40 protein-coding genes and 1 tRNA gene (1 of these 41 running past the window's edge) are annotated in these 57,671 nt (G+C 66.5%); 19 read left to right on the top strand and 22 right to left on the bottom strand.

Annotated elements, in window-relative coordinates; translation table 11 throughout:
* Positions 1-705 carry the 5' portion of a M1 family metallopeptidase gene (locus ABIB42_RS20480; protein WP_429248907.1) on the bottom strand. The gene continues 1,152 nt to the left of window position 1, outside the view, so the window shows 705 of its 1,857 coding nt (coding positions 1-705); the start codon lies at positions 703-705; its stop codon lies off the left edge, out of view.
* Between the two features lie 163 nt (positions 706-868).
* Here ABIB42_RS20480 and ABIB42_RS20475 point away from each other — a divergent pair, with 163 nt between their 5' ends.
* Positions 869-1,444, top strand: a complete 576-nt coding sequence (locus ABIB42_RS20475) for a TMEM165/GDT1 family protein (protein ID WP_005663571.1) — start codon at positions 869-871, stop codon at positions 1,442-1,444.
* A gap of 3 nt (positions 1,445-1,447) precedes the next feature.
* Here the strand turns inward: ABIB42_RS20475 and ABIB42_RS20470 are convergent, their stop codons facing one another.
* Positions 1,448-3,058, bottom strand: a complete 1,611-nt coding sequence (locus ABIB42_RS20470) for a CehA/McbA family metallohydrolase (protein ID WP_429248906.1) — start codon at positions 3,056-3,058, stop codon at positions 1,448-1,450.
* A 138-nt stretch (positions 3,059-3,196) separates the two neighbouring features.
* Here ABIB42_RS20470 and ABIB42_RS20465 point away from each other — a divergent pair, with 138 nt between their 5' ends.
* From ABIB42_RS20465 to ABIB42_RS20445, 5 genes are all read left to right on the top strand, one after another.
* The gene (locus ABIB42_RS20465) at positions 3,197-4,099 is read left to right on the top strand and encodes a LysR family transcriptional regulator (RefSeq protein ID WP_429248905.1); all 903 of its coding nucleotides are present in this window, start codon (positions 3,197-3,199) and stop codon (positions 4,097-4,099) included.
* A 56-nt stretch (positions 4,100-4,155) separates the two neighbouring features.
* On the top strand, positions 4,156-4,566 hold the full coding sequence (locus tag ABIB42_RS20460; protein ID WP_312163786.1) for a RidA family protein: 411 nt from the start codon (positions 4,156-4,158) through the stop codon (positions 4,564-4,566).
* Between the two features lie 131 nt (positions 4,567-4,697).
* Entirely contained in the window at positions 4,698-7,037 is a 2,340-nt protein-coding gene (locus tag ABIB42_RS20455) for a GH92 family glycosyl hydrolase (protein WP_429248904.1), read from the top strand.
* Positions 7,038-7,053: 16 nt separating this feature from the next.
* The gene (locus ABIB42_RS20450; RefSeq protein ID WP_429248903.1) at positions 7,054-8,037 is read left to right on the top strand and encodes a LacI family DNA-binding transcriptional regulator; all 984 of its coding nucleotides are present in this window, start codon (positions 7,054-7,056) and stop codon (positions 8,035-8,037) included.
* Between the two features lie 93 nt (positions 8,038-8,130).
* A complete protein-coding gene (locus ABIB42_RS20445; protein ID WP_005663581.1) occupies positions 8,131-9,813 on the top strand; it encodes a nuclease-related domain-containing DEAD/DEAH box helicase in 1,683 nt (560 codons plus the stop codon).
* Here the strand turns inward: ABIB42_RS20445 and ABIB42_RS20440 are convergent.
* Together ABIB42_RS20440 and ABIB42_RS20435 are read right to left on the bottom strand one after the other, a co-directional pair.
* Entirely contained in the window at positions 9,804-10,811 is a 1,008-nt protein-coding gene (locus ABIB42_RS20440; protein ID WP_005663582.1) for a helix-turn-helix transcriptional regulator, read from the bottom strand. The genes ABIB42_RS20445 and ABIB42_RS20440 overlap by 10 nt on opposite strands.
* Complete coding sequence (locus ABIB42_RS20435; RefSeq protein ID WP_005663584.1) at positions 10,811-11,224, bottom strand: hypothetical protein; 414 nt, start codon at positions 11,222-11,224, stop codon at positions 10,811-10,813. The genes ABIB42_RS20440 and ABIB42_RS20435 overlap by 1 nt, the downstream gene beginning before the upstream one ends.
* 209 nt (positions 11,225-11,433) lie before the next feature.
* Here ABIB42_RS20435 and ABIB42_RS20430 point away from each other — a divergent pair, with 209 nt between their 5' ends.
* The 4 genes from ABIB42_RS20430 to ABIB42_RS20415 all read left to right on the top strand — a co-directional run bounded on the left by ABIB42_RS20430 (position 11,434) and on the right by ABIB42_RS20415 (position 17,144).
* On the top strand, positions 11,434-11,970 hold the full coding sequence (locus tag ABIB42_RS20430; protein WP_005663586.1) for a hypothetical protein: 537 nt from the start codon (positions 11,434-11,436) through the stop codon (positions 11,968-11,970).
* Between the two features lie 65 nt (positions 11,971-12,035).
* Positions 12,036-14,126, top strand: a complete 2,091-nt coding sequence (locus ABIB42_RS20425) for an AAA family ATPase (protein ID WP_005663587.1) — start codon at positions 12,036-12,038, stop codon at positions 14,124-14,126.
* A gap of 40 nt (positions 14,127-14,166) precedes the next feature.
* On the top strand, positions 14,167-15,651 hold the full coding sequence (locus ABIB42_RS20420) for a DUF2779 domain-containing protein (RefSeq protein WP_005663588.1): 1,485 nt from the start codon (positions 14,167-14,169) through the stop codon (positions 15,649-15,651).
* 23 nt (positions 15,652-15,674) lie between these two features.
* Positions 15,675-17,144, top strand: coding sequence for a PD-(D/E)XK nuclease family protein (locus tag ABIB42_RS20415; RefSeq protein ID WP_005663590.1), 1,470 nt, complete (start codon positions 15,675-15,677; stop codon positions 17,142-17,144).
* Positions 17,145-17,153: 9 nt separating this feature from the next.
* Here ABIB42_RS20415 and ABIB42_RS20410 read toward each other — a convergent pair whose 3' ends face one another.
* The 3 genes from ABIB42_RS20410 to ABIB42_RS20400 form a co-directional block, all read right to left on the bottom strand.
* A complete protein-coding gene (locus ABIB42_RS20410) occupies positions 17,154-18,023 on the bottom strand; it encodes a hypothetical protein (RefSeq protein ID WP_005663592.1) in 870 nt (289 codons plus the stop codon).
* 10 nt (positions 18,024-18,033) lie between these two features.
* Positions 18,034-26,136 carry a GH36-type glycosyl hydrolase domain-containing protein gene (locus tag ABIB42_RS20405; RefSeq protein ID WP_429248902.1) on the bottom strand — a complete coding sequence of 2,701 codons (8,103 nt, stop codon included), beginning with the start codon at positions 26,134-26,136 and terminating at the stop codon, positions 18,034-18,036.
* 190 nt (positions 26,137-26,326) lie between these two features.
* Positions 26,327-27,868, bottom strand: a complete 1,542-nt coding sequence (locus ABIB42_RS20400; protein ID WP_429248901.1) for an aminotransferase class V-fold PLP-dependent enzyme — start codon at positions 27,866-27,868, stop codon at positions 26,327-26,329.
* 152 nt (positions 27,869-28,020) lie between these two features.
* Between ABIB42_RS20400 and ABIB42_RS20395 the strand changes: the two genes are divergently transcribed.
* The 3 genes from ABIB42_RS20395 (at position 28,021) to ABIB42_RS20385 (ending at position 31,578) form a co-directional block, all read left to right on the top strand.
* Positions 28,021-28,506, top strand: coding sequence for an Lrp/AsnC family transcriptional regulator (locus tag ABIB42_RS20395; protein ID WP_005663596.1), 486 nt, complete (start codon positions 28,021-28,023; stop codon positions 28,504-28,506).
* A 109-nt stretch (positions 28,507-28,615) separates the two neighbouring features.
* Positions 28,616-29,752, top strand: a complete 1,137-nt coding sequence (locus tag ABIB42_RS20390; protein ID WP_219862112.1) for a branched-chain amino acid ABC transporter substrate-binding protein — start codon at positions 28,616-28,618, stop codon at positions 29,750-29,752.
* Positions 29,753-29,769: 17 nt separating this feature from the next.
* Complete coding sequence (locus tag ABIB42_RS20385; protein ID WP_071360770.1) at positions 29,770-31,578, top strand: DUF885 domain-containing protein; 1,809 nt, start codon at positions 29,770-29,772, stop codon at positions 31,576-31,578.
* Between the two features lie 79 nt (positions 31,579-31,657).
* Here the strand turns inward: ABIB42_RS20385 and ABIB42_RS20380 are convergent, their stop codons facing one another.
* From ABIB42_RS20380 to ABIB42_RS20365, 4 genes are read right to left on the bottom strand one after another with little or no spacing between them, the layout of a single operon-like run.
* A complete protein-coding gene (locus ABIB42_RS20380) occupies positions 31,658-33,349 on the bottom strand; it encodes a M14 family zinc carboxypeptidase (RefSeq protein WP_429248900.1) in 1,692 nt (563 codons plus the stop codon).
* Between the two features lie 5 nt (positions 33,350-33,354).
* Positions 33,355-34,902 carry a sensor histidine kinase gene (locus tag ABIB42_RS20375; protein WP_219862107.1) on the bottom strand — a complete coding sequence of 516 codons (1,548 nt, stop codon included), beginning with the start codon at positions 34,900-34,902 and terminating at the stop codon, positions 33,355-33,357.
* Positions 34,899-35,849 carry a hypothetical protein gene (locus tag ABIB42_RS20370; RefSeq protein WP_429248899.1) on the bottom strand — a complete coding sequence of 317 codons (951 nt, stop codon included), beginning with the start codon at positions 35,847-35,849 and terminating at the stop codon, positions 34,899-34,901. The genes ABIB42_RS20375 and ABIB42_RS20370 overlap by 4 nt, the downstream gene beginning before the upstream one ends.
* Before the next feature lie 4 nt (positions 35,850-35,853).
* Entirely contained in the window at positions 35,854-36,504 is a 651-nt protein-coding gene (locus ABIB42_RS20365; RefSeq protein ID WP_005663603.1) for a response regulator, read from the bottom strand.
* A gap of 386 nt (positions 36,505-36,890) precedes the next feature.
* Between ABIB42_RS20365 and ABIB42_RS20360 the strand changes: the two genes are divergently transcribed.
* The 4 genes from ABIB42_RS20360 to ABIB42_RS20345 all read left to right on the top strand — a co-directional run bounded on the left by ABIB42_RS20360 (position 36,891) and on the right by ABIB42_RS20345 (position 42,570).
* The gene (locus ABIB42_RS20360) at positions 36,891-37,553 is read left to right on the top strand and encodes an energy transducer TonB (RefSeq protein WP_071360773.1); all 663 of its coding nucleotides are present in this window, start codon (positions 36,891-36,893) and stop codon (positions 37,551-37,553) included.
* A gap of 134 nt (positions 37,554-37,687) precedes the next feature.
* Positions 37,688-39,931, top strand: coding sequence for a M28 family peptidase (locus tag ABIB42_RS20355; RefSeq protein WP_429248898.1), 2,244 nt, complete (start codon positions 37,688-37,690; stop codon positions 39,929-39,931).
* Positions 39,932-40,002: 71 nt separating this feature from the next.
* Positions 40,003-41,628 (top strand): M28 family peptidase, encoded by a 1,626-nt coding sequence (locus ABIB42_RS20350; protein ID WP_429248897.1) that lies wholly within the window; start codon positions 40,003-40,005, stop codon positions 41,626-41,628.
* A gap of 93 nt (positions 41,629-41,721) precedes the next feature.
* Positions 41,722-42,570 carry an alpha/beta fold hydrolase gene (locus tag ABIB42_RS20345; RefSeq protein ID WP_429248896.1) on the top strand — a complete coding sequence of 283 codons (849 nt, stop codon included), beginning with the start codon at positions 41,722-41,724 and terminating at the stop codon, positions 42,568-42,570.
* Between the two features lie 61 nt (positions 42,571-42,631).
* On the opposite strand, the gene sodC is transcribed toward ABIB42_RS20345, so the two are convergent.
* The gene (gene sodC / locus ABIB42_RS20340; protein ID WP_005663610.1) at positions 42,632-43,153 is read right to left on the bottom strand and encodes a superoxide dismutase family protein; all 522 of its coding nucleotides are present in this window, start codon (positions 43,151-43,153) and stop codon (positions 42,632-42,634) included.
* Positions 43,154-43,453: 300 nt separating this feature from the next.
* Between sodC and ABIB42_RS20335 the strand changes: the two genes are divergently transcribed.
* Positions 43,454-44,389, top strand: coding sequence for a class I SAM-dependent methyltransferase (locus ABIB42_RS20335; RefSeq protein WP_429248895.1), 936 nt, complete (start codon positions 43,454-43,456; stop codon positions 44,387-44,389).
* Positions 44,386-44,766 carry a hypothetical protein gene (locus ABIB42_RS20330; protein WP_143054458.1) on the top strand — a complete coding sequence of 127 codons (381 nt, stop codon included), beginning with the start codon at positions 44,386-44,388 and terminating at the stop codon, positions 44,764-44,766. Before ABIB42_RS20335 ends, ABIB42_RS20330 begins: the two co-directional genes overlap by 4 nt.
* A gap of 77 nt (positions 44,767-44,843) precedes the next feature.
* Here the strand turns inward: ABIB42_RS20330 and rpoC are convergent, their stop codons facing one another.
* From rpoC to ABIB42_RS20280, 10 genes are all read right to left on the bottom strand, one after another.
* A complete protein-coding gene (gene rpoC, locus ABIB42_RS20325; protein ID WP_005663626.1) occupies positions 44,844-49,088 on the bottom strand; it encodes a DNA-directed RNA polymerase subunit beta' in 4,245 nt (1,414 codons plus the stop codon).
* Between the two features lie 226 nt (positions 49,089-49,314).
* On the bottom strand, positions 49,315-53,424 hold the full coding sequence (gene rpoB / locus ABIB42_RS20320; protein WP_005663627.1) for a DNA-directed RNA polymerase subunit beta: 4,110 nt from the start codon (positions 53,422-53,424) through the stop codon (positions 49,315-49,317).
* Between the two features lie 300 nt (positions 53,425-53,724).
* Positions 53,725-54,102 (bottom strand): 50S ribosomal protein L7/L12, encoded by a 378-nt coding sequence (gene rplL / locus ABIB42_RS20315; RefSeq protein WP_005663628.1) that lies wholly within the window; start codon positions 54,100-54,102, stop codon positions 53,725-53,727.
* A 57-nt stretch (positions 54,103-54,159) separates the two neighbouring features.
* A complete protein-coding gene (rplJ, locus tag ABIB42_RS20310; RefSeq protein ID WP_005663630.1) occupies positions 54,160-54,690 on the bottom strand; it encodes a 50S ribosomal protein L10 in 531 nt (176 codons plus the stop codon).
* A gap of 298 nt (positions 54,691-54,988) precedes the next feature.
* Entirely contained in the window at positions 54,989-55,690 is a 702-nt protein-coding gene (gene rplA, locus ABIB42_RS20305; RefSeq protein ID WP_219862093.1) for a 50S ribosomal protein L1, read from the bottom strand.
* Positions 55,690-56,121 carry a 50S ribosomal protein L11 gene (rplK, locus tag ABIB42_RS20300; protein WP_005663634.1) on the bottom strand — a complete coding sequence of 144 codons (432 nt, stop codon included), beginning with the start codon at positions 56,119-56,121 and terminating at the stop codon, positions 55,690-55,692. The genes rplA and rplK overlap by 1 nt, the downstream gene beginning before the upstream one ends.
* A gap of 111 nt (positions 56,122-56,232) precedes the next feature.
* Positions 56,233-56,853, bottom strand: a complete 621-nt coding sequence (gene nusG, locus ABIB42_RS20295) for a transcription termination/antitermination protein NusG (RefSeq protein ID WP_005663636.1) — start codon at positions 56,851-56,853, stop codon at positions 56,233-56,235.
* Between the two features lies 1 nt (position 56,854).
* On the bottom strand, positions 56,855-57,241 hold the full coding sequence (gene secE, locus ABIB42_RS20290) for a preprotein translocase subunit SecE (protein ID WP_005663637.1): 387 nt from the start codon (positions 57,239-57,241) through the stop codon (positions 56,855-56,857).
* Positions 57,242-57,277: 36 nt separating this feature from the next.
* Positions 57,278-57,353: transfer RNA gene (locus ABIB42_RS20285), tRNA-Trp, on the bottom strand.
* 108 nt (positions 57,354-57,461) lie between these two features.
* Positions 57,462-57,671, bottom strand: a 210-nt coding sequence (locus tag ABIB42_RS20280) for an elongation factor Tu (RefSeq protein ID WP_429248894.1), incomplete at its 5' end; no start/stop codon positions are given.

The following is a 57,671-nucleotide window of genomic DNA, read 5'->3' as shown; positions in this document are numbered from 1 at the left end:
GACGCCGGTGCGTCCGCCGAGCGTGCGCGCCTCGAGCTCGCCGATGCCGATCGCCAGCAGGTAGGACGGAATCGGCTGCGGCATATTGAACTTCCAGCCTCCCTTGCCGGTGGCCTTCATGTCGTTATCGGCGCTCATCACCACGCGCAGGCCTTCGGGCGCCTCGATGCGCGCGCTGTAGGTGAAGCGCACCGCCGGCGTATCCTGGATCGGCACCCAGGAGCGGGCATTGATCGCCTGCGACTGGCTGAACATGAACGGATACTTGCCCGACATCGTCTGCACCGGCTGCAGCCATTGCAGCGCGGTGGCGGTCGGCGCGGTGCGGTAATGGATGCGCACCTTCTTCTGCTGGCCCGGCAGCTTGACGTGCAGCGGCTGGCCCTTCTCCTCGTCGAACTTGCCGAGCGAGTAGTCGGCGCGGCGCCAGGCGCCTTTCGCATCCTGCGCCTCGATCTTCGCGATCGTCAGCTCGCGCGTGTCCAGGTCGAGCGTGGTCGCCTTCTTGTCCAGCCAGTCGAGGGTCAGCTCGGCATAGCCGTCCAGGCTTTTCTTCGCGAAGTCGGCCTTCAGGTCCAGGTGCAGGGCGGTGGTCTTGACCTGGTCGTATTTGGCGTAGCTGAGGGGATCGAGTGCGAAGGCGTAGGCGCTCCAGGCGCCCAGGAAGGCTGCGGTGCTGGCGCGCAGCAGGGTACTTTTGTTCATGGTCTCTCGCAGGGAAGGTCGGCCCGGCAGGCCGAGGCGGGTGCAGGATAGCATGCACGCCTGGCCAGCGAAAGCGCGCCGCCCGCGCGATAAATACACATGCCGGCGCAGCGACTTGCCGCGTCTGCTATGATCGCGGCCTTCCTCCTGCTTCACCCGACTGATGGACGCCTTTCTCGTCTCGACCGGCATCGTGGGCCTCGCCGAGATCGGCGACAAGACCCAGTTGCTGGCTTTCCTGCTCGCCGCGCGCTTTCGCCGCCCCCTGCCGATCGTGTTCGGCATCCTTGTCGCGACGGTGGCCAACCACGCCTTCGCCGCCGCCGTCGGCGCCCTCGTCAGCGAGCTGCTGGGCCCTGGCGTGATGCGCTGGGTGCTGGGCCTGTCCTTCCTCGGGATGGCCGCGTGGGTATTGACGCCCGACGAAATCGACGCCGAGGAAGCGCAACTGGCGAAGTACGGCGTGTTCCTGACCACCCTGATCGCCTTCTTCGTGGCCGAGATGGGCGACAAGACGCAGGTCGCCACCGTGGCGCTGGCCGCGCGCTATGAATCGATGGCCGCCATCGTCGCCGGCACCACCTTCGGCATGATGCTGGCCAACGTGCCGGCGGTGTACTTCGGCGAACGCATCGCGAACCGCGTGCCGCTCAAGCTCGTGCACGGCATCGCGGCGCTGATCTTCGCGGTGCTCGGCATCGCGACCCTGCTGGGGATGGGCGAAGGCCTGGGGTTCTAATCCTCATTCCTCCTGCATGACCCACACCGGCGCCGACCACAGCACGTTGCCGTCGTCCTGGGTCACCTTCGCATAATAGAAGTGCGCGCCCGGACTCGGGGTGAAGGTGGTCTCGGCCTGGTCCGACATCTGGGTGACCGTGCCCTTGCGGCCCGGGACGCCTTCCATGATCGCGACCGAGGCTGCCTTCCGGCCGGTTGAACTCGCAAAATTCGCCACCAGCGCGAGCGGTCCGCGATTGGTGAAGCGCTCGCCCATCATCCGTCCGTTCGCGGTCAGGACCAGCTGCGAATCCTTGTCCATCGTCGCGAACACGCGGCGCGCCTTGAGCGCTTCGACGAAGGTGGCGCGGCTCAGGGCCGCGCCGTTCGGCAGCAGCACGCCGGTGCGGTTGGTGAACGACGCGCCCCAGTTGGCGCAGTGGTTGTCCTGGTTGGTGCTGAAGGCCAGGCGGTAACCCGCTTCCAGCAGGCGGTTGCAGGCGCCTTCGAAATTGCTGCGGCGGGTCTCGGTCTCGCTGACGTTGGTCGAGAACGCGGTGCTGTTCATCACCTCGCACAGCGCCATCGCTTCGCCGCCGTCCTCGGTATAGGCGAGCGGCACGCCATCGACCTGGAACTGGCCCGAGTGCGCCGGATGGTTGAACTGCCCCACCCAGCCGCGCTCGCGCATCAGCGTGTACAGCGCCGCATAGTCGCCCTTGGGAGTGCGCGTGTCGGCCATCAGCTCGCCTTTGGCATTGGTCTCCCATCCCAGCAGCTCGTCGCTGTTGAAGATGTTGATATGGCCGCCGTTGTTGATGACGCCCCATTCCAGACCGTACACTGCGAGAAAGTCAGGGTGCTTTTTCGAGAAGCTGGCGGCGCTTTCCAGGCCGGCGCGGTACAAGCCCTTGGCGGCTGCGGGGTCGGCGTCCGGCGCGCTGCCTTCCGAGCCGTCGTACATGTGGTTGTGTTCCGAGGCGACCAGGATGTCGAGGCCGCGCTCGCGCGCATAGGCGAAGGCATGGTCCGGGCCGTGCGGCGACTTCAATGGCGACTGGGCGCCCTTGCACTCGGCGACGTCGGCGCCGCCGTCGCTGTGGTTGGTCTGGCTGTGCAGGTTGCCGAGATAGACCGTGTAGGGCAGCGCCCCGGGCGCCGGCACGGCGGCCGGCGCGAAGGCGCGCGCCAGCGGCGAGAATGCCGGCATGGCTGGCAGCGGCGGCGCGCCGACCGCGATCTCCCAGTCCTGCTCGACTTCCTCATGCGCGTCGCCGCGCACGGTCGCGCGCAGCCGGACGCGATAGATGCCGCTCGGCGCCGGAGACAATCCCAGGCGGCCGGACCATGGCACGGCAACCGTCATGGCCTCGCCCGTGAACGGCGCCGCGCCGCGCCAGCGCAGGGCGACGCGGCCGTCGGGCCGTACCAGCTCCACCCGCCAGTCGACGGTGGCCGCGCGCGCCAGGCCGGGATAGGCAAAATGCAGCGTGAAGGTCCGCCCTTGGGCCGCGCCGGCCTGGAACGGCGCGAGCAGGGTGGCTTCGAATTCCTGGTGTTCTGCGGGGGCGGCTTGCGCCAGGCCGCAGCACAGCGACAGGGCCAGGAGGGGGGAGGTGAATGAGGTTTTCATGATGCAATTTTTGCAATTTCATGCCTCAGTCATATTGACCCGCCTCCCATGAAAATTGTCATTTCATCCATTTATTCTGATGAATTTCAATCATGACAACTTGCAACGGGCGGGATAGCCGTTTATGTTGGCAGCCTCATGATCGACAAGCTCGAACTCACCCACCTGCGCACGCTCGACGCCCTGAACCGCTTCGCCACCATCTCGGCGGCGGCCGAGCACCTGGACGTCTCGCAGCAGGCGGTCAGCCTGCAGCTGAAGAAGCTGCGCACCATCCTGGGCGACCCGCTGTTCGTGCGCACCGGCCAGGGCATGGCGCCGACGCCGTATGCGAAGCTGATCGCGCCCCGCATCGGCCAGGTGCTGGCCGGCTTGAACGCGATTCCCCTGCCCTCCGAGGTCCGCCCCGAACAGGCCGAACGCACGCTGGTGATCTCGGGCACCGACTACACCCAGAAGGTGATCGTGGCCGACCTGGTGCGTACCTTGCGGCGCGAGGCGCCGAAGGTGAAGGTGGCGGTGGTCGACATCGAGGTCAGCGCCCTCACCCGCAAGCTGCACCAGGGTGAAATCGACCTGATCTTCACGGTGGATAGATACGTCGCGTCCGGACTGGTGACGCAGCCCCTGTTCCTCGAGCAGTACCGCTGCGTCACCGGCAACCGCGCGCTGGCCGGGGGCGGCGTCATGTCGCTCGAAGCGCTGATGGCGCACGACTTCATCGTCACCAATCCGGGCGCGGCCAGTTTCACGGGGTCGGCCGACGGCTGGCTCGCGCGCCAGGGATTGCAGCGGCGCGTGGTGGCGTCGGCGCCGTCCTTCTTCATGGCCTTGGCCTGTCTGAGGGGATCGGACCTGGTCGCCTTCATGCCCGCGCGCCTGCTGCCCTGCGACGACGTGTTCGAGATCGCGCTGCCCAAGTACCCGCCTGGCTACCAGGTCGTGGCCGCCCACCATCCGAATGCGCAGAACGATCCCTTCATTGCCTGGGTGCTGGAGCGGGCCAAGGCCAGACTTGTATCGGCTACAAGCCGCGCTTGATTGCCGCGGCGCGTGCGCATGCCTAAGCTGGCGCTTTTCACCGGCAAAGGAATCCCATGAGCATCGAACGCATCAACCCTCCCGCGCTGTACGACGGCGCCCCGCACGGCCTGTCCCATGCGACCATCGACCTCGATACCGGCCTGGTGTTCGTGTCCGGCCAGGTCGACTGGGACCGTGACTACCTGGTGAAGCACGCCACCCTGGCCGAGCAGACCGAAGGCGCGGCGCGCAACCTGATCGCGGTCCTGGAGGCCGCCGGGTCCTCGGTCGAGCACATCCTGCAGCTGCGCGTCTACGTGCGCGGCGAGATCGGCGAGCACCTCGAGACCGTGGCGCCGATCCTGCTGCGCCACCTCGGCCTGCCGCGCCCGGCCCTGACCGGCATCGGCGTGGCCTCGCTGGCGTCTCCCGACACCCTGGTCGAAATCGAAGCGGTGGCCAAGCGCCGTGCACGAAATGTTTAGTAAACCGCCTAAACAGATGGGTTGAAACACGGTAAAGATTGCTTATAAACCAGTCTCCACATATAAGTTTCGCTTGGGTATAGTGCAACTAAAAGGCGGCGCCCGTCGCTGCCGCCACGTGTGGAGACCTCATGACGGCCAGACTCAATTTCGGACAACTCTCGATCGCCGCCAGTGCGGCATTCCTGTTTAGCGCAATTCCCGCCCTCGCCGCCCCGCCGGGCAGCCCGGCCGAAGCCGTGAACGTCTTCATCGGCACCGGCGGCGACGGCCACACCTTCCCCGGCGCCAGCCGCCCCTTCGGCATGGTGCAGCTCAGCCCCGACACCCAGCACCGCCATTTCCGCCAGAGCTATCCCTGGGCCTCGGGCTACAACTACGCCGACAGCTCGATCCTCGGCTTCTCGCACACCCACTTCTCGGGCAGCGGCCACTCCGACCTGGGCGACGTGCTCCTGATGCCCTACAGCGGCGAGACCAAGCTGGAACCGGGCTATCCGGAGCGTCCGTTCTCGGGCTACCGTTCGCGCTTCTCGCACGACCAGGAAAAGGCCGAGCCGGGCTACTACGCGGTGCGCCTGAAGGACCATGAAGTCGACGTCGAGCTGACCGCCAGCGAGCGCGTGGGCCTGCACCGTTATAAATTCAAGGCCGGCGAGCCGGCCAAGGTGCTGCTCGACCTGCGCACCAGCATCTACAACTACGACGAGAAGAACCTGTGGGCGCGCCTGCGCGTGCGGAGCAGCACCACCATCACCGGCATGCGCGAGACGCGCGGCTGGGCGCCCGGCCGCCAGGTGCACTTCGCGATCCAGTTCTCGCGCCCGATCGACACCCGCCAACTCCTGAACCGCGAAGAATCGATCCCCTACCGCGGCTTCGCCCCGCCCGGCAAGACCCCGGCCGACAAGGCGCTGGTCGAAGGCAAGCAGCTGATGGCCGACTTCAACTTCGGCGTGCCGCAGGACGGCACGCTGCTGGTCAAGGTCGCCCTGTCGGCGGTGAGCGAAGACAATGCGATCGCCAACCTGGCCGAGATGCCGGGCTGGGACTTCGACCAGGAGCGCGAGCGCGCCGGCAAGGCCTGGAACGACGCGCTGGGCGCGGTGAAGGTCGAGGCCGAAGGCCCGATGCGCACCAAGTTCTACACCGCCCTGTACCACACCATGCTGGCGCCGTCGCTGTTCATGGACCTCGACGGCAGCTACCGCGGTCCGGACAACCAGGTGCACAAGGCGAAGAACTTCCGCTTCCACTCGACCTTCTCGCTGTGGGACACCTACCGCGCGCTGCACCCGCTGCTCACCATCGTCGCGCCCGAGCAGCGCAACGCCGACTTCGTGAACTCGCTGATCGCATCAACGCAGCACAGCCCCTACGGCATCCTGCCGGTATGGCAGTTCCACGGCCTGGAAACCTGGTGCATGATCGGCTACCACGCGGTGCCGGTGATCGCCGACGCCTACATGAAGGGCATCCGCGGCTTCGACGCCGACAAGGCCCTGGCGGCGATGACGGCCAGCGCCGAATACGGTCCCTACGGCGGCCTGGAACACTATATGAAGCTGGGCTACGTGCCGATCGACCTCGAGAAGGAAGCGGCGTCGAAGACCGTCGAATACGCCTTCGATGACTGGACCATCGCGCGCATGGCCGAGAAGATGGGCAAGAAGGACGTCGCGGCCCGCTACTACAAACGCGCCCAGAACTACCGCAACGTGTTCGACAGGGAGACCGGCTTCATCCGCGCCCGCAAGTCCACCGGCGAATTCCGCACCCCGTTCAATCCGGAGCAGTCGAACTTCGGCAGCGACTATACCGAGGGCAGCGCCTGGCAGTATTCCTGGTATATGCCGCACGATAACGCCGGCCTGATCTCCTTCCTGGGCGGCGACACCAAGCTGGTGAGCAAGATCGACCAGGTGTTCGACGCCAAGGTCGACGAGACCGTGTACGCCCACATGGAAGACATCTCGGGCCTGATCGGCCACTACGCCCACGGCAACGAGCCTTCGCACCACGTGGCCTACCTGTACAACTACGCCGGCGCGCCATGGCGCACCCAGGAACGCCTGGCCAACATCATGGCCACCCAGTACAGCGACAAGCCGGACGGCCTGTCGGGCAACGACGACCTGGGCCAGATGTCGGCCTGGTTCGCCTTCACCGCGCTCGGCTTCTACCCGGTGGCCCCGGCCAGCAACGAGTACGTGATCGGCCGTCCCTTCCTGGACAAGGCGACCCTGAACCTGCCGAACGGGAAGCGCTTCACGGTGCGCGCCGATAACCTGTCGACTGCCAACGGCTACATCGGCCGCGTGACCCTGAACGGCAAGCCCTTGATGCGCACCTTCATCCGCCACGAGGACATCATGGCCGGCGGCGAACTGGTGTTCACCATGCAGGCCACGCCGAACAAGGACTGGGGCAAGGAACAGAACGCCCGTCCCTACACGCAGACCAGGTATTGACGAAGGAAAGCGCGCCATGGCCGTCACGATCCGCGACATCGCCCGCGCCACGGGCTACTCGATCGGCACGGTCTCGCGCGCGCTGAAGAACCAGGACGGCCTGACCGACAAGACGCGCGAACGCATCTGCGCGGTGGCGCGCGAGATGGGCTACGACTTCGCCAAGCTCCGCGAGGGCGATGTGCGCCGTATCGCGTTTTTGCTGCACCGCCAGCACAACACGCAGTCGGCCAGCCCGTTCTACCTGCCGGTGCTGCACGGCGCCGAGGATGCCTGCCGCAAGCGCGGCATCGCGTTGTCGTTCGTGGTGGTGGGCCCGGCCGAGCCGGTGCTCGACCTGGTGCGCCTGCACCAGCCCGACGCCCTGCTGTGCGCCGGCTTCTTCGAGCCCGAACTGGTGGCGGCGCTGCGCGACACCGGCAAGCCCCTGGTGCTGCTCGACATGCGCCTGCCCGGCTACCGCTCGGTCAATCCCGACCATGCGCTGGGCGGCTACCTGGCAACGCGCCACCTGATCCGGCAGGGCCGGCGCCGCATCGCCATGCTCACCGGCCCGCTGGCCCACCACAGCATCCTGGAACGCTACCGCGGCTTTCGCAAGGCCTTGTTCGAGGCGCGCATGCTGGCCAATCCCGACCTCGAGGTCCAGCTGCCCAGCATCGGCAACAGCCTCGACAACGTGCGCCAGGCGGTCGACGCCCTGCTGGCGCGCGAGCCGCGGCCGGACGCGCTGTTCTGCTACAACGACAGCACGGCGCTGGCCGCCATGCGCCACTGCCTGGAGCGCGGCCTGAAGATCCCGCACGACATCGCGATCGTCGGCTTCGACGACATCAGCGCCGCCTCCAGCGCGATCCCGCCGCTGACCAGCATCGGGATCGACAAGGACTTGCTGGGACGGATGGGCGTCGATTCGCTGCTCGAGAGGGTGGACAGCGCCAGCCTGGAACAGACGCTCGCGGTCCAGCTGATGGTGCGCGAAAGCAGCAACGACGACTGACTTGCCGTTCCGGCTGGGGCAAAAAAACGACAGGCCATGGTGTCATCCGGCTGGTTGCTTAATAATAGACAACTTCTGACGATTGCTCCCGCCATGGCCACCCTGTCGCCCCACCTGCTCCCGCCACTGCGCACCGATGCCGGACTTTACCGCGAACTCGAGGTCCTCGAGCGCTTGCGCGACCATCTGCCGGCCGGCTTCGAGGTCTTCCACAGCGTAACGCTGCACACGCTCCATCATGGGCGCGACCGCTACGGCGAAATCGACATCGTGGTGCTGGCGCCGAACGGCAACCTGCTGCTGATGGAAGTGAAGGCCGGCGACGTCGTGCTGCGCGCAGGCGGCATCTACAAGCTGTACGGCAAGCGCGAATGCGATGTGGCGCGCCAGACCACGGTGCAGCGCGGCGCGATGCAGAACCGCCTGCAGCAGGCCGGCATCCATCCGGAACTCATCAGCTGCCTGGTGCTGCCCGACTATGCGCTGGGCGACGGCCAGGTCTCGGCGATCCCGCGCGAGCGCATCATCGACGCCCACGGCTATGACCGCATGATCGGTTCGGTGTGCGACTGGCTGGCGCCGACCCCGCGCGAGGTCGATCGCGAGGCGCTGCGCCGCCTGCTGCTCAACCAGTTCCAGGTGATGCCGGTGCTGGACGTGCTGCGCGACCAGCTGCAGGGCACGGTGCGCCGGCTGTCGGACGGACTGGCGACCTGGGTGCCGCGGGTCGAGGCGGCATCCGGGATCGTGCGGGTCCAGGCGACGGCCGGCTCCGGCAAGACCCAGCTGGCCCTGCAGCTGCTGGAGGATGCGCGCGCCGCGCGCCTGGACGCGCTCTACGTCTGCTACAACCGGAGCCTGGCCGACCACGTGCGCGTGCTGGCGCCGCCATCGAGCGAGGTCGTCAACTATCACGAGCTGTGCGTCGAGCATTACCGTCGCCATCACGGCGAGCCGGAGTTCTCGCCCGAGGGCTTCGAGCGCATGGCCCAGGCCTACCTGGACGACAGTGACGGCGTCGCGGCGCGCTTCGACCTGCTGGTCATCGACGAAGCCCAGGACTTCAGCGCCGAGTGGGTGGCCAGCCTGGGCGGCCAGCTGCGCAAGAACGGACGCCTGTACGTGCTGGAGGACGAGGCGCAGCGCCTGTACGGCAAGGAAGGCTTCGAGCTGGACGAGGCGGTCGTGATCCGCTGCAGCGACAACTTCCGCACCCCGCGCATCCTGTGCGACATGATCAATGCGCTCGACCTGGTGCGCCCGCCGGTGCGCAGCATGAATCCCTACGCCGGCGAGGTGCCGGGCATCCGCGGCTATGCCTGCGGCGAGGAGCTGCTGGCGGCGACCGAGGCGGCGGTCGCGGCGCTGCTGGCGCGCGGCTTTGCCCTGGACGATATCGCGGTCGTGTGCGGCCGCGGGCGCGGCAGCTCGCAATTGCTGAACCGGGCCACCATCGGCCCCTGGCTGACGCGCCGCTTCACCGGCGAGTACGGGCGCGACGGCGCGCAGCGCTGGAGCGAGGGCGAGCTGCTGGTCGAGTCGGTGTACCGCTACAAGGGCCAGAGCGCGCCCGCGGTGGTGGTGACCGAATTCGACCTCGACGCCCTCGACGACAAGGCGCGCCGCATGCTGTTCGTCGCCCTCACGCGGGCGCAGATGGCGGTCGAGCTGGTGCTGTCGCCCGAGGCCGAGCGCTGCCTGTATGCGGCGCTGCAGGAGGCGGCTGGCGATGAGCGGGCGCGCGTCACGCCCGCCGCGTCCGCGCCTCAGACATAAGCCTGCGCCATCCTCGCCGCAGTCTCCGCCATCTCCTGGCGCAGGCCGGCCGGCTCCTCGACCACCACGCCGTCGCCGAAGCCCAGCAGCCACCACACCAGCGAACGCGTATGCGGCACCGTGGCCGCGAGACGCAGGTGTCCATCGCCGTGCGCCGTGAGCTGCTGGTCTTCGCTGAGCGGCGTTTCATACAGGTGTTCGCCGGCCGCGCGTGTAAACACGGCGCGCAGGCGCAGCGGCTCGCCGGCGATCACGCCGAACTGGCCCGAGGCGATGTAGGCGTCGAGGTCGAATCCCATCTTCTTGCGCGCATCCTCGTAGCGCGCCTCGGCCGCCACGATGCGGTGCAGCGGGATAGTGCGCACGTCCTCGTAGTCTCCAAACATGCAGACCAGGTAGACGATGCCGCCGCGCTGGACGATCGCCAGCGGATGCACCGTCTCGTAGAGCGTGAGTTCGGTGGCGTCGCGCTTGCGGTAATGCAGCGTGAGCTGGCGATCTTCCATCAGCGCCAGGTAGACGGTGCGCTGACAGTCGGGGTCCAGGCGCGGCGCAATCAGCGGTTGCTGCGGCGGCACGCTGCGCACCTTGCGCAGCCACGCCTTGGACGGCGCCGGATCGTCGTCGGTCGACAAGGTGCGCGCGGCCGATGCGAAATACGGCTGCAGCGCTTCGGCGGTGCTGGGCGGCAGATGGTGGCGCAGATGCTGCTCGACCAGGGTCATGGTGAGCGCCTCGGGTACCGTCAGGCCGGGCAGGTCGAAGCGCTGGGCGCCGCGCAGCCAGCTCCACTTGAAGGGTTTCTCGGCGTCGTCGCACACCAGCGGGAACACTTCGGACAAGGCGTTCAGGTCGCGCTCGACGGTGCGCTTGGTGACCGGGAATTCGAGCGCATCCAGTCGCTTGCACAATTCGCCGGCCTCGATCGACAGCGGCGCGCGCGGCACCAGCTGCAGCATATGCCATTGGCGCAGGAGGGCTTGCTGGTTGCTCGCCATCAGAACTCCTCCGCCCAGCGCTGCCAGTATCCAGGCTCGTCGTGCTCCGCGTTTTCCATCGCCAGCTCGAGCGGCATGGCGTAGAAGCGCACGCCGGCATGGCGCATGCTGCCGTCGGGCAGTTCGAGATAGTCGCGCAGCACCCGGTAGGCCGGCAGATCCTCGTCCCACGGCAGGTCGAGGTAGACCTGGCCGCGCCAGGACGCCATCACCGACGGATTGGCCAGCGGGCCGCAGGGCCGCCACGGCACCCCGTTGGCGTCCAGCCAGGCCAGCACCTGGGCGCGCATCGGGTCTTGTTCGTGGTGGTAGGCGCGCCGTTCGGCGGCGGCTTGCGGATGGAATTCGAGGTAGAGCGCGGCGCGCCCCTTCTGGCGCGCGATGGCGTCGATGTGTTCGATCAGTGCAGGCATGGTGGCTTTCGCCGCGCCGACGTGGCGCGTTCAAGATGTGATATTAGCAAATAAATTACCGTCAGGAAATTAAAGACCGGCCGGGCAGACGCAGATTGGCATGCGCATGCGACAGCATGCGTCGCGCCATGTCCTCGGCCGGCTGCGACACATCCTGTCGCCGGGGTCTCCTATGCTGTGTTCCGTCTTTCACAGCCGACAAGGAATCAATGACCGACCTGCGCTGGTATCTCCCGCTCGAACGGTGCCGCAGCCTCGACGCCATCCGCCGCCAGTGGCATCCCCTCCTCGAGCGGGCCGCAAGCCTGCCCGGACAGGACCCGGTCCGCCACCACGATGCGCTGCTGGCCTTCATCGGCATGTCGGCCCTGCCCCCTCACCTGAAGCTGGCGGCGCTGCTGGCCTGCGTCGACAGCCGCGACTTCGACCTGCGCCTGGCCCTCGGCGCGCTCGACGACCAGGTGAGCGCCAGCCGCGCGCCGTGGCCCGGTTCGGTGCAGGATGCGGTGGCCGGCAACGGACCGGCGATGCAGGTGGCCAGCCGCCGCGACTGGCTCGGCGCCTTCGTGGTCGGCCGCCTGGCCGGCCTGCGCGACGCCCTGGCCCAGGACGGGACCGGGGTCGCGCCGTGGAAGGGCGCATTCCGCAAGCGCTACGCCGAGATGGCGCAGCGGCGCGGCCTGGCCGGCGCCGGCCTGCCGGCACGGCCCCTGGGCGCCGCGCCGCGGCTCACCCGCGTCAAGTAATGCGCGACACAAGCTGTCGCACCCCTGCCGCACAATGACGTCATCCCATCACCAGGAGAGCCAATTTGACCGTACGCCGCCGTCGCATCCGCCCCGTGCCCCAGGAACTCGCCCCGGCCGTCACCCTGTGGGTTTTGCGCATCATGATGCCGCTCGGCGGCCACCGCGACCTGGTCGGGTCGATGTGCTTTTCCAACGATCACGTGGCGCGCGCGCTGGGACTGGGCGACTGGATCGACGACGAGCGCGACTTCGATGCGGCGCTGGTGCGCGCGCGCCTGCGCGAACTGCACCGCGAGGCTGAACGCGACGCCGAGCGCAAGGTGCCCACGATCCTGCACGCCAACGTGGCGCGCCTGGCGGCCCTGGTCGGCATGTCCGGCGCCGAATGCCGCATCCTCGAATTCGCCACCATGCTGCACCACGAGCGCATCCTCGACGACGCCGCCGAGACGCTGGGCAACCTGTCGGCCGCGAAGATCGTCGACGTGCTGTCCACGCTGCTCGAGCTGCAGCCCGACGAGGTGCGCGCCGCGCTGGGCGCGGGCGGCGTGCTGGCGCGCTCGGGCCTGCTCACCGTCGACCGCGCCATCAACGGCTCGCTGCGCAGCAAGCTCGACCTGCTGTCGAACCGCTTCGCCGACTCGGTCGTCGGCCTCGACGCCGATCCGATCTCGCTGCTGCGCGACACGGTGGCGCCGAGCGCCCCGGCGCGCCTGACGCTGGACGACTTTCCCCACCTGGAACAGGAACTGGCCATCCTGCGCCCCTACCTGGCGCGCACGGTAGCGCGGGACGGCATCCACCAGGGCGTGAACGTATTCGTCTACGGCGCGCCCGGCACGGGAAAAAGCGAGCTGGCGCGCGCCCTGGCGGCGGAGCTGGGCTGCGAGCTGTTCGAAGTGGCCAGCGAAGACGAGGACGGCGACCCGGTCGGCGGCGAACGCCGGCTGCGCGCCTACCGCGCCGCCCAGAGCTTCTTCGACCGCCGCCGCGCGCTGCTGCTGTTCGACGAGGTCGAGGACGTGTTCGCCGACGACGGCATGTTCGGGCAGCGCAGCACCGCCCAGCGACGCAAGGCATGGATCAACCGCACGCTGGAACAGAACCAGGTGCCGACCCTGTGGCTGTCGAACTCGATCGCCGGCATCGACCCGGCCTTCCTGCGCCGCTTCGACGTGCTGGTCGAAGTGCAGGTGCCGCCGCGCGCCCAGCGCGAACGCATCCTGCAGGCCGCCTGCGGCGACCTGGTCGATCCCCCGACCCTGGCGCGCATGGCGCAGGTCGAGACCCTGGCCCCGGCCGTGGTCGACCGCGTGGCCTCGGTGGTGCGCACGATCCGCGACCAGTTCGACCAGCCAGGCGCCGCGCGCGCCGTCGCCTGGCTCGCCAACCGCTCGCTCGAGGCGCAAGGCCATGCGGGCCTGGATGCCGGCGCCGCCAGCCGGCTGCCGCCCGATTACGACCCGGCCATCCTGAATGCCGACACCGAGCTGGCGGCGCTGCTGCCGGGCCTGCAGCATGCGCGCTCGGGCCGCATCTGCCTGTACGGTCCGCCCGGCACCGGCAAGAGCGCCTTCGGACGCTGGCTGTCCGAACAGCTCGAGATGCCGCTGATGCTGCGCAGCGCCTCGGAACTGATGTCGAAATACGTCGGCGAGAGCGAAAAGGCGATCGCCCAGGCCTTCCGCCAGGCCGAGCGCGAAGGCGCGCTCCTGATGATCGACGAAGTCGACAGCTTCCTGCGCGACCGCGAAGGCGCGCGCGCCTCGTGGGAAGTCACGCGCGTGAACGAGATGCTGACCCGGATGGAAGCCTTCGGCGGCGTGTTCATCGCCTCGACCAATCTGATGGACGACATCGACCCGGCCGCGCTGCGCCGCTTCGACCTCAAGCTGCGCTTCGGCTACCTGCGCCCGGAACAGGCGCTCCTGATGCTGGAACGCCAGTGCGCCGCCCTCGGCCTGGCGCCGCCCGACGCATGCGACGCCGAACGCCTGCGCGGTCTGCCGCAGCTGACCCCGGGCGACTTCGCCGCCCTGGCGCGGCGCCACCGTTTCGCCCCCTTTGTTGTCTGCGCGCAACTGGTGACGGCGCTCGAGCAGGAATCCGCGGGGAAACGCGGCCGGCAGGCAGCGATCGGCTTCCTGGCCTAAACCTGCGATGCCATACTCACCATTCTCCAGGAGCGAACCGATGCGACGTTTTTCGAAATCCAGGCTGATGGCCTATCGCCAGTGCGAGCGCCGCCTGTGGCTCGAGCTGCACCGTCCCGAGCTGCGCGTGGACAATGCGGCGAGCATGGCGGCCTTCGCCGCCGGCCACCAGGTGGGCGACCTGGCGCGCCGCCTGTACGACCCGCACGGCACGGGCGCCCTGCTCGATCCGCACACCGAAGGCTTCGATGCGGCGCTGGCGCGCAGCCTGGCGCTGCTCGATTCAGGCCAGCCGATCTTCGAGGCCGGCTTCGTCGCCGGCGGCGCCATGGCCTTCGCCGACGTCCTGCTTCCCTTGCCTGGCCAGGGCCCGCGCCGCTGGCGCATGGTCGAGGTCAAGTCGTCGACCTCGGTCAAGGACTACCACCGCGACGACGCCGCGATCCAGGCGCGGATGGCGCTGGACGCCGGCGTGGCCCTGGAAGGCATCGCGCTGGCCCATATCGACAGCAGCTGGGTCTATCCGGGAGGCGGCGACTACCGCGGCCTGCTGGTCGAGGAAGACCTGACCCAGGAAGCCTTCGGCCGCGCGGACGAAGTCGCGGCCTGGGTGGCCGGGGCGCGCGCCGTGGCCGCCTCGGTCGACGAACCCGATATACAGCCCGGCAAGCATTGCGCGAGCCCCTACGATTGCGGCTTTACCGCCCATTGCGCCAGCGGCATGCCGCAGGCCGATTTCCCGGTCGCCTGGCTGCCGCAGCTGCGCAGCAAGGCGGCCAGGCAATGCGTGGACGATGGCGCGCTGGACATGCGCGATATCCCGGATGCACTGCTGAGCGACAAGCAGTTGCGCGTGAAGCAGCACACCATCTCGGGACAGGCCTATTTCGATGCCGCGGGCGCCGCCGCCGACCTGGCGCCGCATCCGCTGCCGGGGTATTTCCTCGACTTCGAGACCATCGCCTTCGCGGTGCCGGTCTGGCAAGGCACGCGGCCGTTCCAGATGATCCCCTTCCAGTTCAGCGTGCACCGGCTGGACAGCGAGGGCGGGATCGAACACGCCGCCTTCCTCGACCTCTCTGGCGACGATCCGTCGCACGCCTTCGCCGTCGCACTGATCGCGGCCTGCGGCGGGCACGGCCCCGTGTTCGTGTACAACGCCAGCTTCGAGAAGTCGCGCATCCAGGAACTGGCCGAGCGCTTCCCGCCACTGCACGATGCGCTGCTGGCGATCAATGCACGCGTGGTCGACCTGCTGCCGGTGGCGCGCGAGCGCTACTACCACCCGTCGCAAGAGGGCAGCTGGAGCATCAAGAAGGTGCTGCCGGCGGTCGCGCCCGACCTGCGCTACGACGACCTCGAGGGCGTGCAGGACGGCGGCGCCGCAATGCAGGCCTACCTGGAGGCGATCGCGGTCGGCACGGCGCCGGAGCGCAAGCGCGCGATCGAGACGCAGTTACTCGCTTACTGCGAACTCGATACCTTGGCCATGGTGCGGCTGTGGCGCTACTTCGCCGGAAAATAAACAACCACTTTCAAAAGGTACAAATGTCCACGATTCAGAATCTGTTGGTCGACAAGTCTTTCCTCGAACTCGACCGTCAGCTCAATGCCTTCAATATCTTCGACGTACTGAACGTGCGTGAGTACGAAATACGCCATACCCGCTTTCTGGCGCACATGCTCGACCCCTATGGAACACACGGATTGGGCAACGCCTTCCTGCGCAATTTCCTGTTGCAGCTCAGCGTGCAACTTGGCGCTGACGCGGGAGGAGGCCTGCTGCGTGAAGTTCACCAACTGGATCTCGACCTGGCCCGTGTCACTCCCGAAATTTCATTCAAAGGTGGAAGGGATGAGCTTTCGATAGAAACCACTGACGGAGCGGGGTCCAGCGCCGACAGCGGCCGCCTGGACATCGTTCTGCAGATCCCACGCCGTGGCGGCGGCGAGGTTGTCATCGCCATTGAAAACAAGGTCAATGCCAGGGAAGGGGATGGACAACTTCCTCGTTACAGGCGCTGGATGCATACGCGTTTTGGTGCAGGGAACTCGGTACTGGTGTTCTTGACCGTGAATGAAGAAGAGCCGCGCGAAGACTGGAACTGCGTCACTTACAGCAATGTCGTGTATCCAGCCCTGGAACTGACCGCGCAGTCCTGTGACACGCTGGGCCCTGGCCCGGCCATGCTCATCGACCACTACAAGTCGATCTTGCGCGACAAGGTCGAAGGGGATGCCGCAAATGCCGACGCCGACAGTCTCGCGCTGGAACTGGTCGACAACTACCCTGACGCCAAAAAATTCATCGATGCGACGTGCAGCCGGTGGGGTGGCCGGCTTGGCCTGGAGGCGGTGGATTCGAGCTGGGGACTTTATAATCGTTACAAGAACGCGTTTTCTTTCCTTGCGGGATACGATTCGGATGAGCGCGCGAAAGTCCTGCGCTGGTTCAAGAACAAGTGGCCAAACCAGGTTGCCGACGGCTCTGTTACACCCAGTATCTTCATTGACGACTCCGGACGCAGCATCATGCGCTTCCTGGCATGGCCCGCTGGTTCGGCACTAGCCGAACTGTCCCGGAAATATGCGGTAAAGACGAAAGAGAACAAGAAACACGCCTGGACATCCGGCAAGCACGCGGTGCTCTTCGAGCTGCGTTCCTATGTCACCGAGCGTCCGCAGTCCAGGGACACTGATGAGGCTGAGTACGGTTGGAACCTGTTTCTCGTCATCGGCCCTCTCGAAGGCATCGATCGCCATGCCTGGATCACGCGGCTGCGCAAGACGCTCAATGGCCATTTTTCGACCAGGGCCGGTGCCGGCATTCCCACTGTGCGCCATGCAGCCATCACGGCCACGTTTTTCTCATTGCTCAAGTGGGAGCTCAAGGGCCGGAACGTTGCAACGCTTGCCGAGGAACTGACCTCTCCCGCACTCCTGACGTGCATCGACGACGTGGCGCGCACGATCGAACGCACCTTGCTGGAGGAGGATGACGGCACCAACAAGGCTTGATGTGAGACGTCAGAAGTGATACTCGGCGCGGATCATCGGCGTGCTGGCGCGCTGTCCGCGCCCGCCCGTCGTGGCGCGGGTATTGCCGAACTTGTTGTTCCAGAACTGGTATTCGACGCCGACACGGAAGCGGTTCTTCTTCTGGCCGAAGTGGGCGCCGACGTCGTACATCAGCTGCATGTCGATATTGGTTTCGGCCCCGGTCGGGTTGCCGGTTTCGTCCAGCCCCTTCTCGGCGATGAAGTTGGCATAGCCCTCGAAGGCCCAGCGTTCGTTCAGCGGAATGCCCCAGCTGACGTTGAGCATCGGGTGGTTCTCGTACTTGTAGCGCCCGCGCACGTCGGAGATCGGGGCGAAGGCGCCGCTCGGCGCATTGCTTTCGCGGATCAGGAGGATGCTGGTGCTGAGGAAGCCCGGCACGTCCCACATCAGGGTCGGCCCGACCACCAGCATGCGCTTGCGCGAGTTGTAGCCGACGTCGCGCTTGGTGTTCAGGTCGAAGCCGGCGGTGAGCCCGACGCCCTTCACCTTCCCGAAGCGCAGCTCGCGCCCGCTCAGCGCGCCGATGTCGAGCGTGTGGCGATACAGCAGGTAGGCTTCCTCGGCGCCGGAACTGCCGCCGAGCGAGCGCGGATCGTTGCGGTCGGACTTGAGCCAATCCAGGTTGAAGTAGTTGCTGCCGTACTTGTAGCCGCTGGCGTGGGTCAGCGCCAGGACGTGCTTGTCGATGTGTTCCGGATTGAAGGGCTCGGCGAAGCGGCTGCCGTAGCGCCAGCTGATGGCGGTGTCGCTCCAGTCGAGCGCCTGTGCCGGACCGGCCGCGAACCCCGCGGCCAGCAGGCAGGCGCCGCAGCCGAGGGCGCGGGTGATGATGTTCATGATCTTGATCCTATGCTTCGGGCGCTCTCGGGTCGCGCGCAACCCGCAATTCTACCTTGTGGTCACGCCGGTCGTCGCGCAGCATGATGGTCCAATCCGGACAGGGTTGGCCGTCCAGCAGCATTTCTTCGGGTCCTTCGGTGGCGCGCACCGTGATCTCGTAGAAGGCGCCGCGATGACGGTAGCGCAGGCCGAAGCCCTCCCAGCCCGGCGCCAGGCGCGGCCTCAATGTCAGCGCATCGCCGTGGCGCTCCAGGCCCAGCAGCGCTTCGACGAACAGCAACCAGGTCCACGCCGCCGCAGGAGTAGCGACACCGCCGATGGCGCGGCCGGCATGCGGGGCGATCGTGCGCAGGCCGCCGCTCATCAGGTAAGGCGGTCCGTCGTCATGCGCCGTCGGGTCGAGCATGCGCGCCAGCTGCCATGCGTGGCCGGCGTCGCCCAGCCGTGCGAGTCCGGCCGCGGCCCAGGCGGTGGCGCGGTGGTCCTGGCCTGGGCTCGACGGCACCCGTTCGCTCCATTCGCCATCCACCGGCGGATCGCAGCGCGGCAGAGCGCCGCCCGTGCGCAGGCGCCGCACCGCCGCGCGCAGCGCCTGCGGGCCTTGCGCCGCCCCGGCCTCCAGCGCCCAGCACTGGGTCGACAGCTCGACGCGGCAGGCCGCATTGGCGATCGAGCCGAGGGCTGTGCTGCTGTCCAGCCAGGTCCAGCGGTACCAGTCGCCGTCCCAGCCGTGCTCCTCGCACTGCGCGCCCAGCGCCAGCGCCGCGCCGCGGCAGGTGGTGGCGAAACCGAAGTCGCCGCGCCGGTCGGCCACCTCGGCGAAGCGCTGCAGCACGGCCACCATGAAGAAGCCCAGGCGCACGCTCTCGACGCGACCGGCCACCCCTTCCTCATGCAGGCGCCCCGCCGCCGGCGGCAGGCCGCGCGGCCCGAAGCGCAGGCAACCGCGCAGGCCGTGCACGCAGTGCTGGTACAGATCGTCACGTTCCGACAGGCGCACGGCCAGCAGCGCATGGTCGTCCGTCACTGCGAGATAGCGCGTCAGCGCATAGGGCAGCCACAGGAAGTCCTCGACATGGGCCCCCGTCGTGAACGCGGGCGCGGCGCGCAGCAAGGCCTCGCGCAGCAGTTCGGGGCGGGCGTGGACGCAGGCCAGGGCCGACTGCAGGCGCAGCGCCGGATCGCGCTCGCCCATCATGGCGCCGATCGCCTGCCAGGGCAGCCAGGCGTTGACGCGCAGGTCGAACCCGGGGTCGGGCGTGTGCACGGTGAGGGCGCCGAGCGTGCCATCCCACCAGTCGCGCAGGCGCTGCCATGCGGCGGCGGCGGCCTGCGCCGTGCCATGGCGCTGCACGACCGCGCTGGCGTCCAGGCTCCCGGGACCGGCCACGCCGAGCACGAAGACCAGTTCGCACTCGGCGCCCGGCGCCAACGTGACGCCGACCTGCAACGCGGCGCACGGGTCGAAACCGGCGCCGGCAATGCCCGACAACCCGGCGCGCCCCAACGCCGCCGGGCGTGCGATGGCCCCGGAACGGCCGATGAATTCCTGGCGGTCGCAGGTCACGGCGACCTGCTCGGCGTCGACGTGGAAGAACGCGACCTTGTCATGGAAACCCGCGCCGAAGACGTTGCGCGCCAACAGCGCGCCGCTGGCGAGATCGCGTCCGGTCACCACCTGCAGACCGGGCGGCGCGTGGCGCTCGTCCAGCAGCCACTCCACATACCCCGTCGCGTTCAGGCGGCGCGGCGCATCGCTGTCGTTGCGCAGGCGCAGCACGCTGTACTTGAGCGGCGCGTCCTGGGCCACGAAGCAGCGCAGCTCGGAATGGATGCCGTGGACAAGGTGTTCGAACACGCTGTAGCCGATGCCATGGCGCGTCGTGTACGTCTCTGATGACGGCGCCGGCCACGGCGTCGGCGACCAGACGTCGCCACTGTCCTCGTCGCGCAGGTAAAAGGCTTCGCCGCCCTGCGGCGCGACTTCGTCTTCTCCCCCTGCGGTCAGGCGCGTGGCGCGCTCGCCGCTCCAGCTGACGGCATGGCCGCGCTCCGAGACGATGCTGCCGAAGGCGTCGTTGGCCAGCAGGTTGATCCACGGCGCCGCAGGCGCGGCGATGCCGGCGCCGCTGCGCACCACGACCTCGCGGCCGTCCGGCAAGGCCTCGGTCGCGGGCGAAGGCGGATTCGCCGCGGTCCATGCCTGCGCCGGCGTGGCGGCGACGAACGGCGCCGCCGCCGCGCTGCCCGCGCGCTCGGCGCGGCGCAGCTGGTCGGCCAGGTCGCCGCGCTCCCCGGAGAGCAGCACGCTGGCGGCGGAGCGCAGCAGGATGCGGTCTTCATGCGGCACGTCTTCCTTCAGGTGCAGGTGCAGTCCGCCGGGCTGGTCGAAGCTGGACGGATCGACCAGCGGCGCCGCCAGGTGCATCAGGGCTTCGCGCGCCGCGCGGCTGTCGCACAGGACCAGCAAGTCGACCGCCAGGCCGTGGCCGCGCCAATAACCGTGGGCCTGCAGCAGCTGGCGCGCGAGGCCGGTGTCCGGCCCCTCGCCCAGTTGCAGCAACAGCAGCGGCAAGTCGCCCGTGACGCCATACGCCTGCAAGTCGGCCCGCCCGCGCAGATTGCGCGCGATGACGGCGGGATCGGCGCGCAGCGCCGGCGCGGGCTGCAGCAGGCAGCCGGCCAGGCGGTTGATCAGCTGGGCGTCGGCTTCGCCGATCTCGGCGCGGCGCAGCTCGGCCTGGGCCAGGGTCCAGGCGGCCTCGATCGCGTGGTCGACCTCGTGAGCGACCCCATAGCGCGCCGCCAGCTCGCGCGCCAGCGCGCGGCTGGAGGCGGCGCCGAGCACCAGGTCGACCGTGATCTCCTGCTGCGGCGCCAGGGTCACGCTGCGCCGCAGCGCCAGCAGCGCCTCGTCGGGCTCCGGGTCCAGGCCGGGCAGCGCGCCGCCCTGGCTCACCGCCTGCGGCCGGCACAGCTCATGGCCGCGCCCGATGAAGCGCGCGCGATTCGTTTCCACGCTCGGCTGCCCCGCCGTCTCGCGCACCGTCATGCGATGCACGAGCACGGGCGCGCTTGGTGCGGTCAAGCACAGCAGGCTGTCGGCGCTCGCGTCGAACTCGATGCGGATGCTGCTGCGGCCGCCTTCTTCCAGCGGCGGCCCGGCCAGCGCCACGCAGCCGGTCAGCTCCAGGGTGAGCGTCTCAGACGCGCGATTGACGATGCGGATGCGGCGCAGCTCGACGTCGTCGCCCGGGGCCACCACCGCGTCAGTGCGCATCTCGATGCCGTGGTCCATGCGGCGCAGGCTGGCCCGCCCTTCGGCCAGCACCGCCTCGACCTCGTCGGGCGCCGGCGCGCCGGGCAGCAGGACGTTGGCCCAGGTGGCGCCGGATGCCGTGTCGCGCACGTGAAGCGCCGGGCCGCTCTCGCCGGCCCCTACTCGCGTCAGTACGGTTCCCTCCCAGCAGCTGGCGCCGGCGCCCGCGCTGTCGACGACCACGTGATAGCGGCCGTTCGACAGCAGCTGGACTTCCGGCAGCGGCGAAGCGTCCGGCTGGAGCACGCGCGCGTAGGGGCGGGCCGCCGCGACGCCGTCGAGCGCCACGCCGGCATCGATGCGCAGGGGCGGCTCGGCGCCGGCCGCCGGCGCCGCCTCTTGCAGCAGGCCGAGCGCGGCGCGCAGTTCGGGATCGCGCGCGAAGCGGCGCTGCATCGGTTCGCCCTGCAGGTGGCGCGCCAGCGCCAGCAGGATCGTGGCCTGGTGGCGCGCGAGCTGGGCCCGCACCACCGCCTGGCGTTCGCCTTGCGGCAGGCGCGCTGGCGCATAATCGAGCGCCTCGTGGAAGCCGGTCTCGCCCAGCAGGCCTTGCTCCGCCATGCGGCGCAGGTTGGCCGCCGCCAGCGCCGGCGCCGCGCTGAGCGCCAGCGCCACGCCATGGGGCGCGGCGACCAGGTCGTCGGCCGCCCTCCGCCGCAGGGCCGCGGCGTCGATGCCGAAGCGCCCGATGCGGTAGCGCGCCGCCGCGTCGACCGCGTTGCAGCCCGATTCCGTATAGCCCCACAGCAGCCCGCGGCCCTTGGCGTGGGCCACCTGCAGGCGCGCCACAGCCCGGCCGGCGTCGTCCAGCAAGGTGTCGCGCCACGACGGCATCACGAGCTGCGGCGCCAGATAGTCCGCCAGCGCGCCCGCGCGCGACAGCAGCAGCGCGCCTGCCCCCGTCATGCGCAAGGGACGGCCGAGCGACCACCAGTGCTGCTGCGGCAGCTGGTCCTGGGCGACGGCGGCGAAGCTGGCCATGCGCGCCTCGGACGCCAGCAGGTCGCAGCTGTCGCCGTCCAGGCGCCCCCCGCGTCCCTCGCGCACTTGACAGCCCGTGGCCAGCAGGCCGGTGGACGGGTCGACCAGCGCGCCGAAATCCACGCGCGCCGCGTCCCGCGCCTGCGCGGCCAGGCGCGCGATGCTCTCCATGCGTTCGCGCGCGCAGTCGCGCCCCTGTGCGACCAGCTGGGCCAGGCCCTCGTTGTCGCCTGGCGGTTCGAGCGCGGCCAGCTCGCGCAAGGTCGGGATGCGGGTCAGGCCGGCATCGAGCACGTATTCCTGCGCCGCGCGGGTCCAGGGCGTGAGCGCATGCAGGTCGTCCAGCTGCGCCGCGCATTGCCGCGCCAGGCGCGCCGTCCAGGCGCGCAGCGCGGGGTCGGCGGGGTTTGCTTTTTCCGGCAGGCCGGCGTCCAGCTCGGCCGCCCTGGCCGCGACCGTGCGCAGGCAGTCGGCCAGGCCCGGCAGGGTATCGGTGGCGCGGCAGCGGCCCGGCGCCAGCGCGTCGCCCAGCGCGTCCAGCGCCGGCAGCAGGCCGGGCGGCGCATGCTCGCGCACCACCAATAGCGTGACGCGGATGCCGTCCAGCGCGGCGGCGTCAACGATCGGCCGGTCCGGCACTTCATCGAGGCCGGCGGCGAAGGTGCGCAGCGCCAGCGCCAGGCCCCCGCTGGCCGCGGTGTCGACACGGGCCGGTTCGAGCGGAGCGAGCGTGACGCCGTCATACCATTGGAAGGGGTGGCCATGCCAGCGCTCCAGCAAGGCCATCGACGCCAACGCCTGCTCGCTGCGCGCGAGCAGGCCGCCCAGCGGCAGATAGCCGAAGTCGCGCGCGCTCAGGGTCGCCAGCAGGGTCGCGCCCATGCCGGCGGGCGACACGCGCTCGTCGACGGTCGGTTCGGAATGGTCGAACACGGCTTCCGGCGCCAGGCCGTGCCGGCCCGCGCCGTGCTGTTCGAAGAAGGCCCAGCTGCGGCGCGCCAGCGTGCGCAGGAACAGCGTCTGCCCCTTCGCCAGGCGCATGCCGCGCCGCGCCGGCTGGCTGACCCACCAGGCCAGCACCGGCGACAGGAACCACACCAGCAGCAGCGGCGCGGTCGCGAACAGGGCGTAGGGGTTGGCGAAGGTCAGGAGCACCGCGACGCCGACCGCCAGCAACGGCGCGAACCACATCGTGCGCCAGTTGTTCTCCAGCGCGCTGCTTGGTCGCGCCAGCGCTGGAGGACGCAGCTCGAGCAGCTTGCGGCGGCTCACGTCGCGCCGCCACAGGCCGCGCACGACCGCGTCGGCGTCAAGCCAGGCCCGGTGCGGCAGGAAGGCTAGCGCCAGCGCGGCGCGCACCAGGGCCGCGCGCGCGCCGCGCGTCCAGGCGTCCAGGTGCTGGCGCAGCGGCGCGTCGACCGCGCGGCCGGCCAGCGTGGCCAGCATGTCGAGCAGCGCCGGCAGCCAGAGCGGCGCCAGGATGGCCACGGTCCAGAACACGGGCGCGGCCAGCAGGCTCCAGCACAACACGAGCAGCGCGATCGACGCCGGCGCGGCTAGGCTCCCGGCCAATGCGTCGAACAGGCGCCGGCGCACCCGCGCGGCGCGCAGGCGCTCGGCGCCGCGCCCGAGGCGGCGCGCTTCCTGCCAGGCGGCGCGCAAGGCGCGATGGCGGCGCAGCGCGTGTTCGCCATAACTGCCCGGATGCGCGGCATCCAGCCGCAGGTCGCTCACGCGCGCGGCGCGCAGGCGGTCTTCCTCGACCGCGCCGGGTTGCGCCCGCCCCTCGTCGCGCAGCTCGAGACCCATCGCGCGGCGCCAGGCATCGACGTCATAGATCGCGGCCCAGCCGTGGCCACCGTCGGGCCACAGGCGCTGGTAGCGCACGGCGTCCCGGCCCGGCAAGGCGGTCGTGATTTGCGGCAGCAGCATGGCATGGCCTTCCAGCACCCGCCCCGCTTCGTCCTGCAGCGCCCGGTGCAGCGGGTGCGCCATCGCCGCCACCAGGCCGCGCGCGGCGTCGCGCGGCAGGCCGGTATCGGCGTCGAGCGCGATCACATAGCGCATCTCGGCCGCGGCGCCGAGATTGCCGGCCGCGTGCGCGAAGCGGTCGCGCATGCCGCACAGCCAGGCATTCAGGTCGGTCAGCTGGCCGCGCCGCCGTTCGCGGCCGATCCAGGCCTGCTGGTCTTCGCTCCAGGCGCGCGCACGCGCCAGCAGCATGAAGGGGCCGTCTCGTTCGCCGCCGTGCTTGCGGTTGAGCGCCTCGATCGCGGCGCCCGCCTGGGCCAACAGGGCGGCGTCCAGAGGCAGCGTCGCTTCAGGCGCGTCGGGCAGGTCGAGCAGCAGGCAGAAGCGCAGGCGCGGATCGCGGTTGCCGAGGTAGCGCACTTCGAGGTCTTCGCACAGCGCCGCGAGCTGCGCGGCGTCGGCCGGCTGCGCCGACACGGCCACCAGCGTGCGTGCATCGTCAGGAATGCCGGCCGCCACATCGATGCGCGGCGTGGCCTGGGGCCGGACCAGCCAGCGCCCGGCCATGCCCATCAGGGTGCGCGCCAGGGCGCCGGCAACCGGCAGCGCCAGGATGCCCATCAGGACCAGCAGCAGCGACCCGGCCCCGCCCTGCCAGGCATGGACCAGGCCCGCGCCCGTGAACAGCAGGGCCAGCGCCGCCGTGGCGCCCGTCTGCATGCCGGGGGAAGCGCCCTGCAATGCGGCGCGAACGCGCGGCGCCCATCCGCGCCGTCCGCGCAGCCTGGCCTCGAGCGTCGCCAGGCCAGGGCCGGCCAGGTAGTGGCCCACGTGGCGGATGCGCATATCGAGCCCGCCCTCGCCCGGCGCGCGATGGACGCCGGCCAGCGCGATCGCTTCTTGCGCCACCGCGGCTTCGCTCACGCCGAGGGAATGCGCCAGGCGCGCGACCGTGTGGCGGTAGCGGTCGCGCGTGGCGCCGTCCATGCGCGCATAACTGCCGTCAGGATCGTCGCGCAGCAGCGCGTCGACCACGCCCAGGCGCTCGGCGAAGGCGCGCCAGTCGACGCCGCCCAGCGCGCGCAGGCTGGCCAGGGCGTTGCCGGCGGCGACGGCGTCCTGCGCCTGGCTGCTCCTCTCGTCCTGCGTCAGCCCGGCGATGCTGCCCTGGCCATCGGCCAGGCGCGCATCGATCCAGTCCAGTACCTGGGCCAGCGGCGCGCCGCGGCCCTGCAGGCGGCGCGCCAGTTCGACGATGAAAGCGCCGTTGTCCGCGTCTGCGCTGCGCGCCATGTCGGCGAACAGCAGCACCAGGTCGCCCGGGCGGGCCTCGGCGGTGTCGAGGAAGCGCGCGGCCCAGGCGGCGGCGCGCTCGCGGCCGGCGCAGGCATGCGCGGTGCGCGCGGCCAGCGCGGCCAGCCGGTCGATCAGCGCGAGACGCAGCAGCGCGGGCAGCGCATCGAGTTCTGCGACGCGCAACGGCGCGTGTTCCTGGCCCGCGGTGAGGACGCGCGCCAGTTCTTCGATGTCGACGACGCCATCGGCGCGCGCCACCGTATCGAGCGCCAGGCCCCAGGCGCGCGCGGCGCCGTCCTGGGCGGCGATCTGCCGCGATTGCGCGCGCGCCAGCCGCAGCTGGGTGTCGAGCAGGTGGTAGCCGTCGAGCAGGCGCGCGCCGGCGGGAGGCAGGTCGATCCCGGCGCGCATGGCGCGGTCGAGCGTTTCGCAGGAACGAACGATGCCCTCCGCATTCGCGGCCAGCAGCGGCACGGAGGCGGCGGCGGCGGCGCCATGTGGCGCATGCTGCCCCGCGGGCATCTTGTCGTTCTCAACTTTCAACGGGAACCTCGGGACGGAGGCGTGCGCGGCGGACCGCCGGAGGACGGGACACCCTAAGGTAATCAGGGCAAGAAACCAGACAAACGATGCTGGGCGCGCACGGCTGACTCCATGCTAGGGAAAGGTACGAAAAGTTACCGTGCGCTGGCGTACACACCGCCTGCCGAGCCGGCAGGCGGCCGGGGAATCATCAGACGGCGAGCGCGAAACCGCCGGCCAGCGAGCAGGCGCGCGGATGGCCCAGCGCGCGCAGGGTGCGCGCGGCGCGGGCGCTGCGGGCGCCGCTGCGGCACACGAACAGCAAGGGACGGGCCTCGGCGCCCAGCCAGGCGGCGGCATGTTCCTTCACGCTCGCCAGCGGCACGTTGAGCGCCGTGCGGCCATGCAGTTCCACCTGGCCGGCGACGCAGTGCTCGCGCGCATCGCGCACGTCGACCACGATGGCGTCGGGATGGGCCGCCAGCCAGCCGCGGGCCGCGACGGCGTCGAGCTCCATGCCCGCGTCCAGCGCGGCGTCAGGCGGCGGCGCATCGGGCGCCGCCGCCGGCGCCGGCGGCATTGCCAGCGCCGCCCCGCAGCGCGCGATCCGTTCGCAGGCCAGCGCCAGCACGGCGTCGTCCAGCAGCGGCCCGATCGACAGGCGCACCGCCGACGCGCTGCGCCAAGCCGGCAAGCCCATCGCGTCGAGCACATGGCTCGGCGCCGCCTTCGACGCGGCGCAGGCCGAGCCGGCGCTGACGCGCATGCCGGCGGCATCGAACAGGTCGAGCAACTCGGCGCTGGCGACGCCCGGGATCGAGAAATTGAGCGTGGTCGGCAAGGTGTGCGCCAGCGGCGCGTTGAACACGATGCCGGGAAAGGCGCGGGTCAAGGCCTCGGCCAGGCGCGCGCGGCAGGCTTGCAGCGCCTCGGCGGCATGGAAGGTGTCGCCGCGCTCCAGCGCTTCCAGCACCGCGCCCAGCGCCGCGATGCCGGCCATGTTCTCGGTGCCCGAGCGCCCATTGTCTTCCTGGCCGCCGCCGCAGATCAGCGGCGTGAACGGCGCGCCTTCGCGCACGTACAGCATGCCGATGCCCTTCGGCGCATGCAGCTTGTGGCCCGAGAACGGCGCGTAGTCGATGCGGCTGGCGCCCAGGTTCAAGGGCAGCTTGCCGAGCGCCTGCACGCAGTCGACCATCCACAGCGCCGGGCTGGCCGTTTCGATCAGCGCCGCCGCGATGCCGTCCAGGTCGGACACCACGCCGGTCTCGTTGTTGGCGGCCATGGTGCAGACAAAGGCGAGGCGCGGCGCCAGCGCGCGCAGCACGTCCAGGCGATGGCGGCCGTCGGCGTCGACCGGCAGCACGCGCAGTTCGAGGCCCGTGCCCAGCAGCCGGTTCCAGTGCGCCAGGCTTTCGGACACCGCCTTGTGCTCGGTGGCGCCAATCAGCACCACGTCCCCGCATGCTTCGCCGCGCGCGCGCCGTTCGCGCACCGCGCACAGCGCCGACAGCGCCGCGGTCTGGATGCCTTCGGTGGCGCCGCTGTTGAACATCAGCCGTCCGTTCGGGGCGCCCAGCACCCGCCGTGCGCAGGCGCGCGCGCCCTCGCGCAGCGCCCGGGCGCGCAGGCCGCTCGCATGGCTGCTGCTCGGATTACCGAAGCACTCCTGCAGCGCGGCCATGGCGGCAGCGGCGGCGGCAGGCAGCACCGGCGAAGTCGCGTTGGCGTCGAGGTAGATTTCGGTGATCATGGATTAGCTGCCAAAGACATAAAAAAAGGTGTCGCACAACACGTTATTGTCCAGTAATATGGTACGGAATTACGCCAATCGAAACGTCCCAAATTTCTCGATTTGTGGGCTGTTAATAGAATAATTATTCTTATAAACACGCTTTACGGAATATGAACTCACTCGACAAGTTTGATTGTGCGATTCTCGCCGCCTTGCAGGCGGATGCAACCCTTTCCATCTCGGGTCTGAGCGAAAAGGTCGGCCTTTCCAGCACGCCCTGCTGGAAACGCGTCAAGCGCCTCGAAGAAGAAGGCTATATCGAAAGCCGCGTCAGCATCGTCAACCGCGAAAAGGTCGGCCTGCCGGTCACCGTGTTCGTCAGCATCAAGACCACCGAGCACGACGAGAAATGGCTGGCGCGCTTCGCCGCCGCCGTGGTCGCCCTGCCCGAAGTGCTGGAATTCCATCGCATGAGCGGCGACGTCGACTACCTGCTCAAGGTCGTCACCACCGACATCGCCGGCTACGACCGCTTCTATAAAAAGCTGATCAAGGCCGCGCGCCTGACCGGCGTGTCGTCCGCGTTTTCGATGGAACAGATCAAGTCGACCACCGCCCTGCCGCTCGAGCTGATCTCGCACGGCGTGCCGGCCTGAGGTCGCTCCGAATCCTTACGCCGGGTCTTTACGCTGTCGCTTAACGCTTTCGCCGGCCGTGCGAATCGTGCGATGATGGCGGCCGTTGACATCAACGGAGACCAAGGGAATGCGATCGAAAATTAGGATGGCGCCGCTGGCGCTGGCGGCGTTAATAGCGTTGATCGGCACTCAGGCAACCGCCGCGGAGCAAATCGTGAAGATCGGCGTGAGCGGCCCGCTGTCGGGTTCCAACGCCTTCGCCGGCAAGGACAATGAGAACGGCGTGCGCCTCGCCATCGAGGAACTCAACGCGCAGAAGATCCAGGTGGGCGGCAATGTGCTGCGCTTCGTGCTGCAGTCCGAAGACGATGCGGGCGACCCGAAACAGGGCGTGACGGTGGCCCAGAAATTCGCCGATTCCGGCGTCAAGTACGTGCTCGGCCCGTACAACTCGGGCGTGGCGATTCCCGCTTCGCGCGTCTACAACGACAACGGCATCCTGATGTCGACCGTCGGCACCAATCCCAAGATCACGGCCGCCGGCTACCCGACGGTGTTCCGCATCGTGGCCAGCGACACCCAGGTGGGCGCCTCGGTCGCCGGCTATGCCGCCAAGGAGCTCAAGGTCAAGAACGTCGGCGTGATCGACGACCGCACCGCGTTCGGCCAGGGCATCGCGATGGAGTTCAAGCGCCAAGCGCAAAAGGCCGGCATCAAGGTCGCGGGCCACGAATTCACCAACGACAAGGCGAGCGACTTCGCCGCCATCCTGACCTCGCTGCGCGCCAAGAAGGTGGACGCGATCTTCTTCGGCGGCTACGCCCCGCAAGGCGCCCCGATGGCGCGCCAGATGAAGCAGTTGGGCCTGAACGTGCCGCTGCTTGGCGGCGACACCCTGTGCAGCCCAGAGATGGCCCGGCTGGGCGGCGAGGCGGTCGGCGAGAACGTGCGCTGCGCGCAGGCCGGCGCCATCGTCGCCAAGCAGCCGGGCGGCCCGGCCTTCCTGGCCAGCTACAAGAAGCGCTTCGGCCGCGATCCGGACGTCTACGCGCCGTCGTTCTACGACCAGACCAGGTTCATCGCCCAGGCGATCCAGCAGGCGAAGTCGGTCGACGCCAGGCAGGTCGGCGCCGCGATGCACGCGATCAGCTACCAGGGCGTGGTCGGCGCTTACGGCTACGACGCCAAGGGCAACCTCAAGAAGACGGCGGTGACGGTGTACACCTTCAAGAACGGCGCGTTGACGCCACTGGCCAGCTACTGACCCAACAAGGAAAAAAAATGAGAGAGAACTTCAGGCTCGGCGCGCTGGCGATTGGCGCCCTGCTCGCCTGCGCATCCGTCCAGGCCGCGCCGGCGCCCGACACCGCGCCCGCCAAGCAGAAGGTCGCCACGACCGAAGCCGGCAAGGCGATCAACAAGCTGGTCGACGAATACTACGAGGCCTATGCCCGCTTCGAGCCGGTGTGGGCGACCGAGAGCGGCGACGGCCGCTTCTTCGACCAGCTCGGCCTGTCGATCGCGCCGAAGAACCGCGACGCGCAGTTTGCGCTGTACCGCGGCTACCTGAAGCGCCTGGCATCGATCCCGCGCGAGCGCCTGAATGCGCACGAGCAGGCCAGCTACGACATCGTCAAGTTCGAGCTCGAGACCGCGCTGCGCCTGGGCGCCTTCCCCGAGCACCTGCTGCCGATGGACCAGATGTTCAATATGCCGGCCTTCATCGCGAACTACGCCGGCGGCGAAGGCGCGCAGCCGTTCGCCACGCCGAAGGACTATCGCAATTACCTGAACCGCCTCGACCAGATGGTCGCCTACATCGACCAGTCGATCGCGAACATGCGCGAAGGCGTCAAGCGCGGCATCGTGCATCCGCGCCAGCCGATCCAGTCGCTGCTGCCGCAGCTCAAGCAGCTGCAGGCCAAGAGCGCGGAAGCCAGCATCTTCTACACCCCGATCAAGAAGCTGCCGGAAGGCTTCTCGGCCGCCGACAAGCGCAACCTGCTTGACGCCTATCGCACGACGATCGGCAAGCTCAATCCGGCCCTGGATCGCCTGGCCAGCTATGTCGAGAAGGACTACCTGCCGAAGACCCGCACCACGGCCGGCTGGAACGCGCTGCCGAACGGCGCCGAGTGGTACAAGGCGCGCGTGGCGGCGATGACCACCACCGCCATGACGCCCGAGCAGATCCACGCGATCGGCCTGAAGGAAGTGGCGCGCATCCAGGGCGAATACGGCAAGATCGGGCCGAAGATGGGCTACGACGGCCCGGCCGCCGGCCTGCCGAAGTGGGTGTCCGAGCAACCGAAGTACAAGCCGTTCACCACGGACCAGCAGGTGATCGAGGTGTTCCAGAAGCTGGACACGCAAGTGCGCGCCAAGCTGCCGGCCCTGTTCACCCTGATGCCGAAGGCGCCGCTGGAAGTGCGGCTGGAGCCGGAACTGACGCGCGAGACCGCATCGGACCATTATTCGGCGCCGGCGGCGGACGGCTCGCGTCCGGGCGTGTTCTGGTCGGTCGTGAACGACCCGACCAAGTACGGCCGCACCGGCATGGTCACCCTGTACCTGCACGAAGGCCAGCCGGGCCACCACTTCCACATCGCCCTGCTGCAGGAACTGGGCCTGCCGAACTTCCGCAAGTTCGGCGGCAACACCGCCTTCACCGAAGGCTGGGCGCTGTATGCCGAGACCCTGGGCAAGGAGATGGGCCTGTTCGAGAAACCGGAAGACTATTTCGGCCACCTGAACGACGAGATGCTGCGCGCCGCGCGCCTGGTGGTCGACACCGGCATGCACAGCAAGGGCTGGAGCCGCGACCAGGCGATCAAGTATTTCCGCGACACGCTGGGTTACTCGGAGCTGGAAGCGCGCGCCCAGATCGAGCGCTATATGGTGATGCCGGGCCAGGCGCTGGCGTACAAGATCGGTTCGCTGAAGATCATGGAACTGCGCCAGCGTGCGCAGGCGGCGCTGGGCGACAAGTTCAGCCTGCCGAAATTCCACGAGGTCGTGCTGGACGAAGGCACCTTGCCGCTGGCGGTGCTGGAGGCGAAGGTCGATCGCTGGATCGCGGCGTCGAAGTAAGACGCGGACCGTAGGGTGGACGGGAGACCCGTCCACGCCACGCGATTCACGTGTCAGCGATGCGATCGCGATTCCGCAGTTAGCGCATGATCATGAAGACCGGATAGCGGTTCCACTCCGGCTCGCGATAACGCGCGCAGTTGGCGTAGATGAAGTCGAGCACCGCTTCCTGGCTGCTCAACAAGCCGGGATTGGCAGCCTTCCACTCGGCGAACTTCGCCGCCAGCTCGGGCTCCTCCGCCAGCAGTTTCTCCGCCTCGTCCTCGAACACATAATCCGAGTAATGCTCCTTCTTCTCCAGCACGCTGTTGAAGAAGCCCCAGCGGAAGAAGCTGTCGTGGGCCAGCGGCTCGAGCGTCTCGACCGCGTAGCGCGCCCGGTCCTGGTCCAGCGGCACGATGTAGTCGCCGGCGCGCAGCAAGACCTGGCCGACGCGCCGCTCCAGCGCCACCTCGTCATGGAATAGATGGCCTTCGTAGGCCGACGGGCGCGAGGTCACCGACTGAATCTGGTAGTACGTCACTTCCTGCAGGCGATCCGCCTCGATGCGCTCCATGCGCACGCCATTCCATTCCAGGCGCTCGATCGCCTCGCACCACTGCTGCGGCACCACATAGGCTTGCGGCGCCGGCACCGCGACATCGACCGGGAAGCTGTTGTAATAAGCGATGTCGCGTTCCCACGGGCTGCTGCGGTCGTAGTACAGGCGGGTGTAGTCGCCGATGACGCTCTTCTTGTACCTGGCCTCGTAACCCTTGAAGCGGAAGCTCGCCGGATTGGCTTCGTCCATCTTCCAGCGCACCGGCCACGCGTCTTGCTTGCGGCCTTCCTCGCGCGCCGCGCGGCGCAGCGCCTGGATGCGGTCGGCGTTCTTGACGGTGAACTCGAGCGCCACTTCGACCAGCGCCACCATCGACTCGTAGCGGTCCTTGAACGGCTTGAGCATGTGCGTCTCGGGCATGAAGCCGATCGTGTGGTGCAGCGCCGCGTAGCCGGTCGAGAAGCGCGCCGTCTCGAGGAATTCGGCGATGCCGTGGTCCGGGCTGTCCTTGACCGGGTTCACGTAGGGGCAGGTCGGCCAGCCGCGCGCATCCATGCCGGCATACATCGCCGGCAGCATCTCGGCGCGCAGGAATTCGCCCAGGCCGCCGCCCAGCTTGTCGGCCTGGGTGTGGATCAGGGTCATCGTGTAGCTGTAGTCGGCGCCGTTGGAGGTGTGGGTGTCGACCATCACGTCCGGATCCCAGCGCATGAACAGTTGATTGAATGTGCGCGCCGTCAGGGTGTCGCACTTGACGAAGTCGCGGTTCAGGTCGAGGTGGCGGCTGTTGCCGCGAAAGCCGAACTGCTCCGGGCCGTCCTGGTTCACGCGCGAGGTGTCGGCGCGGTTGAAGCTGCCGTCCACGTTGTACAGCGGGACGAACAGGAATACGGTCTTGCCCAGCGCACTCAGACGCCCAGGCTCGACGCAGAAGTCGCGCACGATCGCCATGCAGCCGTCGACGCCTTCCGGCTCGCCCGGGTGGATGCCGTTGTTGTTAAAAAAGACCGGACGGCCGGCGCGCTTGATCGCATCGACGTCGAACACGCCGTCGCTGCTGACCACGCCCGCATGGATCGGCACGCCCGCATCCGACACGCCAACTTTCTCGAAGCGCAGCACCGCAGGGAACCGGCGCGCGAGGTCTTCGTACCAGGCGATGCATTCGCCCCAGGTGGTGGTCTGGTTCAGGTTGCCCTTCTCGTAGGGCGTCAGCAATTCAGTGGACATGGATCTTATCGTTGTGAGGTGGATGCTTCGGAAATCGTCGCCGGCACAGGTGGGGTTTGCGCCTGGGCCGGCAGGTTGAGCGGCAGCGCGATCGCGACGTCGGTGCCTTCGCCCGGGCTGGATCGCACCTCGATCGTGCCGTGCAGCGCATAGGCGCGCTCGCGCATGCCGATGATGCCGATGCCTTCCGAGGCGCTGGCGGTGTCGAAGCCGGCGCCGTCGTCAACCACGCGGATGCGCAGCATGCCCTTGCCTTCGTCCAGCAGCAGGCTGACGTGGGCCGAGCGCGCGGCGGCGTGCTTCATCACGTTGGACAGGGCTTCCTGCACGATGCGGTAGGCGGAAATCGCCAGCTCGTTCGACAGGCGCGCGAAGTCGCCCTCGCTGTGCAGGTCGAAGCGGCAGCCGGACGTGGTGTCGTAGTGGCGCACCATCTCTTCCACCGCGCCGTGCAGGCCCAGCATGTCGAGCACCTCGGGACGCAGGCGGCGCACCAGGCGCCGGCCGTTGGCGTACAGGTCGAGCGCCAGCTTGGTGATGGCCTCGGACTTGCGGCGGATCTCGTCGACTTCGGGCCCTGGCGGCGCCTTGGCCGCCAGCAGGCCGATCGACTGCGCTTCCAGCCGCGCCGCGATCAGGGAAGCATTGAGCTCGTCGTGGATCTCGACCGCGATGCTCTTGCGCTCGTCCTCGATGATCTCGTTGACCTTCTGGATCAGCTTGCGCTTGTCGGCGTCGGCGCGCAGCGCCTCGTTGCGCGAGGCCAGCAGGTCGCGCGTGCGCTCGGCCACCTTGTTCTCGAGGTCGCGCTTGGATTCTTCCAGCGCCAGCGACATCTCGCCGATCGAGGCCTGCAGCTCGCCGATCTCGCCGCCGGTGGTGACCGGCGGATGCACACGGAAGTTGCCGCCCCGGATCTGGCGCAAGGTGCCGATCGCCTCGCGCAGCGGCACGATCAGCGAGCGCGCCAGCACCCAGGCCAGGATGCCGCTTGCGGCCAGCGCCAGCGCCGCCATCGACAGCTCGATCTGGAAGCGGTCGGTCTGCTTGGCCATCATGTTCGCCGGCGACATCGTCACCCGCACCCAGCCGACGACTTCGGTGGTGAGCGTGGGCGGGCGTGAGTCGCTCGATGCCGACACGTGCGGCGTGCCGTTGTCCGAGAACAGGTTGATCCACACCACCTGCTTGCGGATCGGCGCCTCGTAGAAATGGGCCTGGGCGTCGCTGGCCGAATCGGACACCACGCGCACCGCGGCGCGTCCGCTGCCGTCGATCACGTCGACCTTGTAGATGCTGCGGTCGGACTGCACCAGGCCGTTGATGGTCAGGCGCAGGTCGGACAGGTTGCCCGAGATGACGTTGTATTCGGACGTCTCGGCCAGCGCGCGCGCCAGGATGCGTCCGCGCTCGGCCAGCTCCTCGGCCACCTGGGCGCGGTGCGCATACCAGGAATACCAGACGAAGGAGGTGAACAGCAGGATCACGGGCAGCATGGTGATGACGGCCATGCGCCGTCCGACCCCCCAGCCGCGCCAGAAACGCAGGTTCATTGCAAGGCCGGCGCGCGCCGCGCGAAGTTGCGGGCGGCGTCGGTCACGCGCAGGTCGAGCGAACTGGCCACCCCTTCGTTGATGATGGTGCGGAAGTAGCGCGGGAACTGCGGCGGATCGAGTTCGCCGGTGCGCACGAAGTCGGCGGCCAGCTCGGCCACCTGGGCGTTGATCTCCTCGATCTCGGAATACGTGGTGGCCAGCGCGCCGACCTTGACCATGTCGGCCGAGAAACCGATCACGCCCTGCTTGCGGCGGTAGGTCGAGAGCAGGATATTGCGCACGTTCTCGGCGTTGTAGATGTCGCTGTCGGGCAGCGCCAGCAGGGTCTCGGCGCGCGTCATGCTGTTGAGTGTGTGATTCAGGTCGTCGCCCGGCGCGTACATCTGGATCTCGGTGGCCTCGTGCAGCGCCGGCTTCAGGAAGGCGGTGTCGGGGCCGAGCAGCACGCCGACCCGCACCGGGCGGCCGTACAGCAGTTCGGCCAGGCGCATCTGGTCGTTCGGCGCCGGCTCGGCATAGATCGCGGTCATGGCCATGCGGCGCGGCTTGGGCAGGCGCGCGGTGAGCGTACGCCACACCTGGCTCGAGGTATAGGCCGAGATCACCACGCAATCGCAGCGGCGCGACAGCGCGTCGCGCAGCGCGGTCGGGCCGATCGCCACGTACAACATGCGGCGCTTCTGCGCCAGCTCGGTGCGGAAGGCCGCGAAGGTGGGCACCAGGCGCTTGTACAGGTCGTCGGCGATGCGGTGGGTGACGGCGCTGTCGTCGCCGGTCAGGATCTGGAAGCGGTAGCCCTGCGCTTCTTCGCGTTCGCGCTCCGCCTGCTGGGCGGCGTGGACGCTGCCGGCCGACAGCGCCAGCATGAAGGCAAGGGCCAGCAGCGGCGCCAGCGCGGGGGCGCGCCTGCGCTGGTGGGGCATGCGGCGCGGGAGGATGGCCATCGCGTCAGGGCTCGATCAGGCCGTGCTTGACCGCCAGCAGGGTGATGCTGGCCTGGCGGTGCACGCCCAGCTTTTCCTTGATCGACTGGCTGATGTTGCTGATGGTCTTGGTCGACAGGTCGAGGCGCTCCGCGATCTCGGCATTGGTCATGCCCTCGGCCATCAGCTTGAAGATTTCCAGTCCGCGCTCGTCGAGCTGCGACTGCGGCGTGACTTCGCCGCGCACCGCCATGCTGGCCAGGCGCGACGCGATATGCGGCAGGAAGTACAGCTTGCCCTCGTGGGCATGGCGCACCGCGGTGGCCAGGTCGGCCGGGTCGCAATCCTTGGTGACGAAGGCGTGGGCGCCGAGGCGGTAGGTTTCCTTGATCAGGCTGTCCTGGTCAAACTGGCTCAGGAAGACGATCTTGGCCGCCGGGTCGGACTTGAGGATGGCCTGGGCCGCGTCCATGCCGGTCAGCTCGGTGCCGAAGCGCATGTCGAGCACGGCGACGTCGGGGTGCTCGGCGGCGTACAGCGCGGTCGCCTCGCTCGGGGTCTTGGCCTGCCCCACCACCTGCATGCCCGCCGCTTCCAGCGACATGGCGAAACCGGTCATGACGATCGGGTGATCATCCGCGAGCATGACGCGGATGGGTTTGTTCTGTTCTGCCAATTTGATTCTCCTGGCGCGTGGCCGGTGTGCGTTGCCAGTGTCTGGCGTTGCGTTGGCCGGGCGAAAAGCCACGGCACAGTTGGGAATTATTTCATACAACGGGCGGGGAAGCGAATGGAAAGGCGGGGAGATTTTGTGCGCTCCGGTCCGTATTTTTGAGGCGCTTCCTTTCGCTGGACGCGCGGATGGCGAAGTCGTCCACCCTACGGATGGGCTTGCTTGGTACGTTGGCGCACACACAACCAGAAACAAATTTACTAGATTATGGATTTGCAAATTGCTAGGACATAGCATATATTGATTCCAACGAGCTGTAGATATGCATTCTTCCAAGGTAGTAAACCTGGCCATCCCGAGGGGTCCCAGGACGAATAAAGGAGGTTGCCATGCATTTTTCTGACATCAATCAAGGCGCCGGCGGCAAGGCCGGCAAATTCGCCCTGGTGGCCGGCCTGCACGTGCTGGTGGCGATGGGCGTCATCAGCACGATGAACGCCAAGTCGATCTCGCTGCCCGCCATGCTCGAAGACAAGCTGGTGTGGATCCAGCCCGAGGTTCCTCCGCCTGCCCCGCCGCCGGAGCCACCGAAACCCGTCGCCAAGGCCGCACCGCCCGACATCGTGGTGCCAGAGGTGGAAGTCGAAGTGCCTGCGCCGCCGCTCGAGCAGGTGATGGAGGCAAGCACGGAACCAGCGCCTGAACCGGCCCAGCAAACCCAGTCCGAGGCTCCGCCGCAGCCCGCCGCCGCGCCGTCGTCGAACAGCGGCCAGATGCGCAGCGCCGTGCTGGCCGACGCCAACGGCTGCGCCAAACCAGACTATCCGGTGCGCGCTGCGCGCAATGGCGAGACCGGGACCGTGACCCTGGCGCTGCTGGTCGGGGCCGATGGCCGGGTGCAGGACTCGCGCATCCAGTCTTCCAGCGGCTCGCGTGAACTCGATCGCGCCGCCGTGCACGCCCTGAGCCTGTGCAAATTCCAGCCGGCGATGAACGGCGGCACAGCCGAAGCCGGATGGGCGCAGCTCGCCTACGTCTGGACACTCGAGTAAGCCCCTTTTCCTCTTGCAGCCCGCCCCTCTTCATCTGGCGGGCTTTTTTTCGCCCGGCTTTTTCGTTCCTTTGACAGGTGCATCGACGCCTGCGCGGGCGACATCCGCTCACAACAACAATGGAGAGAGAACACATGGATGCAACGAGCGCAGCAATACCGGCGATACGTCTCACCGGGTTCATGCACGCCCTTGCCGGCTGCCTGGGACTGGCCGTCCTGGTCATCCTGGGCTGGATGGCGTTGACGCGACAGGCACCGCCCGAGCCAAAGGCGGAGATCGCGGCCGGCAGCTGGAACGCCCGCGTGCAGGAGCACATGCGGGTGCTCGCGGCCAGGCCGCGTTCGATCGCGACCGAAGGCAATGCCCAGGCGCGCGCATACCTGGCGGCGCAGCTGCGGGCGATGGGCCTGGCGCCGGCAGTGCAGCGCGCCACGGTGCGCAAATCGGTCGTCTACTACTTCGGCGCCATCCACAACACGGTCGGCGTCGTCCATAACGTCGTCGCCAGGATTCCCGGCAGCGCGCCGGATGCGGGCCGCCGCCCGGCGCTGCTGCTCACCGCGCACTACGACAGCGGCAACGCTGGGCGCGATGCCACGCGCGGCGCCGCTACCATGGCGGCCCTGCTCGAAACGGCGCGCTTCTTGCGCGCCGCGCCGCCCGCCAACGACGTCGTGCTGCTGTTCGCCGACGGCCACCACGTCGGCGCGCTGGGCGCCAAGGGCTTCGTCGAACAGCATCCGCTGGCCCCGAACATCGGCCTGGCGCTCAAGTTCGATCCTGCCGGCGACGCGGGGCTGCGCATGGTCGAGACCAGCGGCGCGGGCGGCGCCGCGCTGGCCGGCTGGATGCGCGCCGCGCCCGAGCTGCGCGGCTCTTCGCTCGAGACGACCCTGGCGCGCATGCTGAACGACGCGCCGCACGTCGGTCCGCTGGCGGCGCTCGATACGCCGGTGCTGCTGTTCGCCGGCGGCGAAGCCGATCCGCGGCAGCTGGGCGACGCGATGCTGCGCCTGGCGCAAGCCTACGGCGACACGCCGCTCACGCGCGGGACGCAGACGGCCGCCGCGTATTTTTCGCTGCCCGTCGTGGGCCTGGTGCAGCACGCGGCCTGGCTCGCCTGGGCGCCGACGATCCTGTCCTGCCTGATGCTGGGGTTCGCCTGGCGCCGCCTGTTCGGCGCGGACGGCGCGGTCGAGGCGGCGCAAGGCGTATTCGGCGTGTGCTTCCTGCTGCTCGTGGTGCGCGTCGGCAGCTGGACCTGGCGCGAAGAGGTGGCCGCCGCCGGCCTTGCGGGCGAGCAGCGCCTGCCGCTGGTGGTGTTGGTCGTGGCAAGCTGCGTCTTTGTCGCCGGGCTGTATCTGTTCCGGCGCAGCGTCGGCGCCGCGGCGATGGTGCTCGGCGCGCTGGCCTGGCCCGCGCTGACGCTGCTGCTGGTCGTCTTCTTCTTGCCCGGCGCCGCCTACGTGCTGGCCTGGCCGCTGGCGGCGGCGCTCGCCGCCTTCCTGGTATTGCAGTCGCGCTGGGGCCAGCGCCAGGCCTTCGCCGCGCGCCTGCTGGTGCTGGTGGCGGGGCTGGCGCCGGCCGCCGCGCTGTTTCCGTCTGCGCTGCGCGATGCCTGGCTGCTGCTCGCGCCGCACCACATGTACCTGCCGCCGATGCTGATGGCGCTGCCGATGCTGTGCTTCGCCTGCCTGCTGCTGGTGCTGCGCATGGCGCCGGCCGTCGCCGCCGCGCTGGCGCTGCTGGCCGCAAGCTGCTTCGCCCTGCCAGGACAGGCGGCGCCGCGCATCGCGCTGCCGCCCGCATCCGATGGCCTCGAACGCCTGGTCTACTACAAGGACGCGAATACCTGGCGCGCTTACTGGCTGCTGCCGGAGCAGCCGCTCGACGACTGGCGCAGCCAGCTGTTCCTGGGGCGCCAGCCGACCATCTTCGTCGAAGTCTTCGGCTGGAACAGCCCGCGCCAGTGGTATGCCGAGGCGCCGCGCGAGGACGCGATTGCCTTCCCGGAATGCTTCGCCCTGCTCAACACCGTCGGCAAGGTGCGGCGCGGCACGTTCACTGTGCGTTCAAAAAACCGCGCGCCGCACATCGAGCTACGCATGTCGGGCGCCAAGGCGCTGCGCTCGCGGCTCGACGGCGTGCCACTTACGTCGAAGGAGGCGCCGTGGATGCTGTCGCTGTACGGGATGGAAGACCGGGTGCTGCACTTCGAGATCGAGAGCGCGCCGGACGAGATTTTCGCGATCACGGTGCAGGAGCGCATGCCCGGCGTGCCTCGGCATCTGTTACCGTCGCGCGAGCAAGGCGCCCCGTATTTACGGGAACAATCGGGAATGACGATGTCGACCGATATCCTGCGATTTTATTGAGAACTTGTCATAGAATGTTCCGCGCACGCCACGAACGTGCCCTTCCCGATCAACTCAAGTCGCAGGATTTTATGTACAAGATCGTCTCTTCCCTCGTCCTCACCGCCCTCGCCGGCAGCCTGGCGCTGGCCTATCCGGCCTATGCCCAGAACGTGCAAAACGTCCAGGAAGCGCCGCTGCGCGCGCACCTGGCCCACCTGTCGTCCGACGCCATGGAAGGCCGCGGCACCGGCCAGCGCGGCGGCGAGCTGACAGTCGCCTACCTCGAGGCGCAGGCGAAGGCCGCCGGCCTGAAGCCGGCCAACGGCAGCAGCTTCCGCCAGGCGGTCAAGATCGCCGGCGTGCGTTCGCTGCCGGCCAAGAGCGACATCGCGATCACCGCCGGCGGCAAGGCGCTGCCGCTGCAGTTCGGCGCTGACTGGGTCTGGGGTCCGGGCGACGGCAAGGCCGACCACAAGCTGGACGCGGACCTGGTCTTCGTCGGCTACGGCACCGTGGCGCCGGAAGAAGGCGGCTGGAACGACTTCAAGGGCATGAACCTGAAGGGCAAGGTGCTGGTGATGATGGTGAACGACCCGCTGCCGACCGCGACGGAGCCGAACCGCTTCAACGGCGAGGGCCTGACCTACTACGGCCGCTGGACCTATAAATTCGAGGAAGCGGCGCGCCAGGGCGCGGCCGGCGCCATCCTGATCCACACCGACAAATCGGCCTCGTACGGCTGGAGCGTGGTGCAGAACAGCTGGGCCAACGCCGAGCGCTTCCAGCTCACCGAAGGCAAAGTGGGCACCGGCCTGCAGGGCTGGATGACCGATGACACCGCGCGCAAGGTGTTCGCCGCCGCCGGCCAGGACCTCGATAAACTGCGCGCTAGCGCCGAAGACAAGAACTTCAAGCCGGTGACCCTGAAGGCCCGCCTGAAGGGCACGGCACGCGCGGAAGTACGCAAGCTCGAAGAGTTCAACGTGGCCGGCATCGTGCCCGGCACCGATCCGAAGCTGAAGGACGAAGTGGTGATCTACACCGCCCATTGGGACCACATGGGCAAGCAGGGCACCGAGGGCGACACCATCTTCAACGGCGCGGTCGACAACGCCTCGGGCACCGGCGCGCTGCTGGCGATGGCGGAGCAAGCCGTCAAGCACCCGGCCAAGCGCAGCCAGATGTTCCTGTGGGTGGCCGCCGAAGAGCAAGGCCTGCTGGGCAGCGCCGCCTACGTCGCCAAGCCGCTGTGGCCGATCGCGAAGACTGCCGCCAACCTGAACCTGGACAGCCTGAACTGGGTGGGCCTGGTGAAGGACGTCAGCGTGCCGGGCAGCGAGCGCACCGAACTGGGCGCGATGGCGGCAGCCACCGCCCAGGCGATGGGTTTGACCGTCGCGCCAGCCAAGCCTGACCTGGCCGGCGGCTACTTCCGCAGCGACCACTTCAGCTTCGCCAAGGCCGGCGTGCCGGCGTTCTCGGTGGGCGCGGGCCGCAGCTGGGTGAAGGACGTCGAAGCCAACAACGCCAAGGCCGCGACCTACCGCGACAAGTACCACCAGGCGTCGGACGAATACGATCCGAACTGGGACCTGTCGGGCATGGTGCAGCAGGCGCAGTACACGCTGAACCTGGGCCGTGCAGTGGCCGACGCGCCGAAGATGCCGGCGTGGAAGGAAGGCGATCCGTTCGGTAAGGCGCGCGCTACCAAGTAAGCAGTCAGGCAAGCGCTCGACATGAACGCGCCGGAGGACCACACTAGGTCCACCGGCGCGTTTTTTTTGGCCGACCTTTTTTGAGAGCGAACGATGCGCGAAGAAGACCTGGTGCTCGGCGACGGCCGCACGCTGCACTTCTACGACCTGGCGCCGCCCGGCGAGCAGGAGCTGGCCGTGTTCTGGCACCACGGCACGCCAAACATCGGCCGCCCGCCCGAGCCGCTGTTCGCCCTCGCGGCGCAGCTGGGCATACGCTGGATCGGCTACGACCGCCCGGCTTATGGCGGCTCGTCGGAACGCAGCGGGCGGGACGTCGCCTCGGCGGCCTTCGACGTCGAGCGCATCGCCGACCGGCTGGGCATCAGGCGCTTCGCGGTGATGGGGCATTCGGGCGGCGGCCCGCATGCGCTGGCTTGCGCCGCCCTGCTGCCCGAGCGGGTGGTGGGCGCGGTCAGCATCGCGGGCCTGGCGCCGCCCGACGCGCAGGGACTCGACTGGTTCAGGGGAATGGGCGCATACGGGGCGGCGGGACTGCGCGCGGCGGCGCAAGGGCGCGCGGCCAAGACACATCACGAGGCGCTCGGGCTCGCGTTCGACCGGGAGATGTTCACACTTGAAGACTGGGACGCGCTGGCGGGGTCGTGGTCATGGTTCGACAGCGTGGTGGGACCGGCGGTGGCCAAGGGGCCTGACGGCGCGATCGACGACGATATCGCCTATGTGACGCCGTGGGGATTCGATTGTTCGCACATCGCCTGTCCGGTGCTGTTCGTGCATGGGCTCCAGGATCGCGTGGTGCCGGCGTCGCACAGCGAATGGCTGGCGCGTCACTGCCGTTGGGCCGAGCTGTGGCGGCAGCCGGACGATGGGCATATCTCGGTGATGAACTACGCCGCGTCGAGCCTGGTGTGGCTGCGCGGGAAGTTGCGGGCGGACTGACCGACCTTGCGGCGGATGGCGCGCCGTGGGCCGCCATCCGCTTTCTGCTGCGAGTCGTGGCTTACTGGATCACGCCGCAAGCCATGCGGCCGCCTCCGCCACCCAGCGGCGCCGGATGATCGGAGTGGTTGTCGCCGCCGACGTGGACCATCAGGGCCTTGCCCTTGATGTCCGACATCTTCAGGCGCGGGGCCAGGACCGGGTTCGTGGCCATGCCCTTTGCATCCACCGTCAGCGCCGGCAAGTCGCCCAGGTGGCCGTCGCCCCATGGAGTGCCGTGCTTGCCGGTCTTGGCAGGATCGAGGTGGCCGCCCGCGGCGCCGGCCGGGACGGTCTTGCCGTCGGCCTGATTCGGCGCGCAACTGCCGTTGGCGTGGATGTGGAAACCGTGCAGGCCCGGGGTCAGGTCCTTGAGGTCAGGCGTGAGCACCACGCCGTACTTGGTTTCGCTGAGCTTCACGGTGCCCACGGTGGCGCCATCGCCTTTTTCGGTGGCCAGCTTGAGGGTCACGGTGTTATCGGCGGCACTGGCGGCAGCGCATACGGCGCTCAGCAGGACGGCGCTCATCCATCGCATTTTCATTGTTTTCTCCTTCAAAAATATCTACAGGATAGTAAAAAGCCAATTCAGTTTAGACCAATCCCATGCATTGGGGCGTCCTGCTGACTTGGGTTTTACTGGCGACAGCGGTTCTGTTCGGGTTCATCCAGTGCTGTCGGGATACATGAGTTACGTGGAGCCACGGTGACCGGATGTATCGAATACGATTCGCCGACACGTAAGCGCGCACGTTTGAGGAGGGGCAGAGTGGAGCATCCACCGCTGGCTAAGCTGACCAGCAACGCCACATGGTTGACCGGAACTCCACTCTGAGAGAACGTTGTGCCTGAACGCATTTGTCCAGCATGCCATGCCGATGATACCGAGGCCGTCGACTCAGTCGATCGGGCGGATCTGATCCGCAGTTATCGCCAGAAAGGGATCGAGGTCGGCGCCTATCTTCATGGCGGCAGCATTACCTTGTGCCACTGCCACCATTGCGAACTGGGCTTCTTCGATCCGGCCTGCGTGGGTGACGGTCTCTTCTACGAGCAACTACAGACCCAGGACTGGTACTACCAGGACGACAAACCGGAATACGCCCAGGCGGCGACGCTGGTACGACAAGACAGCTCGGTCCTCGAAGTCGGCTGTGGCAAGGGAGCATTCCGGCGCTGGCTGCCGCAATCGATCCGGTACACCGGGCTCGAGTTCAATGACGAGGCCATACAAAAAGCGCGTGCGGCTGGGCTAGACGTCAGGAAACAGCCGGTCGAAGAGCATGCCGCCGTGGGCTCTCGCTACGACGTCGTGTGCGCTTTCCAGGTGCTGGAACACGTCGAGCATCCTAAACAGTTCTTCCATGCCTGTGTCCAGGCGCTCGAGCCCGGTGGAATCCTGATGATCGCCGTGCCAGCCCAGGACAGTTTCCTGGCCATCGCACCGAACTCGCCGCTCAATATGCCGCCGCATCACGTGACGCGCTGGACCGATCGCGCACTGACCAATCTGGCCCACAGTGAAGGTTTCCGCGAAGCCAAGATCTGGCATGAACCCGTCGCCGACTTCCACAGAGACTGGCATGCGACGACGCTGGCCTACCACGCGCTGACTCGGTTCGGACTCTATCAGCCACGTTTGATCGACAACAGCGTGCGCTACCGCCTGCTGGGCCGGATGGTGCGTTTGCCTGCGGTGCGGAGGTATCTCGTACGAAGCGCACTGAAGGCCAGTCCCCGATTGGCAGTTGGGCACACCGTGATGCTGATTGCTTCATGAGCTCGAAAGACTTCCGGATGCGGCATCCCTCTCTTCGAATATTACTGACGCTTGCCTGCTTCGCCTGCCCCAGTATTGTGATGGCAGAAGTCAGCGACAAGGAACCGGTTGCTGTCCTGTTTTGGCAAGTGGGCCTGGCTGCAGCGCTTCTGTGTCTCTTCACCGCCCGCCTGAGGCCATGGCTTGGCGCAGTTTGCTTTGCTCCCGCAGCAATCTGGTTTGCCAGTCTGCTCCTGGAACTTCACTCACCCGACGTTAGCCTATATCTGCGACTTGAACAGGGCAACGGTTACTACCTGCAAGCATATGGCGCCTTCGCGCTTGCCGTAGCCGGACTGGTTGCCGGCTACCTGTGGCACCGCAGCAAACCGCCCTGACGATCCCAAGCGATGACCCATCAGGCAAAAAAAAACGGCACCCCTCAGGGTGCCGTTTTCGCTAACAACTTACGCGATCACTCGCCGTCGTCATGCTGCTCAGCCGAAGCCTGCGCAGTCTGCTGGTCTTCCATCGCCTGCAGCTCGGCAGCCATATTGGCTTTCTCTTGCTGCAGCAGTGCCTGACGCTCTTCCGCTTCCCACACTTCCTTCTCCTTGCGGGCGCGGTGGAATGCCAGACCGGTACCGCCAGGGATCAGGCGGCCGACGATGACGTTCTCTTTCAGGCCGCGCAGACCGTCGCGCTTGCCCATGATCGCCGCTTCGGTCAGCACGCGGGTGGTTTCCTGGAACGATGCGGCCGAGATGAACGAGTCGGTCGACAGCGATGCCTTGGTAATACCCAGCAGCACGTTTTCGTACTGTGCCGGCAGCTTGCCGACGGCGTTGACCTTGTCGTTCTCTTCCAGCAGTTCCGAACGCTCCACCTGCTCGCCGACGATGTAGTCGGTGTCGCCTGCGTCGGTGATCTGAACACGGCGCAGCATCTGGCGAACGATCACCTCGATGTGCTTGTCGTTGATCTTCACGCCCTGCAGACGGTACACGTCCTGCACTTCGTCCACGATGTAGCGGGCCAGCGCTTCGATACCCAGCAGGCGCAGGATGTCTTGCGGATCGGCCGGGCCGTCCACGATCATCTCGCCCTTGTTCACCACCTGGCCGTCGTGCACCAGCACTTGCTTGTCCTTGGTGATCAGGAACTCGTGCTTGTTGCCGTCCATGTCGGTGATTTCCAGGCGCTGCTTGCCCTTGGTCTCTTTACCGAACGCCACGGTACCGGTGACTTCCGCCAGCATGCCCGCGTCTTTCGGCGAACGTGCTTCGAACAGTTCGGCAACGCGCGGCAGACCACCGGTAATGTCGCGGGTCTTCTGCGATTCGGTCGGGATACGTGCCAGCACTTCACCCACGGTCGCTTGCTGACCGTCCTTGACCATGATCAGCGCGCCGACCTGGAAGCCGATCGTCACAGCGTGTTCGGTGCCGGCGATCTTCACTTCCTGGCCTTCTTCGTTCAGCAGCTTGACCTGCGGACGCAGCACCTTGCCCGAACCACGACGCTTCGGATCGATTGCCACCAGGGTCGACAGACCGGTCACTTCATCGACCTGACGTGCGACGGTGACGCCTTCTTCGACGTTCTCGAAGCGGATCGTACCGGCGTATTCGGTGATGATCGGACGGGTCAGCGGATCCCAGGTCGCCAGGGCGGTGCCAGCCTTCACGGTCTGGCCATCCTTGACGATCAGGGTCGCGCCGTACGGCACCTTGTGACGCTCGCGCTCACGGCCGTGGTCGTCGGTGATCAGCACTTCGCCCGAACGGGTAATGACGATTTGCGCGCCCTTGCCGTTGGTGACGTAACGCATGGTCGCGGTGAAGCGGACCGTACCGTTCGACTTGGCTTCGACCGACGATGCCACTGCTGCGCGCGATGCCGCACCACCGATGTGGAAGGTACGCATGGTCAGCTGGGTACCCGGCTCACCGATCGACTGCGCTGCCACCACACCGACTGCTTCGCCGCTGTTGACCAGCATGCCGCGGCCCAGGTCGCGGCCGTAGCACTTGGCGCACAGGCCGTAGCGCGTGTCGCAGTTCAGCGGCGTGCGGACCTTCACCTCGTCGATGCCGACGCGTTCGATCTCTTCGACCATGTCTTCGTCCAGCAGGGTGCCGGCTTCGTACAGGGTTTCCTGGGTTTCAGGGTTGACGACGTCGGTGCCTGCCACGCGGCCGAGGATACGGTCGCGCAGGGCTTCGATGACTTCACCGCCTTCGACCAGCGCCTTCATGTGGGTGCCGTTGCTGGTGCCGCAATCGTCTTCGATCACCACCAGGTCTTGCGTCACGTCCACCAGACGACGGGTCAGGTAACCCGAGTTCGCGGTCTTCAGTGCCGTATCCGCCAGACCTTTACGAGCGCCGTGGGTCGAGATGAAGTACTGCAGAACGTTCAGGCCTTCGCGGAAGTTCGCGGTAATCGGCGTTTCGATAATCGAACCGTCCGGTTTCGCCATCAGGCCGCGCATACCCGCCAGCTGGCGAATCTGGGCTGCCGAACCACGGGCGCCCGAGTCGGCCATCATGTAAATCGCGTTGAACGATTCCTGGGTGCCTTCGGTGCCGTCGCGCTTGGTGACCGGCTCGATCTTGAGCTGGTCCATCATCGCCTTGCCGACTTCATCCGAGGTCTTGCCCCAGATGTCGACGACCTTGTTGTAACGCTCGCCGGCGGTGACCAGACCCGAGGCGTACTGCTGCTCGATCTGCTTCACTTCGGCTTCGGCGGTCGCGATCATGCCCTTCTTGACGTCCGGGATCAGCATGTCGTCGACGGCGATCGAGATGCCGGCGCGGGTCGCCAGGCGGAAGCCCGACTGCATCAGCTTGTCCGCGAAGACGACGGTCGCACGCAGGCCGCACTTGCGGAACGACGTGTTGATCAGCTTCGAGATTTCCTTCTTCTTCAGCGCGCGGTTCAGCACCGAGAACGGCAGGCCTTTCGGCAGGATCTCGGACAGGATCGCACGGCCAACGGTGGTCTCGTAGCGGGTCAGGGTCTGGTCGAAGCCGCCTTCGGCGTTCTTCGGGAACTCAACGATACGCACCGTGATGCGGGTCGCCAGTTCGACTTCCTTGTTGTCGTACGCGCGGATGACTTCCGACACGTCCGGGAACATCATGCCTTCGCCCTTGGCGTTGATCGCCTCGCGCGACGCGTAGTACAGACCCAGCACGATATCCTGCGACGGCACGATCGACGGTTCGCCGTTCGATGGGAACAGGATGTTGTTCGACGCCAGCATCAGCGTACGCGCTTCCATCTGCGCTTCGATCGACAGCGGCACGTGGACTGCCATCTGGTCACCGTCGAAGTCGGCGTTGAACGCCGCGCAGACCAGCGGGTGCAGCTGGATCGCTTTACCTTCGATCAGGACTGGCTCGAACGCCTGGATACCGAGACGGTGCAGCGTAGGCGCACGGTTCAGCATGACCGGGTGTTCTTTGATGACTTCTTCCAGGATGTCCCAAACGACTGGTTCCTGAACTTCCACGAGCTTTTTCGCGGCCTTGATGGTGGTCGCGAGACCCATCAGTTCCAGCTTGTTGAAGATAAAGGGTTTGAAAAGCTCGAGAGCCATCAGCTTCGGCAGACCGCACTGGTGCAGTTTCAGCTGTGGACCCACCACGATGACCGAACGGCCCGAGTAGTCGACGCGCTTACCCAGCAAGTTCTGACGGAAACGACCGCCCTTACCCTTGATCATCTCGGCCAGCGACTTCAGCGGACGCTTGTTGGCGCCGGTCATCGCTTTGCCGCGACGGCCGTTGTCCAGCAGCGAGTCGACCGCTTCCTGCAGCATGCGCTTTTCGTTACGCGTAATGATCTCTGGTGCGCGCAGTTCCATCAGGCGCTTCAGGCGGTTATTACGGTTGATGACGCGGCGATACAGGTCGTTCAGGTCAGACGTGGCGAAACGGCCGCCGTCCAGCGGGACGAGCGGACGCAGCTCTGGCGGCAGGACCGGCAGAACTTCCATGATCATCCACTCAGGCTTGATGCCCGAACGCTGGAACGCCTCGAGCACTTTCAGGCGCTTGGCGTATTTCTTGATCTTGGCTTCGGATTTCGATTCCTTGAGCTCCACGCGCAGGGCTTCGGCATCGCGGTGGATGTCGATCGAGCGCAGCAGTTCACGGATGCCTTCGGCGCCCATGAATGCGGTGAAGTCGTCGCCGTACTCTTCGTACTTGGCGGCGTAGTCGTCTTCCGACATGATCTGGCTCTTCTTGAGCGGGGTCATGCCAGGATCGGTGACGACGTATGCTTCGAAGTACAGCACGCGTTCGATATCGCGCAGGGTCATGTCCAGGACCATGCCCAGACGCGACGGCAGCGATTTCAGGAACCAGATGTGAGCGACTGGCGACGCCAGTTCGATGTGGCCCATGCGCTCGCGGCGCACTTTAGCCAGGGTGACTTCGACGCCGCACTTTTCGCAGATCACGCCGCGGTGCTTCAGGCGCTTGTACTTGCCGCACAGGCATTCGTAGTCCTTGATCGGGCCAAAGATCTTGGCGCAGAACAGGCCGTCACGCTCAGGCTTGAACGTACGGTAGTTGATGGTTTCCGGCTTCTTGACTTCGCCGAACGACCACGAACGGATTTTTTCAGGCGACGCCAGGCCAATCTTGATGGCGTCGAAACTTTCGTTTTGCTGAACTTGCTTGAATAGATCGAGCAGTGCTTTCATGTATCACTCCAAAGGTGATTGATTCTGTACTGAATACTACTACCGCCACGTTCTCACCGATTTTCGCCGGCGTTTGCTGATCCCACTATCCTAAAAACCGTCATTCCCGCGCAGGCGGGAATCCAAGTTTGCCGGCTGATCGCCGGGCTTAGGTTCCCGCCTGCGCGGGAACGACGGTCTTGAAGGCGCGGACCAGCCCGAAGGCTGGCGGCCATGCTGGCCCTGCTTAGTTGCGCTCGAGATCGATGTCGATACCCAGCGAACGGATTTCCTTGACCAGCACGTTGAACGATTCCGGCATGCCGGCGTCGATCACGTGGTCGCCCTTGACCAGGTTCTCGTACACCTTGGTACGGCCGTTCACGTCGTCCGACTTCACAGTCAGCATTTCCTGCAGCACGTACGATGCGCCGTACGCTTCCAGTGCCCACACCTCCATCTCACCGAAGCGCTGGCCACCGAACTGGGCTTTACCGCCCAGCGGCTGCTGCGTCACCAGCGAGTACGGACCGGTCGAACGGGCGTGCATCTTGTCGTCGACCAGGTGGTGCAGCTTCAGCATGTGCATGAAGCCGACGGTGACCTTGCGCTCGAACGCTTCGCCGGTGCGGCCGTCGAACATGGTGACCTGGTTCTTCGACGGCGTCATGCCCAAGTGGGCAGCGATGTCGTCCGGGAACGCCAGGTCCAGCATGCGGCGGATGTCTTCCTCGTGGGCGCCATCGAACACCGGGGTCGCGAACGGCACGCCGTTCTTGAGGTTCTGTGCCAGGCTCAGGATTTCTTCATCGCTGAAGCTGTCCAGGTCTTCCTTGCGGCCGGTTTCGTTGTAGATCTTGCCCAGGAAGGTGCGCAGATCTGCCGCCTTCGCTTGCGCCTGCAGCATTTCGCCGATGCGCCAGCCCAGGCCCTTCGCTGCCCAGCCGAGGTGGGTTTCCAGGATCTGACCGACGTTCATACGCGACGGAACGCCCAGCGGGTTCAGCACGACGTCGGCAGGACGACCGTCCGCCATGAACGGCATGTCTTCCACCGGCACGATACGCGAGACCACACCCTTGTTACCGTGGCGGCCCGCCATCTTGTCGCCCGACTGCAGGCGGCGCTTGACGGCCAGGTAGACCTTGACCATCTTCTGCACGCCAGGCTGCAGCTCGTCGCCCTGGGTCAACTTCTTGCGCTTTTCTTCGAAGGCCAGGTCGAACTGGTGACGCTTTTCGTTGATCGATTCCTTGATCGCTTCCAGTGCGTTCGCGGTGTCGTCGTCGGCCGGACGGATGTCGAACCAGTGGAACTTGTCCAGGTCCGCCAGGTATTCCGAGGTGATCGCCGCGCCCTTGGCCAGCTTCTTCGGACCGCCGTTGACGATCTTGCCGACCAGCATACGCTCCAGACGCTCGAAGGCATCGCCTTCCACGATACGCATCTGGTCGTTCAGGTCCAGGCGGAAACGCTTCAGCTCGTCGTCGATGATCTGCTGGGCGCGCTTGTCGCGCTGGATGCCTTCGCGGGTGAACACTTGCACGTCGATCACGGTGCCGACCATGCCCGAAGGCACGCGCAGCGAGGTGTCTTTCACATCCGACGCTTTTTCGCCGAAGATCGCGCGCAGCAGCTTTTCTTCAGGGGTCAGCTGGGTCTCGCCTTTCGGGGTGACCTTACCGACCAGCACGTCGCCGGCTTGCACTTCGGCGCCGATGTAGACGATGCCCGATTCATCCAGGCGCGCCAGCTGGTTTTCTGCCAGGTTCGAGATGTCGCGGGTGATTTCTTCCGCGCCCAGTTTGGTGTCGCGAGCGACAACCGACAGTTCTTCGATGTGGATCGAGGTGTAACGGTCGTCCTTGACGACGTTTTCCGAGATCAGGATCGAGTCTTCGAAGTTCAGGCCGTTCCACGGCATGAACGCCACCAGCATGTTCTGGCCCAGTGCCAGCTCGCCCAGGTCGGTCGATGCGCCGTCGGCAATCACGTCGCCACGGGCAACGCGGTCGCCAACCTGCACGATCGGACGCTGGTTGATGTTGGTGTTCTGGTTCGAACGGGTGTACTTGATCAGGTTGTAGATGTCGACGCCGACTTCGCCAGCCTGCGCTTCATCGTCGTTCACGCGAATGACCACGCGACCGGCATCGATGTAGTCGACCACGCCGCCACGCAGGGCCTGCACGGTGGTGCCCGAGTCGACCGCGACGGTGCGCTCGATACCGGTGCCGACCACGGCTTTCTCTGGACGCAGGCAAGGCACGGCCTGGCGCTGCATGTTGGCGCCCATCAGTGCACGGTTCGCGTCATCGTGCTCCAGGAACGGAATCAGCGATGCTGCGACCGACACGATCTGGCCCGGGGCGACGTCCATGTACTGGATGCGCTCTGGCGAGACCAGGATCGTTTCGCCGGCTTCACGCGCCGAGACCAGTTCGTCGACCAGCTGGCCTTCGTCGTTGATCTTCGCATTCGCCTGGGCGATGATGTAGCGGCCTTCTTCGATCGCCGACAGGTATTCGATCTTGTCGGTGACTTTCGAATCCTCGACCTTGCGGTACGGGGTTTCCAGGAAGCCGTATTCGTTCAGGCGGGCGTACAGAGCCAGCGAGTTGATCAGGCCGATGTTCGGGCCTTCAGGCGTTTCGATCGGGCACACGCGGCCGTAGTGGGTCGGGTGCACGTCGCGCACCTCGAAGCCGGCGCGTTCGCGGGTCAGACCGCCCGGTCCCAGTGCCGAGACGCGGCGCTTGTGGGTGACTTCCGACAGCGGGTTGGTCTGGTCCATGAACTGCGACAGCTGCGACGAACCGAAGAATTCGCGGATCGCGGCCGAGATCGGCTTGCTGTTGATCAGGTCGTGCGGCATCAGGTTGTCCGCTTCGGCTTGGCCGAGGCGTTCCTTGACGGCGCGTTCCACGCGCACCAGGCCGGCACGGAACTGGTTCTCAGCCAGTTCGCCGACGCAACGCACGCGGCGGTTACCCAGGTGATCGATGTCGTCGACTTCGCCGCGGCCATTGCGCAGCTCGACCAGGATCTTGATCACGGCCAGGATGTCTTCATTCGACAGGGTCATGTCGCCGGTCAGTTCGTCACGGCCGATACGGCGGTTGAACTTCATGCGGCCGACAGCCGACAGGTCGTAGCGTTCCGGCATGTAGAACAGGCCGTTGAACAGGGCTTCGACCGATTCTTCGGTTGGCGGTTCGCCAGGACGCATCATGCGGTAGATCGCCACGCGTGCGGCGGTCTGGTCGGCGGTGTCGTCGGTGCGCAGGGTTTGCGAGATGTAGGCGCCCTGGTCCAGATCGTTGGTGTACAGCGTCTGGATGTCGGTCACGCTGGCGTCGCGCAGCTTGCCCAGCAGTTCTTCGGTCAGCTCGTCGTTGGCCACGGCGATGATCTCGCCGGTGTCCTGGTCGACGATGTTCTTGGCCAGCACGCGGCCCAGCAGGTAGTCTTCCGGCACCGAAATGCTCTTGATACCGGCGGCTTCGATGTCACGGACGTGCTTGGCGTTGATGCGCTTGTCCTTGGTGACGATGGTCTTGCCCGACTTCGGATCGACGATGTCGAAGCGCGCGACTTCGCCGCGCAGACGCTCGGAAACGAACTCGAGTTCGCCGCCGTCGTTACGCAGGGTGAAGTTGTCGAAGACGAAGAAGTTCGCCAGGATCTGCTCCGGCGTCATGCCGATGGCCTTCAGCAGGATCGTTACCGGCATCTTGCGGCGACGGTCGACGCGGAAGAACAGGATGTCTTTCGGGTCGAACTCGAAGTCCAGCCACGAGCCGCGGTAAGGAATGATACGTGCCGAGAACAGCAGCTTGCCCGACGAGTGGGTCTTGCCGCGGTCGTGTTCGAAGAACACGCCAGGCGAACGGTGCAGCTGGGAGACGATGACGCGCTCGGTGCCGTTGATCACGAACGAACCGTTCGTGGTCATCAGCGGCAGCTCGCCCATATAGACTTCCTGCTCTTTCATTTCCTTGACGACTGGCTTGGTCGGCGATTCCTTGTCCAGGATCACCAGACGCACCTTGGCGCGCAGCGGCGACGCGAAGGTCAGGCCACGCTGCTGGCACTCTTTCACGTCAAACGCAGGGTCGCCCAGCACATACGACAGGAACTCGAGGCGCGCAAAACCATTGTGCGACACGATAGGGAAAATCGAGGAGAAGGCCGATTGCAGGCCTTCGTTCTTGCGCGAGGACGGAGCGAATTCGGCCTGCAGGAAGTTCTCGTAGGATTCCAGCTGGGTAGCCAGCAGGTAGGGAACGTTGTGAACGTTGGCGCGCTTCGCGAACGACTTGCGAATGCGCTTCTTCTCAGTAAATGAGTAGTGCATGGACACTCCGTGAGTGACAGAAAGGATGGAGAATTCAGGAATTGCCAGTGGCGAACGCCACTACCACACGCAAGCCCTGAAGTCTCTTACTCTTTCGCGCCAGATGAAAAGGACAAGCAAACTGCTGTGATACGATGCTGCTGAAACGGGGTACTACTTATTCCCTGTCGCCATGTAAATCTCGACGTTTGCCGCAGGGACGACAAAAGAGCCAAAGCCGCATCCCCTGCCTTCCGGCAGGTTTTGCAAGCTTTGACTCCCGCGCTGGGCACTGTATTTCAAGCGCCCGGTGCTTATGTATTACTTCAGCTCGGCCTTGGCGCCAGCTTCTTCCAGCTTCTTCTTAGCGGCTTCAGCGTCAGCTTTTGGCAGGGCTTCTTTCACGGTCTTCGGTGCGCCGTCGACCAGGTCCTTGGCTTCTTTCAGGCCCAGACCGGTGATTTCACGGACTGCCTTGATGACGCCGACCTTGTTCGCGCCGACTTCCGACAGAACAACGTTGAACTCGGTCTGCTCTTCAGCAGCAGCTGCACCGCCAGCGGCGCCGCCAGCTGCCGGTGCTGCCATTGCAGCTGCCGACACGCCGAACTTCTCTTCGAATGCCTTGACCAGTTCGTTCAGGTCCATGACGGACATTTCGCTCACTGCGTTCAGGATATCGTCTTTGCTAATTGCCATTTGAAACTCCAGTTGTATATTGTGTGTAGTTAGTACTTGAGAAAAAAGGCTGCGCTATTAAGCTGCAGCGGTTTCTTCGGCTGCAGGAGCAGCTTCCGAACCTTCGCCTTTTTTCGCTGCCAGTGCAGCCAGACCACGTGCAAAGCCCGACACCGGAGCCAGCATGACGCCCAACAGCTGCGAGATGAGGACTTCACGGGATGGGATGCTTGCCAACGCGGTAACACCAGCTACGTCGAGCTGCTTACCTGCGTAGTTACCGGCTTTCAGGACCAGCTTGTCGTTGGTTTTCGCGAAGTCGGCGAGGACTTTAGCGGCAGCAACGGCGTCGTCCGAGATCGAGTAGATCAGCGGACCGGTCATGGCGTCAGCCAGCGGGGCAAACTGCGTGCCTTCGACAGAGCGGCGAGCCAGCGTGTTCTTCAGAACACGCAGGTACACACCCTGGGCACGTGCGGTTGCACGGAGCTTGGTCAAGTGACTAACCTGGATGCCACGGTACTCAGCCACGACGATGGTTTGCGCAGTTGCTACTTTTGCGGAAACTTCTTCGACGACGACCTTTTTGTCATTCAGATTAAGACCCACGGTCAATCTCCTTAAATGATATGAACGGATGTCCATATCGGTTCGAACACACGGCGTCCGAAGTTAAGAAGTCTTAAAACTGGGCGGATACATTCACACAGCTGGACTACAAAACTTGTTCGGGTACACCATCTGCGTTGGGTGGTCTATTAACCGTCAGCTCAACCTCTGCTTTCGGCCCAACGGTCTTTGATTGCCTGCCGGAGCGGTGTTCAGCTCCGACAGCCCAAAGATGCGCCTCACGATGAAACTGCAAGGACTTTTAACTTAGGTCCCCGCCTGCGCGGGGATGACGTTCTTAGGCAGCAGCCGAGATCGAAGCGTGATCGACACGGACGCCAGCGCCCATGGTCGACGACAGGGCGACCTTACGCAGGTACACGCCTTTCGAGGTGGCCGGCTTGGCCTTGTTCAGTGCGTCGATCAGGGCGACCAGGTTGGTCTTCAGATCTGCGTCGCTGAACGACTTGCGGCCGATGGTCGCGTGGACGATACCTGCCTTGTCGGTACGGTACTGGACCTGACCGGCTTTGGCGTTCTTGACGGCGGTAGCGACGTCAGGGGTCACGGTGCCGACTTTCGGGTTCGGCATCAGGCCGCGTGGGCCCAGGATCTGACCCAGGGTACCGACGATACGCATGGTGTCTGGCGAAGCGATCACGATGTCGAACGGCATGTCGCCGGCCTTCACGCGCTCTGCCAGGTCTTCCATGCCGACCACGTCGGCGCCGGCTGCCTTGGCAGCTTCAGCCTTTTCGCCCGAAGCGAACACAGCGACGCGCACGGTCTTGCCGGTGCCAGCTGGCAGCACGACCGAACCGCGGACCACTTGATCCGACTTCTTCGGGTCCACGCCCAGTTGAACGGCGACGTCGATCGACTCGTTGAACTTGGCGGTGGCGAATTCCTTGATGATCGACACAGCGTTGTCGAACTCATAGACCTTGTTACGGTCAACTTTTGCTTTGATTGCTTTGACGCGCTTGGACAGCTTAGCCATTACAGACCCTCCACCGTGATGCCCATCGAACGTGCCGAGCCAGCGATGATACGCACTGCTGCGTCCATGTCGGCGGCGGTCAGGTCCGGCTGCTTGGTTTTTGCGATTTCTTCAGCTTGAGCGCGGGTCAGCTTGGCAACCTTGTCGGTGTGCGGCTTGGCCGAGCCCTTGGTGATGCCGGCGGCTTTCTTGATCAGGTAGGTTGCCGGCGGGGTCTTCATCACGAAGGTGAAGGACTTGTCGGCGAACGCGGTGATCACGACCGGGATCGGCATGCCTGGTTCCATACCCTGGGTCTGCGCGTTGAACGCCTTGCAGAATTCCATGATGTTCAGGCCACGCTGACCGAGTGCAGGACCGATCGGTGGGGATGGGTTTGCCTTACCAGCTGGGACTTGCAGCTTGATAAAGCCAATGATTTTCTTTGCCATGTCTGGCTCCTATCTTGACTTGAGTAGTAGCGCCCCACCACGACTACTCGTCTCGGCGGGGCTCCTCTTACCGGATTCCGCCTGACTACTGCGACGCTCCGATTACGGCGTTTAGACTTTCTCTACCTGTCCGAACTCCAGCTCCACCGGAGTCGAACGACCGAAGATGGTAACAGAAACACGCACCTTCGACTTTTCGTAGTTGACTTCCTCGACGTTGCCGTTGAAGTCGGTGAACGGGCCTTCCTTGATGCGGACTTGCTCGCCCACTTCGTACAGCACTTTTGGCCGTGGCTTTTCGACACCCTCTTGCACCTGCTGCATGATCTTGTCGATCTCGCGTGCTGGGATCGGGGTCGGCTTGTTCGATTTGCCGCCGATGAAGCCGGTGACCTTGCTGGTGTTCTTCACCAGGTGCCAGGTTTCGTCGGTCATTTCCATCTCAACCAGCACGTAGCCCGGGAAGAAGCGGCGCTCGGAAACGGCTTTGGTGCCGTTGCGCATCTCGACGACTTCCTCGGTCGGCACCAGGATCTGGCCGAACTGGTCTTGCATCCCTGCGCGCTCGACGCGCTCGTTCAGGGCGCGCATCACGCTCTTTTCCATGCCCGAATAGACATGGACGACGTACCAGCGCTTGTTGCTGACCGGGACGCTCAGCGGCGCAGCCGCAGCGTCTTGTGCCGGGACATCGCCCGGCACTGGTGCATTGTCTTGCACGTTATCGCTCATGTTATTTCCAACCCAGGACAAAGTCGTACAACAGGAGCTCGAGAAGCTTATCCGTGCCCCACAGGAAAATCGCCATCACGACCACGAAGGCGAACACGATGCCGGTGATCTGCATGGCTTCGCGGCGGGTAGGCCAGACGACCTTCTTGGTCTCGCGCACCGACTCCTTGGCGAAGCTCAGGAAATCACGGCCAGTGGTGGAAGTCCACAAAAGCAGGACAGCAAAAACTAAACCAGCCACGAGGGCGCCTGCGGCGACCAAGGCTGGTTTGTTCTGGCCAGTCAGGTAGAAGAACCCGACGACGCCTGCAATCGCTGCAACCACCGCCAGCGCGACCTTGAACTTGTCATTCGAGGTGCTGACAGTTTGCACGGATTGATTAGACATTCTTCTTTACTTTCGGTGCTGCGCACCAGAATTCGGTGGCAGGGGCGGAGGGAATCGAACCCGCGACCTTCGGTTTTGGAGACCGACGCTCTGCCAATTGAGCTACACCCCTACGAAAACTTTACTGCTGAATCCAGCATTATACAGCAAGCGCGCGCTCGCTGGCAATGCTGTTCGAGGGAAACGGAGATGTTTCCGTTTCCCTCTATCGCCTGATGAATTAGGCGATGATCTTGGCAACCACGCCGGCGCCGACGGTACGGCCGCCTTCGCGGATTGCGAAGCGCAGACCTTCTTCCATCGCGATCGGAGCGATCAGCTTGACGGTGATCGAGACGTTGTCGCCTGGCATGACCATTTCTTTGTCTGCTGGCAGTTCGATCGAACCGGTCACGTCAGTCGTACGGAAGTAGAACTGAGGACGATAGTT

The organism is Massilia sp. UYP32 (assembly GCF_050434365.1).
GTDB classification, from domain to species: Bacteria; Pseudomonadota; Gammaproteobacteria; order Burkholderiales; family Burkholderiaceae_D; genus Telluria; species Telluria timonae.
Note: the sequence above shows the minus strand (reverse complement) of the source record. Positions and strands in the feature narration are given on the sequence as shown.

Coding starts and splice junctions, on each gene's coding strand:
- ABIB42_RS20475 (WP_005663571.1), top strand. CDS start 869: ATGGACGCCTTTCTCGTCTCGACCGGCATCGTGGGCCTCGCCGAGATC.
- ABIB42_RS20470 (WP_429248906.1), bottom strand. CDS start 3,058: ATGAAAACCTCATTCACCTCCCCCCTCCTGGCCCTGTCGCTGTGCTGC.
- ABIB42_RS20465 (WP_429248905.1), top strand. CDS start 3,197: ATGATCGACAAGCTCGAACTCACCCACCTGCGCACGCTCGACGCCCTG.
- ABIB42_RS20460 (WP_312163786.1), top strand. CDS start 4,156: ATGAGCATCGAACGCATCAACCCTCCCGCGCTGTACGACGGCGCCCCG.
- ABIB42_RS20455 (WP_429248904.1), top strand. CDS start 4,698: ATGACGGCCAGACTCAATTTCGGACAACTCTCGATCGCCGCCAGTGCG.
- ABIB42_RS20450 (WP_429248903.1), top strand. CDS start 7,054: ATGGCCGTCACGATCCGCGACATCGCCCGCGCCACGGGCTACTCGATC.
- ABIB42_RS20445 (WP_005663581.1), top strand. CDS start 8,131: ATGGCCACCCTGTCGCCCCACCTGCTCCCGCCACTGCGCACCGATGCC.
- ABIB42_RS20440 (WP_005663582.1), bottom strand. CDS start 10,811: ATGGCGAGCAACCAGCAAGCCCTCCTGCGCCAATGGCATATGCTGCAG.
- ABIB42_RS20435 (WP_005663584.1), bottom strand. CDS start 11,224: ATGCCTGCACTGATCGAACACATCGACGCCATCGCGCGCCAGAAGGGG.
- ABIB42_RS20430 (WP_005663586.1), top strand. CDS start 11,434: ATGACCGACCTGCGCTGGTATCTCCCGCTCGAACGGTGCCGCAGCCTC.
- ABIB42_RS20420 (WP_005663588.1), top strand. CDS start 14,167: ATGCGACGTTTTTCGAAATCCAGGCTGATGGCCTATCGCCAGTGCGAG.
- ABIB42_RS20415 (WP_005663590.1), top strand. CDS start 15,675: ATGTCCACGATTCAGAATCTGTTGGTCGACAAGTCTTTCCTCGAACTC.
- ABIB42_RS20410 (WP_005663592.1), bottom strand. CDS start 18,023: ATGAACATCATCACCCGCGCCCTCGGCTGCGGCGCCTGCCTGCTGGCC.
- ABIB42_RS20400 (WP_429248901.1), bottom strand. CDS start 27,868: ATGATCACCGAAATCTACCTCGACGCCAACGCGACTTCGCCGGTGCTG.
- ABIB42_RS20395 (WP_005663596.1), top strand. CDS start 28,021: ATGAACTCACTCGACAAGTTTGATTGTGCGATTCTCGCCGCCTTGCAG.
- ABIB42_RS20390 (WP_219862112.1), top strand. CDS start 28,616: ATGCGATCGAAAATTAGGATGGCGCCGCTGGCGCTGGCGGCGTTAATA.
- ABIB42_RS20385 (WP_071360770.1), top strand. CDS start 29,770: ATGAGAGAGAACTTCAGGCTCGGCGCGCTGGCGATTGGCGCCCTGCTC.
- ABIB42_RS20380 (WP_429248900.1), bottom strand. CDS start 33,349: ATGTCCACTGAATTGCTGACGCCCTACGAGAAGGGCAACCTGAACCAG.
- ABIB42_RS20375 (WP_219862107.1), bottom strand. CDS start 34,902: ATGAACCTGCGTTTCTGGCGCGGCTGGGGGGTCGGACGGCGCATGGCC.
- ABIB42_RS20370 (WP_429248899.1), bottom strand. CDS start 35,849: ATGGCCATCCTCCCGCGCCGCATGCCCCACCAGCGCAGGCGCGCCCCC.
- ABIB42_RS20360 (WP_071360773.1), top strand. CDS start 36,891: ATGCATTTTTCTGACATCAATCAAGGCGCCGGCGGCAAGGCCGGCAAA.
- ABIB42_RS20355 (WP_429248898.1), top strand. CDS start 37,688: ATGGATGCAACGAGCGCAGCAATACCGGCGATACGTCTCACCGGGTTC.
- ABIB42_RS20350 (WP_429248897.1), top strand. CDS start 40,003: ATGTACAAGATCGTCTCTTCCCTCGTCCTCACCGCCCTCGCCGGCAGC.
- ABIB42_RS20345 (WP_429248896.1), top strand. CDS start 41,722: ATGCGCGAAGAAGACCTGGTGCTCGGCGACGGCCGCACGCTGCACTTC.
- sodC (WP_005663610.1), bottom strand. CDS start 43,153: ATGAAAATGCGATGGATGAGCGCCGTCCTGCTGAGCGCCGTATGCGCT.
- ABIB42_RS20330 (WP_143054458.1), top strand. CDS start 44,386: ATGAGCTCGAAAGACTTCCGGATGCGGCATCCCTCTCTTCGAATATTA.
- rpoC (WP_005663626.1), bottom strand. CDS start 49,088: ATGAAAGCACTGCTCGATCTATTCAAGCAAGTTCAGCAAAACGAAAGT.
- rpoB (WP_005663627.1), bottom strand. CDS start 53,424: ATGCACTACTCATTTACTGAGAAGAAGCGCATTCGCAAGTCGTTCGCG.
- rplL (WP_005663628.1), bottom strand. CDS start 54,102: ATGGCAATTAGCAAAGACGATATCCTGAACGCAGTGAGCGAAATGTCC.
- rplA (WP_219862093.1), bottom strand. CDS start 55,690: ATGGCTAAGCTGTCCAAGCGCGTCAAAGCAATCAAAGCAAAAGTTGAC.
- rplK (WP_005663634.1), bottom strand. CDS start 56,121: ATGGCAAAGAAAATCATTGGCTTTATCAAGCTGCAAGTCCCAGCTGGT.
- nusG (WP_005663636.1), bottom strand. CDS start 56,853: ATGAGCGATAACGTGCAAGACAATGCACCAGTGCCGGGCGATGTCCCG.
- secE (WP_005663637.1), bottom strand. CDS start 57,241: ATGTCTAATCAATCCGTGCAAACTGTCAGCACCTCGAATGACAAGTTC.